The organism is Acinetobacter piscicola, assembly GCF_002233755.1.
Taxonomy (GTDB): Bacteria; Pseudomonadota; Gammaproteobacteria; order Pseudomonadales; family Moraxellaceae; genus Acinetobacter; species Acinetobacter piscicola.
The window spans coordinates 115,343-173,013 of record NZ_NIFO01000004.1; the positions used below are offsets into that span (position 1 = coordinate 115,343).

Annotated in this window: 40 protein-coding genes (2 of these 40 running past the window's edge); 23 read left to right on the forward strand and 17 right to left on the reverse strand. The window is 39.2% G+C overall.

The window, feature by feature from the left end:
* From rsmH to CDA10_RS09030, 7 genes are all read left to right on the forward strand, one after another.
* On the forward strand, nt 1-616 hold the 3' portion of the coding sequence (gene rsmH / locus CDA10_RS09000) for a 16S rRNA (cytosine(1402)-N(4))-methyltransferase RsmH (protein ID WP_089605289.1). Its footprint begins 311 nt before the window's first position; the window shows 616 of its 927 coding nt (coding positions 312-927); its start codon lies beyond the left edge, outside the window; the stop codon is at nt 614-616.
* Complete coding sequence (ftsL, locus tag CDA10_RS09005) at nt 613-945, forward strand: cell division protein FtsL (RefSeq protein ID WP_089605290.1); 333 nt, start codon at nt 613-615, stop codon at nt 943-945. Before rsmH ends, ftsL begins: the two co-directional genes overlap by 4 nt.
* A 9-nt stretch (nt 946-954) precedes the next feature.
* Nucleotides 955-2,790: a penicillin-binding protein PBP3 gene (ftsI, locus tag CDA10_RS09010; protein WP_089605291.1), complete on the forward strand. Its 1,836-nt coding sequence runs from the start codon at nt 955-957 to the stop codon at nt 2,788-2,790.
* A gap of 7 nt (nt 2,791-2,797) precedes the next feature.
* The gene (locus tag CDA10_RS09015; RefSeq protein ID WP_089605292.1) at nt 2,798-4,294 is read left to right on the forward strand and encodes a UDP-N-acetylmuramoyl-L-alanyl-D-glutamate--2,6-diaminopimelate ligase; all 1,497 of its coding nucleotides are present in this window, start codon (nt 2,798-2,800) and stop codon (nt 4,292-4,294) included.
* 8 nt (nt 4,295-4,302) lie between these two features.
* Nucleotides 4,303-5,712, forward strand: a complete 1,410-nt coding sequence (locus tag CDA10_RS09020) for a UDP-N-acetylmuramoyl-tripeptide--D-alanyl-D-alanine ligase (RefSeq protein ID WP_089605293.1) — start codon at nt 4,303-4,305, stop codon at nt 5,710-5,712.
* Nucleotides 5,712-6,830 carry a phospho-N-acetylmuramoyl-pentapeptide-transferase gene (gene mraY, locus CDA10_RS09025; RefSeq protein WP_089605294.1) on the forward strand — a complete coding sequence of 373 codons (1,119 nt, stop codon included), beginning with the start codon at nt 5,712-5,714 and terminating at the stop codon, nt 6,828-6,830. The genes CDA10_RS09020 and mraY overlap by 1 nt, the downstream gene beginning before the upstream one ends.
* A gap of 70 nt (nt 6,831-6,900) precedes the next feature.
* Nucleotides 6,901-7,704 carry a putative RNA methyltransferase gene (locus tag CDA10_RS09030; protein WP_089605295.1) on the forward strand — a complete coding sequence of 268 codons (804 nt, stop codon included), beginning with the start codon at nt 6,901-6,903 and terminating at the stop codon, nt 7,702-7,704.
* 83 nt (nt 7,705-7,787) lie between these two features.
* Here CDA10_RS09030 and ponA read toward each other — a convergent pair whose 3' ends face one another.
* A complete protein-coding gene (ponA, locus tag CDA10_RS09035) occupies nt 7,788-10,319 on the reverse strand; it encodes a penicillin-binding protein PBP1a (protein WP_089605296.1) in 2,532 nt (843 codons plus the stop codon).
* A gap of 164 nt (nt 10,320-10,483) precedes the next feature.
* Between ponA and CDA10_RS09040 the strand changes: the two genes are divergently transcribed.
* From CDA10_RS09040 to CDA10_RS09090, 11 genes are all read left to right on the forward strand, one after another.
* Nucleotides 10,484-11,542 (forward strand): pilus assembly protein PilM, encoded by a 1,059-nt coding sequence (locus CDA10_RS09040; RefSeq protein ID WP_089605297.1) that lies wholly within the window; start codon nt 10,484-10,486, stop codon nt 11,540-11,542.
* A complete protein-coding gene (locus CDA10_RS09045; RefSeq protein WP_089605298.1) occupies nt 11,542-12,189 on the forward strand; it encodes a PilN domain-containing protein in 648 nt (215 codons plus the stop codon). The genes CDA10_RS09040 and CDA10_RS09045 overlap by 1 nt, the downstream gene beginning before the upstream one ends.
* On the forward strand, nt 12,186-12,935 hold the full coding sequence (locus CDA10_RS09050) for a type IV pilus inner membrane component PilO (RefSeq protein WP_089605299.1): 750 nt from the start codon (nt 12,186-12,188) through the stop codon (nt 12,933-12,935). The genes CDA10_RS09045 and CDA10_RS09050 overlap by 4 nt, the downstream gene beginning before the upstream one ends.
* A complete protein-coding gene (locus tag CDA10_RS09055) occupies nt 12,932-13,462 on the forward strand; it encodes a pilus assembly protein PilP (RefSeq protein WP_089605300.1) in 531 nt (176 codons plus the stop codon). Before CDA10_RS09050 ends, CDA10_RS09055 begins: the two co-directional genes overlap by 4 nt.
* 20 nt (nt 13,463-13,482) lie before the next feature.
* Nucleotides 13,483-15,663, forward strand: coding sequence for a type IV pilus secretin PilQ (gene pilQ, locus CDA10_RS09060; RefSeq protein WP_089605301.1), 2,181 nt, complete (start codon nt 13,483-13,485; stop codon nt 15,661-15,663).
* 36 nt (nt 15,664-15,699) lie between these two features.
* Nucleotides 15,700-16,242 carry a shikimate kinase AroK gene (aroK, locus tag CDA10_RS09065; protein ID WP_089605302.1) on the forward strand — a complete coding sequence of 181 codons (543 nt, stop codon included), beginning with the start codon at nt 15,700-15,702 and terminating at the stop codon, nt 16,240-16,242.
* Between the two features lie 36 nt (nt 16,243-16,278).
* Nucleotides 16,279-17,358, forward strand: a complete 1,080-nt coding sequence (gene aroB, locus CDA10_RS09070; protein ID WP_089605303.1) for a 3-dehydroquinate synthase — start codon at nt 16,279-16,281, stop codon at nt 17,356-17,358.
* A gap of 16 nt (nt 17,359-17,374) precedes the next feature.
* Nucleotides 17,375-18,244: a hypothetical protein gene (locus CDA10_RS09075; RefSeq protein WP_089605304.1), complete on the forward strand. Its 870-nt coding sequence runs from the start codon at nt 17,375-17,377 to the stop codon at nt 18,242-18,244.
* 424 nt (nt 18,245-18,668) lie between these two features.
* Complete coding sequence (gltB, locus tag CDA10_RS09080; protein WP_171333967.1) at nt 18,669-23,144, forward strand: glutamate synthase large subunit; 4,476 nt, start codon at nt 18,669-18,671, stop codon at nt 23,142-23,144.
* 72 nt (nt 23,145-23,216) lie between these two features.
* Complete coding sequence (locus tag CDA10_RS09085) at nt 23,217-24,638, forward strand: FAD-dependent oxidoreductase (protein ID WP_089605306.1); 1,422 nt, start codon at nt 23,217-23,219, stop codon at nt 24,636-24,638.
* 302 nt (nt 24,639-24,940) lie between these two features.
* Entirely contained in the window at nt 24,941-25,831 is an 891-nt protein-coding gene (locus CDA10_RS09090; RefSeq protein ID WP_089605307.1) for a metal-dependent hydrolase, read from the forward strand.
* Between the two features lie 87 nt (nt 25,832-25,918).
* Here CDA10_RS09090 and CDA10_RS09095 read toward each other — a convergent pair whose 3' ends face one another.
* The 8 genes from CDA10_RS09095 to CDA10_RS09130 form a co-directional block, all read right to left on the reverse strand.
* Nucleotides 25,919-26,302, reverse strand: coding sequence for a Na+/H+ antiporter subunit G (locus CDA10_RS09095; RefSeq protein WP_089605424.1), 384 nt, complete (start codon nt 26,300-26,302; stop codon nt 25,919-25,921).
* 24 nt (nt 26,303-26,326) lie between these two features.
* Entirely contained in the window at nt 26,327-26,602 is a 276-nt protein-coding gene (locus tag CDA10_RS09100; RefSeq protein WP_089605308.1) for a monovalent cation/H+ antiporter subunit F, read from the reverse strand.
* Nucleotides 26,596-27,120 carry a Na+/H+ antiporter subunit E gene (locus CDA10_RS09105; RefSeq protein ID WP_089605309.1) on the reverse strand — a complete coding sequence of 175 codons (525 nt, stop codon included), beginning with the start codon at nt 27,118-27,120 and terminating at the stop codon, nt 26,596-26,598. Before CDA10_RS09105 ends, CDA10_RS09100 begins: the two co-directional genes overlap by 7 nt.
* Entirely contained in the window at nt 27,121-28,926 is a 1,806-nt protein-coding gene (locus CDA10_RS09110; RefSeq protein WP_089605310.1) for a monovalent cation/H+ antiporter subunit D, read from the reverse strand.
* Entirely contained in the window at nt 28,926-29,291 is a 366-nt protein-coding gene (locus tag CDA10_RS09115; protein ID WP_089605311.1) for a Na+/H+ antiporter subunit C, read from the reverse strand. Before CDA10_RS09115 ends, CDA10_RS09110 begins: the two co-directional genes overlap by 1 nt.
* A 3-nt stretch (nt 29,292-29,294) precedes the next feature.
* Nucleotides 29,295-32,132, reverse strand: a complete 2,838-nt coding sequence (locus tag CDA10_RS09120) for a monovalent cation/H+ antiporter subunit A (RefSeq protein WP_089605312.1) — start codon at nt 32,130-32,132, stop codon at nt 29,295-29,297.
* Between the two features lie 440 nt (nt 32,133-32,572).
* A complete protein-coding gene (locus CDA10_RS09125; RefSeq protein ID WP_089605313.1) occupies nt 32,573-33,943 on the reverse strand; it encodes an AAA family ATPase in 1,371 nt (456 codons plus the stop codon).
* Between the two features lie 29 nt (nt 33,944-33,972).
* Nucleotides 33,973-35,466 carry a UvrD-helicase domain-containing protein gene (locus tag CDA10_RS09130; RefSeq protein WP_089605314.1) on the reverse strand — a complete coding sequence of 498 codons (1,494 nt, stop codon included), beginning with the start codon at nt 35,464-35,466 and terminating at the stop codon, nt 33,973-33,975.
* A gap of 261 nt (nt 35,467-35,727) precedes the next feature.
* On the opposite strand from CDA10_RS09130, the gene CDA10_RS09135 reads away from it, so the two are divergent.
* Nucleotides 35,728-37,728: a PhoX family protein gene (locus CDA10_RS09135; RefSeq protein WP_089605315.1), complete on the forward strand. Its 2,001-nt coding sequence runs from the start codon at nt 35,728-35,730 to the stop codon at nt 37,726-37,728.
* 247 nt (nt 37,729-37,975) lie between these two features.
* Here CDA10_RS09135 and hisIE read toward each other — a convergent pair whose 3' ends face one another.
* The 7 genes from hisIE to CDA10_RS09170 all read right to left on the reverse strand — a co-directional run bounded on the left by hisIE (nt 37,976) and on the right by CDA10_RS09170 (nt 46,032).
* Nucleotides 37,976-38,761 (reverse strand): bifunctional phosphoribosyl-AMP cyclohydrolase/phosphoribosyl-ATP diphosphatase HisIE, encoded by a 786-nt coding sequence (gene hisIE, locus CDA10_RS09140; protein ID WP_089605316.1) that lies wholly within the window; start codon nt 38,759-38,761, stop codon nt 37,976-37,978.
* 191 nt (nt 38,762-38,952) lie between these two features.
* Nucleotides 38,953-40,230: an FAD-dependent oxidoreductase gene (locus CDA10_RS09145; RefSeq protein ID WP_089605317.1), complete on the reverse strand. Its 1,278-nt coding sequence runs from the start codon at nt 40,228-40,230 to the stop codon at nt 38,953-38,955.
* A gap of 222 nt (nt 40,231-40,452) precedes the next feature.
* Entirely contained in the window at nt 40,453-41,535 is a 1,083-nt protein-coding gene (locus CDA10_RS09150; RefSeq protein ID WP_089605318.1) for a patatin-like phospholipase domain-containing protein, read from the reverse strand.
* Nucleotides 41,536-41,711: 176 nt separating this feature from the next.
* Entirely contained in the window at nt 41,712-43,331 is a 1,620-nt protein-coding gene (locus tag CDA10_RS09155; protein WP_089605319.1) for an ABC1 kinase family protein, read from the reverse strand.
* A 4-nt stretch (nt 43,332-43,335) separates the two neighbouring features.
* Nucleotides 43,336-44,004, reverse strand: coding sequence for a ubiquinone biosynthesis accessory factor UbiJ (locus tag CDA10_RS09160; RefSeq protein ID WP_089605320.1), 669 nt, complete (start codon nt 44,002-44,004; stop codon nt 43,336-43,338).
* 29 nt (nt 44,005-44,033) lie between these two features.
* Nucleotides 44,034-44,978, reverse strand: a complete 945-nt coding sequence (ubiE, locus tag CDA10_RS09165; RefSeq protein ID WP_089605321.1) for a bifunctional demethylmenaquinone methyltransferase/2-methoxy-6-polyprenyl-1,4-benzoquinol methylase UbiE — start codon at nt 44,976-44,978, stop codon at nt 44,034-44,036.
* A gap of 349 nt (nt 44,979-45,327) precedes the next feature.
* Complete coding sequence (locus tag CDA10_RS09170; RefSeq protein ID WP_089605322.1) at nt 45,328-46,032, reverse strand: DUF8198 family protein; 705 nt, start codon at nt 46,030-46,032, stop codon at nt 45,328-45,330.
* 202 nt (nt 46,033-46,234) lie between these two features.
* Here CDA10_RS09170 and pap point away from each other — a divergent pair, with 202 nt between their 5' ends.
* The gene (gene pap, locus CDA10_RS09175; RefSeq protein ID WP_089605323.1) at nt 46,235-47,653 is read left to right on the forward strand and encodes a polyphosphate:AMP phosphotransferase; all 1,419 of its coding nucleotides are present in this window, start codon (nt 46,235-46,237) and stop codon (nt 47,651-47,653) included.
* A 147-nt stretch (nt 47,654-47,800) separates the two neighbouring features.
* On the opposite strand, the gene CDA10_RS09180 is transcribed toward pap, so the two are convergent.
* A complete protein-coding gene (locus tag CDA10_RS09180) occupies nt 47,801-48,313 on the reverse strand; it encodes a hypothetical protein (RefSeq protein WP_089605324.1) in 513 nt (170 codons plus the stop codon).
* A gap of 186 nt (nt 48,314-48,499) precedes the next feature.
* Between CDA10_RS09180 and CDA10_RS09185 the strand changes: the two genes are divergently transcribed.
* The 3 genes from CDA10_RS09185 to recD form a co-directional block, all read left to right on the forward strand.
* Nucleotides 48,500-52,219, forward strand: coding sequence for an exodeoxyribonuclease V subunit gamma (locus CDA10_RS09185; RefSeq protein WP_089605325.1), 3,720 nt, complete (start codon nt 48,500-48,502; stop codon nt 52,217-52,219).
* Between the two features lie 44 nt (nt 52,220-52,263).
* The gene (locus CDA10_RS09190; RefSeq protein WP_213062849.1) at nt 52,264-56,013 is read left to right on the forward strand and encodes a UvrD-helicase domain-containing protein; all 3,750 of its coding nucleotides are present in this window, start codon (nt 52,264-52,266) and stop codon (nt 56,011-56,013) included.
* Between the two features lie 83 nt (nt 56,014-56,096).
* Nucleotides 56,097-57,671 carry the 5' portion of an exodeoxyribonuclease V subunit alpha gene (gene recD, locus CDA10_RS09195; RefSeq protein WP_089605327.1) on the forward strand. It continues 174 nt past the right edge of the window, so only the first 1,575 of its 1,749 coding nucleotides appear in the window; it begins with the start codon at nt 56,097-56,099; its stop codon lies beyond the right edge, outside the window.

A 57,671-nucleotide genomic window follows, 5' to 3' on the forward strand; every position in this document is an offset into this window, starting at 1 on the left:
ACCACAATTAGATCAAGCAGATCGTGGTTTTAGTTTTATGAAAGATGGACCACTGGATATGCGCATGGATAATTCTCAGGGGCAAACTGCTGCTGAATGGTTAGTGAGTGTTGAAGAAGAACATCTTGCTAATATTATTTTTCAATACGGTGAAGAGCGTTATAGTCGTCGTATTGCCAAAGCCATTAAAAATGCAGGTTATATTGAAACAACAGCACAATTGGCTGAAATTGTGAAAGTTGCCCATCCGAAGTGGGAAAAAAACAAACATGCAGCAACACGTACCTTCCAAGCGATTCGTATTGAAATCAATAAAGAACTTGATGATGTTCATCATTTTTTACCTCAAGCCGTAGATTTGTTAAAATCACATGCACGTTTAGCTGTGATTAGTTTCCACTCACTTGAAGACCGAATTATTAAACAATTCATTCAAAAAGAATCCACTTTAGCAGAAGATAATGGTTGGGGATTACCACAAAAAATCCAAGATACACGTAGACTGAAAAAAGTAGATCGAATTCGTGCAAGTGAAGAAGAGGTGAAAGCAAACCCTCGTTCACGCAGTGCTTGGCTTCGAGTTGCAGAACGCTTAGAACAAAAAGGCGCAGAATGAAAGAAGAAATTGTAGAAGAATCAACGCAGAAGTTGACAATAAAAAAATTTATTGTTTATGGCATATTGGTTTTTTTGGTATTGACGAGTGCATTTATGGTCGTGCTACAAGTTTTTGCTTATCGTCATGACTTTCGTGATTTAAATAGTTATATGCGTGAGCGTGAAGATATCAATGCTGAATGGGGGCGCTTGTTGATCGAACAACAAACTTTCGGTGCAACTGCTCAAATTGGTACACGTGCCGTTACACAACTCAGAATGTATTCACCGCCAGCTGCTCAAACAGTTGTCATTTCATTACCGTCTGAATCAGAGCAAAAGAAGTAAGGCATCTGTATGGTAGATAAACAAACTAAACAGACTCGGCAGCCACGTAAAAAGCAGCCATCCATTACAGAGAAAAATACAGTTTCTTTGGAAATGTGGCGTTTTTATTTATTGTGGGGTGTTGTTTTACTCTGCTTTGTGGGCTTGGTTGGTCGTGCATTTTATGTTCAAGTCATCAATAAAGACTTTTTACAAAATAAAGCCAATGCCAATATTTTACGTTCTGAAAAATTAAAAGCCATGCGTGGCGTGATCAGTGATCGACATGGTGTTCCGTTGGCCATCAGTTCGCCGATTATGAAAGTGGTGATTGATCCTCGTGAATATTTTGAAACGAAAGAACAATTTAATAAAATTACGGCTGAATTACAGAAAACACCAAATAGTCGTAAATTAAAGCGTCAATTACCTGATGAAAACTTAAATTTAGATGAGTTGGCAGATGTCGTTGGTATTGATCGAGCGGATTTAAAGAAAAAATTAGCAGATCGCCCTCGTTCGCGTTATTTGGTGCTTAAAAAAGAAGTTCCACCACCACAGGCAGATTTAATTACGCAGCGTAAATTTGCGGGTGTGTATGCGGAAAAAACCTATAAGCGTTATTATCCTCAGCCTCAACCGAATGCACAAATTATTGGTTTGACCAATAGTGAAGGTACAGGTATTGAAGGTTTGGAAATGCAGCTTAATACTCGCCTTGCTGGTGAAGATGGTGAGCAAAAAATTTCTCGTGATAAACATGGTAACCGCATCACGACACCAGAAGTGGTTAAGGAAGTGAAAACAGGTGAAAATATCACCCTCAGTATTGACTCCCGATTGCAATACATCATGTATCGTGAATTAACTGCTGTCGGTGTCGCGAATAATGCACGTTCTGCCTCTGCGATTGCTGTGGATGTAAAAACGGGTGAAATTTTAGCGATGACCAGTTGGCCTTCTTATAATCCAAATGATAAAGATGGTTTAAGCAATAAAGATGCGATGCGTAACCGTGGTGCAATCGATATGTTCGAGCCGGGTTCTACGATGAAGCCTTTTACAATTTCTGCTGGCTTAGAAAGCGGTCAATACACACCAAATTCTGTGATTAATACGGGTCCAGGCTCTATGCGTTTAGGTTCGCATACCATTCGAGATACGCATAACTATGGTTCGTTGACTGTGACTGGGGTGATTATTAAATCATCGAACGTCGGATCTGCAAAAATTGCATTGTCGCTTCCCAAGGAAGCTTTACCAAGTTTCTTTAGAAAAGTTGGGTTTGGCCAGCGTTCAGCAGTCAAATTCCCCGGTGAAAGTGGTGGTTTAGTACTTCCTCCTGAGAAATTAAATTCTTCTCAAATTGGAACCATGGCTTATGGTTATGGTCTAAATGCGACAATTCTGCAATTGGCTCAAGGCTATGCCATGCTATCTAATCATGGTGTGGAATATCCGCTCAGTTTATATAAACTTGAAGACCAGCCTAAAGGTAAGCAAGTTTTAGAACCTAAAATTGCGGATGAAGTCTTACTCATGCTTGAGCAAGTGACAATGCCGGGCGGTACTGCAAAGCAGGCCAATATTCCGGGTTATCGTGTGGGCGGTAAGACAGGTACGGCACATAAGCTGCGTCCTGACCATAGAGGCTATTCAAATACTGAATATCGTGCTTTATTTGCAGGTGTTGCACCGATTAGTGACCCACGTTTAGCGATTATCGTTGTAGTCGAAAATCCTCGTGGTCAATATTATGGTGGTCTTGTTGCTGCTCCAGTATTTGCTCGAATTATGCAAGAATCACTCAGATTGATGAATGTTCCACTTGATAAGCCACTTGAAACTGCTAAAGCATCCAAATAGGTAAAATATGACGATTCATTTTCAAGACATTGTAAATGTCGAAACACAACTGCCTTGGATGTCGGCGCCATTTCGTGGATTTAGTTTGGATAGCCGTTATATACAACAAGGTCAAATTTTTATTGCTTTGACCAGTTATTCTCAGCCAGAAAAAACATTGCAATTTGTACAATCTGCTTTGGAGAACGGTGCATTAGGTGTTGTGAGTGAAACGGATTTAGGGCTTGTAGATGTTTTAATTTGTCCTGATGTTCGTCAACACATGGGGCAATGGCAAAAACAATATTTACAAGCAACGGATCCTGTTCAGGTTGCACATGTACTTGCTGTGACAGGAACCAATGGTAAAACGACGATTTCACGTTTAGTTGCTGAGTTGTTGATGTTGCAAGGTAAAAAATGTGCGGTGATGGGAACAACAGGGAACGGTATTTTACCGAACCTAGAAGCATCTTCGCATACTACTTTGGATGCACTGCATTTACAAAACTTACTACATGATTTTGCTCAACAAGGTGCGGAATTTGTTTCACTCGAAGCGAGTTCGCATGGTTTGGAGCAAGGTCGTTTAAATGGTTGTAATATTGAAGTTGCAGCTTATAGTAATTTAAGTCGTGATCACTTGGATTATCACGGAACGCTTGAAGCCTATGCAGAAGCTAAATCTCGTTTATTTAAATTTCCAAGCTTAAAAGTTGCTGTTATTAATATTGACGATGCATATGCCAATATCATGCTTGATGCTGCAAGTAGCAATCTCGCACATCCTAAAGTGTTGACCTATTCAACCTCTAAAGCTGCGGATTATCAAGTTTTTGGAATTAAATATAGTTTAGAGGGTGCGAGTTTTCATTTGAAAACAGTGAAAGGTGAATTTACTGTCAATAGTCCATTGCTTGGGCATTTCAATATTGAAAATTTGGTTGCAAGTTTAATTGTTGCAGAACAAGCAGGTTTTGACCTTAAACAGTTAATTGCAGCAGTTCCAAAATTGAAAGGTGCGCCGGGGCGAATGCAAGTCATTCGCGATGAAGATCGACTATTTGTTGTCGATTATGCACACACGCCAGATGCTTTAACTCAAGTGTTAAAAACTTTAAAGCGCCATGTTGAAAATCAACTTTGGGCTGTGTTTGGTTGTGGCGGCGACCGTGATCGTGGTAAACGACCATTAATGACAAAAGCTGCATTAGAGCAAGCCAATCCAGTCATGTTGACTTCAGATAATCCTCGAACGGAAGATCCTGAACAAATTTTTGCAGATATGAAGCGTGATGTTGATTTTAATCAACATGATGTTCATGAAATTCATGATCGCCGTGAAGCGATTAAATATGCCGTAAAGCATGCCCAATCAGGTGATATTGTTGTGATTGCAGGAAAGGGACATGAAAATTATCAAGAAATTGATGGTGTACGCCATTGGTTTGATGATGTCGTGGAGGTGCAATCAGCGATTGATGCACAACACCATAAACCAAATTCAGCTTATCCAGCTCAGTAGGAAAAGAGATGCACACCTCTACCACCAGTACTGTGCCTTTGGAGCCATGGTCAGCAGAGCAACTTGCTGAAGCGACTCAAGGTTATTGGTATTTAGATAAAGCACCACAAGGTGAAATTAAACGTATTTTAACCGATTCTCGTCATGCAGAATCTGGTGATGCATTTTTAGCGCTTAAAGGTGAGCGTTTTGATGCACATGATTTTGTAGCACAGGTTGTGGCGAATGGTTGCCAAATTGCAATTGTCAGCCATCCTGTTGAAGTGGATATTTGCCAATTGGTTGTTGCAGATACGCGTTTGGCATTGGGTTATTTAGGTGCTTATCGTCGAGCGCAACATCCTCAGTTGAAAGTGATAGCATTGACAGGCAGTAGTGGCAAAACTACGACCAAAGAAATGTTAGGCAGTATTCTTTCGCGTTTAGCACCGACCTTAATTACACGTGGTAACCTCAATAATGATTTGGGTGTGCCGATGATGTTATTGGAGCTTCGAGCTGAACATCAGTACGCTGTGATGGAATTGGGTGCAAGTCATCAAGGTGAAATTGATTACACCTCAAACTTAGTTCAACCGCATGTGGCAGGTATTCTCAATATTGGGACTGCGCATTTGGGTGAATTTGGTGGGCGTGATGGTATTTGTCGTGCCAAATCAGAAATTTATGCACATATTGATCAAGCTGGAACTTCAATTATTCCTGCTGTTGATGATTTTACTGATACGATTCGCCAAGCTGTGCAGACCGAGAATGTATTGAGTTTTGGGCAAGGTGGTGAAGTTTTTGCAACAGAAATCCAATTGCAAGCTCAATCGGTAATATTTACGATAAATACACCAACAGGTGTTCGTACAGTAAACTTACCTTTTGCAGGTGAGCATAATGTGCATAATGCTGAAGCTGCGACTGCATTTGCATTGGCGATTGGTATTGGTTTAGATGATATTGTACTGGGGCTAGAATCTGCACAAGGTGCGAAAGGGCGTTTAAACTTTATTCGTAAAGACAATTATTTATTCATTGATGATACTTATAACGCCAATCCGACTTCAATGCGTGCAGCAGCAGAAGTGCTTGCTCAGCAAGAAGGGATTAGAGTCATGGTGATTGGTGATATTGGTGAGCTTGGAAATTCGGCTGCACAACAACATTATATGTTGGGTCGTGACCTTGTTTCAGTAAAAGGAATCAACTTTGTGGTTGCTGTTGGTGAATTTTCACCTGCAACACAAGAAGGTGCACGAAGCACTCAGTATGGTAAAAAAATGCAAGCTTTTCTTAATCAAGAACAAGCATTACCGTTATTATTAAGTTTAATTGAAACGCATCAACCACAGTCCATGAGTTTCTTATTTAAAGGTTCTCGTTATACCCATATGGAAACGTTGATGGCTGATTTGATGGAGAAAGTTTAATGCTGTTTTGGTTATTTCAGCACTTGGCAGGTTATGAAAATGCATTCCAAGTTGTTCGATATCTGTCATTTCGAGCACTGCTCAGTGTATTAACTGCATTGGCAATTGGCTGGGCTTTGGGGCCAGTCATGATTCGTAAACTGCAAGCCTTAAAATATGGTCAGGCAGTGAGCTCTTTTGCACCTGAAAATCATGCGAAGAAAATGGGTACGCCAACGATGGGGGGGATTTTAATCCTACTTTCGATTGGAATCAGTACGCTACTTTGGGCAGATTTATCCAATCCTTATGTATGGATTGTTTTGGCTGTGATGGTTATTTTCGGTGCTGTAGGTTGGGCGGATGATTGGATTAAAGTTCGCTATAAAGACAATGCTGGCTTACCTGCCAAAAAGAAATTCTTTTGGACTTCAGTAGGTTCGTTGGGTGCAGGTATTGCATTGTATGTTATTGCAATACAACAAGAAAATCCTGTACATACAGCGAATATGCTAGATTTGTTGATTCCATTCTTTAAGAATCTAAGCATTCCATTGTCAGCAGTACCTTTGGGTATTGGCTTTATTATTTTCACTTATTTGGTGATTAATGGTGGGTCAAATGCAGTGAATTTAACCGATGGCTTAGATGGTTTGGCGATCATGCCAATCGTATTGGTTGCAGCGGGTTTAGGTGTATTTGCTTATTTGGCAGGTGATATTCGCTTTGCGAATTATCTGCATATTCCATATGTTAAATATACTTCTGAGCTAGTCATTGTCTGTGCGGCAATGATTGGTGCAGGTTTGGCCTTTCTTTGGTATAACGCACATCCAGCACAAATTTTTATGGGTGATGTTGGTGCATTATCATTGGGTGCAATGTTAGGTACAATTGCGGTGATGGTTCGCCAAGAAATCGTCTTTGCAATCATGGGTGGTGTATTTGTGGTTGAAGCCATTTCTGTATTTTTACAAATTGGTTCATTGCGTATGCGTAATAAGCGTGTATTTCTTATGGCGCCTTTGCATCATCATTATGAGAAAAAGGGTTGGCGTGAAACTCAAGTGGTTATTCGCTTCTGGATTATTACAATTATGCTGGTAGTTTTAGGGTTAATGACTTTAAAATTGCGTTAAGCAAAAGTTGTTTGAGAAAGTCGGCAGTTGCCGGCTTTTTTTATGGCTTTAAATGAGTTTGGAGAATGTTATGAATGTGTTGATGTGTCCAGTATGTCGTGAAGCGCTCAGCTTAACGGATAGAACATGGCGCTGTATAAACAATCATAGCTATGATGTGGCAAAACAGGGTTATGTCAATTTGCATGTCGTACAACATAAACATAGTAAAAACCCAGGAGATACGCCTGAATCTGTACAAGCGCGTCGTGCATTTTTGAGTGGTGGTTTTTATGCGCCATTACAACAAGCGGTGGTAAAAAAGATTCGTGAATTAAAAATTGAGAATTTGCTTGATATCGGTTGTGGTGAAGGTTATTACACCGATGCAATGCAACACGAAGTTATACAATGCGTGGGTGTAGATATTGCAAAAAATGCAGTACAAGTTGCTGCAAAGCTCAATAAAAAGGTGACTTGGATTGTCGGTACTGGGGCAACATTACCTGTACTAGATCATTCTATTGATTTGTGTACCAGTTTATTTAGCCCGATTCCGCAAGATGAAATTTTACGTGTACTTAAACCTAAAGCGTATCTTATGGTGGTGACACCTGCGCCCGAACATTTGTTAGCCATGCGTGAAGGTTTGTTTGAAGAAGTGAAAGCACATGAACCACATAAGTTTGTCGAGCAATTAAAAGAACATTTTGAATTGATTGAGCATCCTATTGTGGAATCTAATTTTGAATTGGATCAAATTCAATTGAAAAATTTGATTGCGATGACGCCATATGCGTATAAGGCAAAACCTGAAAAGCGTTTAGTTTTGGAAGCTCAAGTTAAAACTAAGTTGAAGGCAGTATTTCAAATCTACTTATTTCAGAAAAAATAATCATTTTAATGCTTAAAATGGCTATTCAATAAAAAACGCCATCATTTGATGGCGTTCTTATTTGAAGATGGGACAAGAATTAATTATTGAACTTCATTAATTAAGTTCTCTAATGCATCACCTTCACGTTTTGGCGGGTTTTGATCCATTGATGGAGGTGTTGCACTGCTTGGTTTAAGCGGTTGTTCTGCCTCATCAGGCAAGTCATCAAAGTCATTTGATGGATTTCGTGTAGGTGTTGTTGGTGTGGGGCGATAAAGAGGACGTGCTAAAGGTGGTGAAGTACGATATTCCTCATTATTTTGGTCAGCGGATGGCTGTCCTCGTTGTTCACGAGAGATAGGGGCTTTGGCATTTTTATCGAAATGCACCCATGAAGATGGTGTGCCATCCAAAGCTTTACCCATGAAACTTGTCCAAACAGGTAAGGCTGCAATACCGCCATACTCACGACGACCAAGTGTAGTTGGTTGGTCAAAACCGACCCAAGCAATCGCTACTAATTTACCATTAAAGCCTGCAAACCAAGCATCTTTTGCATCATTGGTGGTTCCTGTTTTACCGCCAATATCATCACGACCAATTTTAAGAGCTGCACGACCCGTACCATGTACAATCACATCACGTAAAATATTGGCCATATCAAAAGCAGATTGTGATTTTAAAATACGTTGAGCTTGGCGATATTTGCTTTGCTCTTCTTTACTGAGCGTTGTTTCAGGTTCTACAACATCTTGAGTTGCGCCTTCAATGACTTCATCGTCAGGCGTTACTTCTGGATCGATACTATCATCTTTAGCATTGATACAAGGGATACATGCATAATCAGGATTGGCTTCGTAAATGACCTTACCATAGGCATCTTCAATACGGTTGATAAAGTGTGGTTGAATGCGATAACCACCATTTGCAATCGTTGCATAGCCAGTTGCCATTTGTACAGGTAAGACTTGTGGTGTGCCTAGGGCAATGGTGAAGTTACGTGGAATTTGATCTTCTTGTAGTCCAAAGTCCATCAAGAGTTGTCGAGCACGTTCAACACCAACACTTTGCAATAATCGAACAGAAACGGTATTACGAGATAAATATAAAGCGCGTCGTAAAGGAATCATCCCTAAATAACGCCCATCGGAGTTCTTTGGCGACCAACGGCCAATCGAAATTGGACTATCGTTCACCATCGAATAAGGAGTCATACCACGTTCAAGTGCCAATGCATAAATGAACGGTTTAATGGTTGAACCAGGTTGACGCCAGCCTTGGATTGCACGGTTGAATTTAGATTGATAAAAATTATAACCACCAACAACGGCTTCAATTGAGCCATCGTTTGGATTGATCGCAATAAGTTGTCCTTGGGCTTTGGGTGTTTGAACCAATGACCATGCTGTTTTATTTTCATTGGGTCTCAAGCGGATAATATCTTTGACAGTAACAATTTGAGAGGCTTTGCTTGGAGCACCACCTACAGCATTTGCATTAATATATTTTCTAGCCCATGACATTCCTGACCAAGGTACAGTGACCGTAGAGCCATCTTGCAATTTTGCATCAAAGCTATTTGCGCCTACTTTTACAACTTCAGCAGGATAAGTATTTGCATAGGGTACAAAATTTTTTAAAGGTTTGTCATGCGCTTCTGCACCACGCCAGCCATGGCGTCGGTCATAATCTTCTAAGCCTTTTTGTACTGCATCTTCAGCATATTGCTGACGTTTACTATCAACGGTTGTATAAACTTTATAACCAGAATCAATGGCAAGCTCACCAAATTTTTCTACAAGCTCTGTACGAACCATTTCGCCGACATAAGGAAATTTATTGCTTAAACCACGATCAGGCATACTCAGATTAATCGGTTCAGCAACGGCTTTTTGATACTCTGCTTGATTAAGATAACCGAGTTGTAGCATTCGCCCTAAAATCCAATTACGACGCTCTAAAGCACGTTCAGGATTTACAACAGGGTTGTATTTTGAAGGAGCTTTAGGTAAACCCGCAATCATGGCCATTTGAGCAACACTGAGTTGATCTAGGGTTTTGTTATAATAAATCTTTGCTGCCGCAGCGATACCGTATGCATTTTTACCTAAGAAGATTTTATTGACATACAAAGATAAAATTTCTTCTTTCGATAGATTTTGTTCTATTTTACGGGCTAAGAATACTTCAGTCAGTTTGCGCTTTAAAGTTCGTTCTGGTGATAAATAATAGTTTTTAGCCACCTGCATGGTGATGGTTGAACCACCTGTTTGAACATTTGAACCTGTAACACTTTCGCTCACAGCTCGACCTAAGCCTTTAAAGCTAATTCCGCTATGTTCAAAAAACGAAGAATCTTCCGCTGCTAAAAATGCATGGATGAAATGCGGAGGAATTTGATCGTATTCAACTGGAACAGAAAGTTTGCCTCCATATTCCGCAATCAGCTGATTATCTGCTGAATAAACTTGCATAGGTTTAAGCAATGGCGCCTTTTTTAAAGAGCTCATTTCTGGCAGTGATGGGGCGATATATAGATACATACCATAAAAGCCCATCGGAATTGCGACTAAAATAATAATAATCAGCAAAAAAAAGGGATGAATATGACCTGAACAAGATAGCTTTTTCATAACAAGTAAGTTTTAATAATAGCTAATGGCAAACTAATTGCTGGTCAGTATAGCTTTTCATTTGATAGATTGTTAGATGGGATATTGTATCTGTAAAAAATTAAGACCAATTGCAGTCGGTTTGTGTTATGTATTGGGGATAAAAAAATAATAGGAAATGTATCGTGCTTAGACTATATCGTAAGCCAAATAAGGGGTTAATAGGAGTAGATATTAGTTCTACTTCTGTAAAAATATTAGAACTCTCTGTTAAGAACGGTCGTTACTGGGTTGAAAGCTATGGATTAAGCCCCTTGCTTGATGGGAGTGTTGTTGAAAAAAACATTCTCAATCCAGAAGCAGTTGCTGATGCGTTGGAAAGAGCGGTGAACATTGCCAATCCTCAATCGCAGAATGTAGCTGTTGCAGTTCCAACATCTATGGTGATTCATAAAGTCATAGAAATGGATGCTGATATGTCTGATGAAGAACGGGAAGTTCAGATTCGAATGGATGCAGAACAATACATTCCATTTCCATTGGATGAAGTGAGTCTAGATTTTGAGGTTCTTCAAGATAAGCTCGCTGTTTCAAACCGTGCCAATGTTTTACTGGTTGCTACACGTACAGAAAATATTGATTCTCGGGTTGAAGTCTTAGAAATTGCAGGTCTATCGCCAAAAATTGCAGATGTAGAAAGTTATGCAATTGAACGTGCATTTGATGTATTTTCAGATACATTACCGATCGGTGTAAACATGGTAGGTATCTTAGATATCGGACATACCATGACAACACTTTCTGTCATGCAAAATGGCAAGATCATTTATACACGTGAACAAGTTTTTGGTGGAAAGCAGCTGACTCAAGATGTACAAAATCGTTATGGCTTATCTTATGAAGAAGCAGGTCGTGCGAAAAAAGATAGAACCTTACCTGATGATTTTGAAACAGAAGTGCTCATGCCATTTCTTGAAGCCGTGGTTCAACAGGCTGCACGATCATTACAATTCTTCTTTTCGTCCTCTCAGTTTAATGAAATTGACCATATTTTGCTGGCTGGTGGAAATGCAAATATTCCAGGTTTGGCAAAATTATTGCAACAAAAACTAGGCTACCGCGTCACGATTGCAAATCCTTTTCTGCAAATGGGGTTCTCTCCACAAATTGATTTAAACAAAATAGAGAATGATGCACCATCACTGATGGTCGCGTGTGGTTTAGCTTTGAGGAGTTTTGATTAATGGCAAAGATTAACCTACTCCCTTGGCGTGATGAGCTAAGAGAACAACGAAAAAAACAATTTATTGCAATTTGTATTGGGGTGGCACTAGTTGGTTTGGTGAGTGTATTGTTGACTTGGTTCTACTTTGATCATCAATTAGAAGATCAGGAACAAGCCAATCAACTGATTACCAGTACCAATCAAAACTTAGATGCTCAATTAAAAACTTTAGATGGTTTGCAAGAACGTCGTAATGCAATTATTGAACGAATGAAATTGATTCAGGGTTTACAAGGTCAACGCCCTGTGACTGTGCGTTTAATCGATGAATTAGTTCGTGTTACACCTGTTCAAATGTATCTTACGAAGTTCAGCCGAGTGGGGGATAAATTTACCATTGAAGGTAAAGCTGAAAGCCCAAATACAGTTGCTGAACTTTTACGTGGGTTAGAAGCTTCAGAATGGTATCGTAATGCCTTTATGAATTCTTTCTTGGCTGCAGAAGAAAACAAAAATAAAACACCGACTTCTGTGATTCCACGCGTTGAGGAATCCTATGGAAGTTTCGTAGTGACTGTGGATTTAGGAGAAATTGCATCTACTACAACAGATGAAAAAGCTGCTAATAAAACTGAACAAGTTCCAGCTGCTGGGGGTGCGAAATGAATCGTGAAGATTTAGATAAAATAGATTCATCCGTAAAAGATGCGCCAAAGAAAAATAGCATGACAGTTGAGAAGTTTTTTCAACAGTTTAATACATTGGATATGAATAACTATGGAAGTTGGCCTTTATCGGTCAAAATCACTTGCTGGTTATTCTTATTCTTTGTTGTCTGTGCAATCGGTTATTTTTTAGCGATTAAACCTAAATTAGACAGTATTGATCAGGCGCGTACTGTTGAACAAAATTTACTGAATGAATTTAAAGAAAAAGATTCTAAACTCAGAAATTTGCAGCAATATCAAGCGCAATTACAGCAAATGGAGTTGAATTTTACTCAACAGTTAGAGCAACTTCCGAAAGAAACTGAAATTCCAAGTTTGGTTGAAGATATCAACGTGACTGGGGTGAGTTCGGGTCTGAAATTTAAAAATATCAAATTGGAACCAGAAGTTAAGCAAGAGTTCTTTATTGAGCAACCGATTTCGATTGATGCAATGGGTGATTATCACTCATTTGGTAGTTTTGTGAGCAGTATTGCGGTGTTGCCACGTATTGTGACGCTTCATGACTTCACGGTTACAGGAACACCAAGTAGCGATAAGAAATCCGATGTACCTGTAGTAGATTATACAATTAAAGCCAAAACCTACCGCTATGTCGGAACGGATGCAAATCAAACGAATGCTCCAGCAGATAAGATCGCTTCTGGCACAACGACACCACCGCAAGGAGGGAAGCCACAATGAAAAAAGTCTATAAAATAATTTGTGGGATCTCATTTGCTACATTATTGGTTGGTTGTGATTCTAGAATCGATGCTGTTAATCAACAAATGGCAAATATCAGAAATGAACAGCCATTACCAATTGAGCCTGCACCTGTATTTACGCCAGTTCCGAGCTTTAATTATTCAGCTCAACAGTTGCGTAGTCCTTTTTTACCAAGTTCATTGGCAAATGAACTAAAAATTATGTCAGGTAAACGTGTTTATCCGAACTTTTCTAGACAAGCTCAACCGCTTGAGAGCTATCCTTTAGAGTCTTTGACACTTAAAGGCAGTATGAAAGGAAATACGGGACAAATTGTTGGATTAATCCAAACGCCTGATGGTGAAATTGAACGTGTACAACGTGGTAATTACATGGGGATGAATCAGGGACGAATCATCGAGATTACACCTACTCGTATTGATTTATTAGAAATAGTACCCGATGGTCGAGACGGTTATATAGAGCGACCACGTAGTTTGGTTCTAATAGGTCCAGTGGATTGAAACTGAATTAAGGAATAAAAATGAAAAATAGTTTAAAAAGTATGTTTAGTGGGGATGGTCAGTTTATGAATAGTCACCTTCGTCAATTTACAATGGCGGCTGTATCAATCGCGATTATGCAAGTGGCAACAGCGCAAACAACGATGACCAATATCGTGCCAATGAAAATACCAGGACAAGGAACTGAGATCCGTGTCATGTTCAATGGCTTACCACCACAACCGCAAGCATATCAATTGGATAATCCATCTCGATTAATTTTAGATTTTGATAATGCAAAGCAAAACTTAACGCAAACAACGATTCCAGTGGCGAGCGATGAAGCGACTTCGGTTGATGTTAGTGCTGATGATCAACGTTCACGTTTAACAGTGAATTTAAAGAACAGTGGTCCTTTTACCACACGTGTTGAGGGTAATACCTTTATTCTGAAAATGAATAATGTGAACCAAGCAGCGGCTTTACCTGCTTATTCAACACCTGTTAACGCAAAACAAGCTCAACAGGGAATTGCTGATATTGGTTTTCAGCGTGGAAATGTCGGTGAAGGTCAAGTTTTTGTAAATTTATCTGGGGCGAATACGCCAATAGATGTGCAACAACAAGGTAGTAAAGTTGTTATCCGTACATTGGGGAATAAGATTCCTGCACATTTAATTCGTCGTTTAAATGTGAATGATTTCGCAACACCTGTGTCGTCTATTGATGCTTATAATGATGGTTCAAATGGTGTAATCACGATTCAGTCTTCGGGTAGCTATGAATATATGGCTTATCAGGCTGAAAATAAACTGACAGTAAGTTTAAAGCGACCTGCTGAAAACAAGTTGATTCGTCCAAGTTCAAGTCAATCCTATACAGGTAAGAAGATATCTTTAGATTTTCAAGACATTGAAGTACGTCGCGTACTGCAATTACTTGCAGACTTTACTGGCATCAATATGGTGGCTTCTGATAGTGTACAGGGTAATATTACTTTGCGCTTAAAAGATGTTCCGTGGGATCAGGCGCTGGATATCGTTTTAAAAACTAAAAATCTCGATAAACGCCGAAATGGCAGTGTGATTTGGATTGCACCAGTCACGGAGTTAATTAAATCTGAGGAAGATGAGGCGAAAGCTTTAGCACAAAGTGTAAAATTATCTCCCTTACAAACAGAATATGTTCAACTGAATTATGCCAAAGCCACAGATATTGAGAAATTAATAGTTCAAGGTAAAAATAGTAATAATTCAGGTTCGGCTTCAAGTGGAAGTAATGTAGATCCATTGGGAGATAGTGTAGGTAGTCTGCTTAGTCCACGTGGTACGGTTTCGGTTGACCCTAGAACGAATACATTGATTATTAATGATACTTCACAGAAAATAGATCAAATTCGCAAAATGATTGATTTACTTGATGTTTCGGTAAAGCAAGTCATGGTGGAAGCACGAATTGTACGTGCAACAACAGATTTTACTAAAGAGATGGGAGTGAAATGGGGGGTTTTATCTAAAGGTATTAATCAAAATAATGATTTGTTAGTTGGTGGAAGTGATCAGACACTATGGGATTTGAAAACACCTGATGATGATGGAAAATACACAATAAACCGTCCAGATAACTTGAATGTAGATTTAGGTATAGAAAATGCGGCGGGTAAAATTGCTTTTGGTTTAATTAGTCTCTCTGATTTTATGTTAGATTTAGAACTATCGGCATTACAGGCTGATGGTTATGGAGAAGTGATTTCAACACCAAAGGTTATGACTGCGGATAAGCAAAAAGCCAAAGTGGCTTCGGGTCAACAGGTTCCATACCAAACAGTAGAAACTGCAGGTGGTACTGCAACTGCAACAACTTCATTTAAAGATGTTTTATTGAGCTTAGATGTAACACCTAGTATTACCCCTGATGGGAAAGTACAAATGCAATTGAACATTACCAGTGATACTGTAGGTGCTCCAGCACCTAATGGTGAATTGACGTTGAATAAAAATGAAATCAATACCAATGTATTGGTGGATAATGGTGAAACTGTTGTTTTAGGTGGTATTTTTGAACAACAAACCCAAAATAGTCAGACCAAAGTTCCTTTCTTAGGGGATATTCCTTACTTAGGGCGACTATTCCGCAAAGATGTGAAATCTGATAATAAGCGTGAGCTATTAATCTTCGTGACACCTAGAATTGTTAATGACAGTCGTACTAGAAATCATTAATATACTTTCAATGAAAGCAATTCGATAGGTGACTCCTTGCCAAGCAAAGAGTTTGAAACCCTACCAAATATTTATTTGGTAGGGCCCATGGGAGCAGGAAAAACAACAGTCGGTCGGCATTTGGCAGAACTGTTAGGTCGTGAATTTCTAGACAGTGATCATGAGATAGAACGAAAAACTGGGGCATCGATCCCTTGGATTTTTGAAAAAGAAGGCGAGCAAGGTTTCCGAACAAGAGAAACGATCGTTATAGATGATTTAACTTCTAAGAAAAATTTAGTTGTCGCAACAGGTGGTGGTGCTGTTACGCAAGTGATGAATCGCGAATATCTTAAACATCGGGGTATTGTGATTTATTTGTATACACCTGTGGAAATTCAGTTGCTACGTACGCATCGAGATAAAAACCGTCCTTTATTACAAGTTGAAAATCCAGAACGGAAGTTAAAAGATCTACTTAAAGCACGTGATCCACTTTATCGAGATGTTGCGCATTATATTATTGAAACCAACCAAGGTGCTGCACGAGATCTGGCATTGAAGATATTGCAGCTTATTGTTTCAAAAGAGATTGTTTAATCCGTAAATTATCGTTATTTATTATTTGGCAGAATCATGCAAACTTTACATGTAGAACTGGGTGAACGTCGTTATCCAATTTTTATTGGTAGTCACTTAAATCCACAACAATTACTTGAGACTCATATTCATGGGCGTCAGGTCATGATTGTCACCAATACTACAGTGCAGCCTTTATATTTATCACATTATGTGGAAGCAATTGAACAACTCGGTAAGCAAGTTGCAGTATGTGTATTGCTAGATGGTGAAAAGTATAAAAATAGTGAACATTTAAATCTTATTTTTGATGCATTGCTTGAAGCAAGTTTTAATCGTGATTGTACAGTATTGGCTTTAGGCGGTGGTGTAATTGGTGATATGGCTGGATTTGCATCCGCATGTTTCCAGCGAGGTGTTTATTTCATTCAAGTACCTACAACTTTATTGTCTCAAGTGGATTCAAGCGTTGGCGGTAAAACGGGAATTAATCATCCATTGGGCAAAAATATGATTGGGGCATTTCAGCAACCGCAAGTTGTCTTGGCTGATATGGCTCAGTTGAAAACATTGCCTGAACGTGAATTATCGGCAGGTTTAGCCGAAGTGATTAAATATGCATTATTGGGTGATGAAGCATTTTTAGTTTGGTTAGAAGCGAATATGGATGGATTGATTGCACGAAATCCAGAATTATTGGCTGAAGCTGTTTATCGTTCTTGTGCGCATAAAGCACGTATTGTTGCAAATGATGAAAAAGAGCAAGGTGAGCGTGCTTTACTTAATTTAGGACATACTTTTGGTCATGCCATCGAGTCTTATCTTGGTTATGGGGTTTGGTTGCATGGTGAGGCTGTCGCAACAGGTATGGTGATGGCTGCTGATCTTTCTTGTCGAATGGGTTGGATTTCACAAAATGATTTGGAGCGTACAAAAAAAATCATACAACGTGCTCAATTGCCTGTAGCATGTCCTAAAATTCCACTCGATGAATTTTTAGCGTATATGTCGCATGATAAAAAGGTATTAAATGGACAACTCCGTTTAGTATTAATGAAGCAAATAGGTCAAGCGATGATCACGAAAGAGTTTGATGTCGAGTTGATGAAGCAAGCGATTTTAGCGAATCAAATATAGAAAAGGTTAGTTTCAAATGGTAGTAATTCGTACAAATTGGCAAAATATTCGACAATATATTTGGTTAATTGGCGGATTGTTGTGCCTCCTTGCGGCTTTGATCTTTTGGGCGATTACAGATACCAAAGACTTGGTTACAGTAACAAATCCAATTGGTGAAACTCAAGTTCAGATTCAGCCTGAAAAGGTTGCTGCATCTGCTCATTTAGGAAGTTTGATGGATGAGGTGCGCCCACTTGAAATGACGACTCGTGTTGTAACCGCAGGGAATCATACTGCTGAATTCCGTGGGACTAAATTTTTTCAAGAAAATAAGAAAGCTTGGACAGTTGAACTATTTAAAGTTACAGATGAAGATATTATTCGTAGCTTTTTGCAAAAACAGACTGATCGTAAAAACTTTATTTATTTTCGTTTAAGTGGTGAAAATCAAACTGAGCAATATGTTTTGGTCTATGGTGTATTTCAGAATGATCATCAAGCAAAGGCTCAGCTAGAGCAACTTGGTATTAAACTACCTACTGCAATACATCCTCAAGCAGTTCAATTCGAAAAATATGCAGCTTTCGTCAATGATCTAGGTTCAGATGAAATGATGGGTACAAATAAGCTGTATGAGGTTAAATTAAAATCTGCACCACTTCCTGTTGTTGATGAGTCTTTATTGGCTCAAGCAAAATCTGCACTTGCTGCAATTACAGGTTCTAATACTACTGTAAATACCACGCAAACGACAATTACTCGTCGCGATGAATCAGGCAATGTAGTTGATGTGCAGAAATCACAATCGACAACTGCACAAACTCAGAACAAAAATAAAGATCCAGTAGCACCTTCTGCTGAGAAAAAGCCAGTAGAGCATGAAATTAGCGATCCATTTAATTAGAATAAGCACCTATATGGTGCGAAATTAAACATTAAACTTGTTATTTGCACAGTAGTGGTGCTTAAAAATTGATTGGTTATTTGTGTAATTTTTTAACAAGGCTTTTATTTTAATATATTTGAGTAGTTTGGTGACTAAGAATAATAATTGGCATATTTTTTGCTTTATTGTTGCGCTAATTGAGTTAATTGTCCCTATTTTGGCGCGAAATGATTCAATTGGTGTGCGATATTTGTCTATTTAAGTGCTTTAATACAGTGCGAAAATTGTAAAACAATTTTTCAATTAAAGTGAAAAGAGACTGGTGTTTCATTGTAACTAAGTGGTTTACTAGCTTACGAAAATGCCTGAAAAGTCGTAATTTAAGGTTTGAATGTTTTTCGCCCTTAATGGGCCTATGTAGAAAGAAGGGTACGCTATGCACATGCCATCGCCTAACACTGTAGCTCCCGCTCAAGGTTTATACCAACCGGATGAGTTTAAAGATAACTGTGGTTTCGGCTTAATCGCCCATATGCAAGGTGATGCAAGTCACGACTTGGTCAAGACCGCAATTCATAGTCTAAGTTGTATGACGCACCGTGGTGGTATTGCTGCAGATGGTAAGACCGGTGATGGTTGCGGATTGCTCTTGGCTATGCCGAAGGCATTCTTCCGTGAAGAAGCGAAAAAAATTAGTGATATTACACTGAGTGAAATATTTGCTGTCGGTACTGTATTCTTAAATTTAGATCCAGCATTAGCCGCACATGCAAAACAGATTTTAACCAAAGAAATAGAAGAAGAAGGTTGTCGTGTAATTGGTTGGCGCGTTGTTCCAACCAATAATGACGCATTAGGTTCGATTGCAATGCAGTCTTTACCTGCGTTTGAGCAAATTTTTGTCAATTGCCCAATGGGTGTAACAGAAGCGGAATTCAATCGTAAGTTATTTATGGCACGTCGTCGTGCAGAACAGCAAATCACCAATGATCCGTACTTTTATGTAACTACACTGTGCTCTACAGTGATTAGTTATAAAGGTTTAATGATGCCTGCGTTTATTGCAGAATTCTATACAGATCTTGCAGATGAGCGTTTGGATTCACATATTGTTGTGTTCCACCAACGTTTCTCAACCAATACTTTACCGCGTTGGCCTTTGGCACAACCATTCCGTTATTTAGCGCACAATGGTGAAATCAATACGATTACAGCAAACCGTAACTGGGCTGCTGCGCGTACACCTAAATTTGAAAATCCACTGTTACAAGGTTTAACTGAACTTAACCCGATTGTAAATCGTACAGGTTCAGATTCATCAAGTATGGATAATATGCTTGAAATCCTCGTTGGTGGCGGTATGGACTTGTTCCGTGCGTTACGTATGCTTGTTCCACCAGCTTGGCAGAATGTAGAAACTTTAGATGCAGACTTACGTGCATTCTATGAATTTAACTCTAAGCATATGGAAGCTTGGGATGGCCCTGCGGGTCTAGTGATTCAAGATGGTCGCCATGCAATTTGTATGTTAGACCGTAATGGATTACGTCCAGCACGTTGGGTGATTACGAAAAATGGTTACATCACACTTGCATCAGAAATTGGTGTATGGGGTTATGAGCCTGAGGATGTTGTTTCTAAAGGTCGTGTAGGTCCTGGTCAAATCCTTGTCGTTGATACATTTACAGGCAAAATGCTTGACACTAAAGATGTCAGCAACCATTTGAAAAAAATGCGTCCTTACCGTGAATGGTTACGCGAGCATTCAGTTCATTTACAAGGCAGCCCAGAGCTTGAAGAATACTTGTGTGATCAAGGCTTAAAAGGTGATGATCTAAAAGCTGCTCAAAAAATGTTTATGGTGACATTTGAAGAGCGTGATCAATTGTTGCGTCCAATCGCTGAAAGTGGTCAGGAAGCTGTAGGTTCAATGGGTGATGATACGCCAATGGCGGTATTGTCACGTCAAGTACGCCATTTGACAGATTACTTCCGCCAACAATTTGCTCAGGTGACCAATCCACCAATCGATCCATTGCGTGAATCGATTGTTATGTCATTGGAAACGTGTCTAGGTCGTGAGCAAAATGTATTTGAGCAAAGCCCAGAACATGCTGATCGTTTGATTATTTCAAGTCCAGTACTTTCAAACTCGAAAATGCACCAAATTCGTACCATTGGTCGTAAAGGTTACGAAATTGCTGATATCGATGTGAACTATGCTGAAACTGAAGGTTTAGAAGCGGCGATTACACGTATTTGTGAAGAAGCTGCGCAAGCAATTCGTGATGGCAAAACGTTACTAGTGCTTTCTGATAGAAAAATTCGTGAAGGTTATTTGCCTGCGAACACTGCGATGGTGACTGGTGCGATTCACCATTACTTGATCAGTGTTGGTTTACGTACCGATGCTAACATTATTGTAGAAACTGCGATTGCACGTGATCCGCATCAATTTGCAGTGATCTTAGGCTTCGGTGCAACTGCAATTTATCCATATTTAGCATACGACGTCATCAATGATTTGATTGCCAAAGGTGAGTTATTAGGCGACCCAATTCATGCTCAAGCAAACTTCCGTAAAGGGATTGAAAAAGGCTTATTAAAAGTACTTTCGAAAATGGGTATTTCTACGGTTGCTTCTTATCGTGGCGGTCAGTTATTCGAAGCGGTTGGTTTGTCTGAAGAAGTTGTGAATAAATGCTTTACAGGTGTGCCAAGCCGTATCAAAGGCGCAACTTTTGTTGACCTAGAAAATGATCAGAAAAAATTAGCTGAGCTTGCTTGGAAAGCACGTAAACCTATTGAACAAGGCGGATTATTAAAATTCGTTTTCGATAAGGAATACCATGCATTTAACCCTGATGTAATCAATGCATTGCACAAATCTGTACGTTCAGGTAACTATGCTGACTTTAAAGAATATGCAGAACTTGTTAATAATCGTCCGATTGCAACCATTCGTGATTTATTCAAGTTAAAAACTGACAATTCTATTCCATTGGAAGCGGTTGAGTCTGTAGAACAAATTCTGCCACGTTTTGACTCTGCGGGTATGTCTTTAGGTGCATTGTCTCCTGAAGCTCATGAAGCAATTGCAATCGCAATGAATACGATTGGTGGTCGTTCAAACTCAGGTGAGGGCGGCGAAGACCCTGCACGTTACGGTACGATTCGTAACTCGAAAATCAAACAAATTGCTTCGGGTCGTTTCGGTGTGACACCTGCATATTTAACATCTGCAGAAGTTCTTCAGATTAAAGTTGCACAAGGTGCAAAACCGGGTGAAGGTGGTCAGTTACCAGGTGGTAAAGTAAATGGTTTAATTGCACGTTTACGTTATTCAGTACCAGGTGTGACCCTAATTTCTCCACCGCCGCACCATGATATTTATTCTATTGAAGATTTATCACAATTGATTTTTGACTTAAAACAAGTCAATCCTCAAGCGATGGTTTCAGTGAAGTTAGTATCTGAGCCGGGTGTTGGTACGATTGCGGCAGGTGTTGCAAAAGCATACGCAGATTTCATTACGATTTCGGGCTATGACGGTGGTACAGCAGCTTCTCCATTGTCTTCAATTCATCATGCGGGTTCACCGTGGGAATTAGGTCTTTCAGAAGCACATCAAGCACTCCGTGTGAATGACCTTCGTGGAAAAGTTCGTGTACAAACGGATGGTGGTTTAAAGACTGGTTTAGACGTTGTTAAAGCGGCGATCCTAGGTGCAGAAAGCTTCGGTTTTGGTTCAACACCAATGATCGCATTGGGTTGTAAATACCTACGTATTTGCCATTTAAATAACTGTGCGACAGGTGTTGCAACGCAACAAGATCATTTACGTCAAGAGCATTATATTGGTGAGCCAGAAATGCTCATTAATTTCTTCCACTTTATTGCGGAAGAAACACGTGAATGGTTAGCGGCATTAGGTGTTGCGTCACTCAAAGACTTGATTGGTCGTACAGATTTGTTGGAAGTACTCCCAGGTGAAACTGAGAAACAGGCACATCTTGATTTAAGTGCACTACTTGAATCACATCCATCTGCTGAAGGTAAAGCACAATATTGTCAAGTCCAGGGCAATGCCCCATTTGATAAAGGTGTATTGGCTGAGAAAATGATTGGTGAAATGTTGCCAGCCATTGAAGCAGGTACGGGTGGTGAATATCATTTCACTATTGGTAACTGTGACCGTTCAATCGGTGCGCGTATTTCAGGTGAGATTGCGAAACGTTATGGCAACTTGAGTATGGAAGCGCATCCTGTAAAAATGAATTTAACAGGTACAGCAGGTCAATCACTGGGTGTTTGGAATGCAGGTGGTTTGCATATCAAACTTGAAGGTGATGCAAACGATTATGTTGGTAAAGGTATGGCAGGTGGTCGAGTATCGATTTTCCCACCAAAAGGCTCGCCATTCCAAACTCAAGAAACAGCAATCATTGGTAACACATGTTTATACGGTGCAACTGGTGGTAAACTGTTTGCCGCAGGTACTGCGGGTGAACGTTTTGCTGTACGTAACTCAGGCGCATTTGCTGTGATTGAAGGCGCAGGTGATCACTGTTGTGAATACATGACTGGTGGTATTGTGACTGTACTTGGTAAAGTAGGTCATAACTTCGGTGCAGGTATGACAGGCGGTTTTGCTTATGTACTTGATTTAGATAATGACTTTGTTGATCATTATAATCATGAATTGATTGAGTTAAACCGTATTTCTACAGAGTCGATGGAAGAGCACAAGGCGTTCTTAGGTCGTATCTTAGATGAACATATTAAAGAAACAGGTAGTGCTTGGGCGTATAAGATCCGCAATGAGTTTGATTTTTATGGTCGTAAATTCTGGCTGGTAAAACCAAAAGCTGCGAATTTGCAGACTTTGTTAAAAACAACTCAAGCTGATCCACAATAATTCCACTACTGTAGATATATAGGCAGGTGCAACTGATAAATAAACAGTTCGCACCTACCCACGGAGAGAGACATGGCAGAGCGCCTAAACAATGACTTTCAGTTTCTGGATGTAGCACGCCAAGATCCAGAGAAAAAAGATCTAACTGTCCGCAAAGCTGAGTTTGTGGAAATTTATAAGCCTTTTACAGCGGAAGTGGCAGCAAATCAAACCCACCGTTGTTTGGGCTGTGGTAACCCGTATTGTGAATGGAAATGTCCAGTACATAATTACATTCCAAACTGGTTAAAGCTGATTGCAGAAGGTCGTATTTTCCAAGCTGCTGAACTTTGTCATCAAACCAACACATTGCCAGAAGTTTGTGGTCGCGTATGCCCTCAAGACCGTTTATGCGAAGGTGCTTGTACCTTAAATGATGGTTTTGGTGCAGTGACAATTGGTAATGCAGAGAAATATATTAACGACACCGCTTTTGCACTTGGCTGGCGTCCAGATATGTCTTCTGTAAAGTGGACAAATAAAAAAGTTGCCATTATTGGTGCAGGCCCAGCAGGTTTAGGCTGTGCTGATATTCTAGTACGTAATGGGGTTAAGCCTGTTGTATTTGATAAACGCCCTGAAATTGGTGGTTTATTAACGTTCGGTATTCCAGAATTTAAAATGGAAAAAGATGTGATGAAGCGTCGCCGTGAAATTTTCACAGGTATGGGCGTGGAATTCCGTTTAAATACTGAAATTGGTATAGATATTACTATCGATCAATTACTTGCAGACTATGATGCTGTGTTCATGGGGATGGGTACGTACACCTACATGAAAGGTGGATTCGCAGGTGAAGATCTTGATGGTGTTTATGATGCCCTAGACTTCTTGATTGCCAATGTTAACCGTACTCAAGGTTGGGAAAAAGATCCAACGGAATACATTAGCGTAGAAGGCAAAAAGGTGATTGTACTGGGTGGTGGTGATACTGCCATGGACTGCAACCGTACTTCGATTCGTCAAGGTGCCGAATCAGTCGTTTGTGCATATCGTCGTGATGAAGAAAATATGCCAGGTTCACGCCGTGAAGTGAAAAATGCACGTGAAGAGGGTGTAGATTTCCAATTTAACCGTCAGCCAATTGAAATTATTGGTGAAAATGGCAAAGTGACAGGTGTTAAAGTTGTGACTACACAACTTGGTAACCCTGACAGCCGTGGTCGTCGTAGCCCTGAGCCAATTCCGGGTTCTGAAGAAGTCTTAGCAGCAGATGCTGTATTACTTGCTTTTGGTTTCCGTACTAGCCCAGCAGATTGGTTTACAGGTGCAAATATTGGTTTAGATGGTTCTGGTCGAGTGATTGCTGCTGAACAGCAAGAATTTAAATTCCAAACGTCTAATCCAAAAATCTTTGCTGGTGGTGATATGGTTCGTGGTTCTGACCTTGTTGTTACTGCGATTTGGGAAGGTCGTGAAGCTGCTGAAGGTATTTTAGATTACCTTGGTGTTTAATTTTAAAACCTAAATCTTCCAAACTTATTTTCAAAGCCTGCATATTTGCAGGCTTTGTTTTTCATCGGATACCGAGTCGTTTTAGTGACAAAATGTGAATAACATTGAGAATAAAAATAAGCTGCTAAGTTTCTAATAATCATTAATTTTTATTTTGTAAGTGAGCGCATATTTGTAGTCTTATATAGTCGCTTCTTCCTCAAACTGAGCATTCTGGTCATTCTAGGATCTATTTTGCAATATACAAATGTATAGTTTCTGCCAATATAGATTTATATTCAGACAAATGTAGGATTAAACCTATGACAGTAGTTCAAGCGACGGCAGAAAAAACATATTTAAATCGTCCAAAAGCCATTGGTATTAAAGTCCGTAAACCAAGCTTTAATCCGCAAGCCATTCGTAGACATTTCTTTGCTAACTCACCAGTAATGTCACACTTATTAACTGCACTCTCATCCACATTTCCAATTGGTGAGCAATTTTTTGTGCATAGCGTGCGCAATGTACGTGACAAAATCAGCGATGAAAAACTACAAGCTCAGATTGCTGCCTTTATTGGTCAGGAAGCTATGCATTCTAAAGCACATGCTGAATTCAATGATGCGTGGCGTCGTGATGACTATAACCTAGACAATTTTCAAGCGTGGTTGGCCCGCCGTGATGATTTTATTAAAAGTGTTCATCCAAAATTGCAGTTAGCGGTGACCTGTGCTTTTGAGCATTTTACCGCTTTATTAGGTGGATACATCTTACGTAATCCACAAGTACTGAGCACTTTAGATGACGATGCAATCAAGCTGTGGGTATGGCATGCGATTGAAGAAATAGAACATCGCGCGGTGGCTTTTGATGTGTACCAAGCAATTTATAAGGATGATCGTACACGTCGAACAGTCATGCGTAATGTTACGACAGGTTTTGCCAGCTTAACTTTTTATTCGGCAACGCGTTTGTTTATGCAAGATTGGCGTAAGAGTGTGCCGAAAGTGACACAGAATCTGTATGGTATCTATATGATTTCAAAAATGTTGATTTCATTGATTCCTGAATATTTGTCTTATTACAAAGCAGATTTCCACCCTGATGAAATTGATTACAGTAAAATTGTGGCATATTGGAAAGAAAAATTAGCAGATGAATATGGTATGGAAAGCTTCCAAGAGGAAATACATCCAGTTTTATATAGCTAATTGTTTGTATGATTGATGAAATAAATAAAAAGCCAATGATGGACATTGGCTTTTTATTGTAGCTATTTTTATATGGATTCTAAATTCTTAAAATTTACCATCTTTAAATTGTTTCATTACTTTCTGACGTTGCCATGGTAATGGTCTGTCTAAAGCTTCAGGGACATCGCCTGAAGTAGAACGTAAACGTAAATGCATTGCAGCTTGTGCGATCAAATTTGCAGATACAGGTGCTGTAATGAAGGCAAGTAAAGTAATTAATAATTCAGCAAAACCAAAACGATGATTAAATGCTGCATAAATCATTGCTGCGATTAAAAAGCTACCTAAACCCAAAGTACTTGCTTTAGTTGGTGCATGCAAACGCATAAATAAGTCAGGAAGTTTGACAATACCGATTCCCCCTACAAGAGTGAAGAAAGCACCGATAATTAAAAAGAAAGAAACAATAACTTCCATCATAAGTTGCATGTTATTTTCCATGAAGCTCTCCTTTTAATCGACGACATGACCAGTCGTGAAATAACGTGCTAAAGCAGCAGTAGAAACAAAACCGAGCATTGCGACCAATAATGCACCTTCGAACATAGAGGTACTCGCCCAATAAATCCCAAGAATGACGATTAAACATGTCGCATTCAAAAACAAAGTATCTAATGCCAATAATCGGTCAACAATAGACGGCCCTATGACTAGGCGAACAAGGCACAGCAACATGGAAATCGTTACAGCAAAGAGGCAAATTCCTAGAGCATAAGGCAATATCATGATGATTCTCCTTGCTGAACGCTAAAAATAGCCATCAAACGGTATTCATAACGCGCTTTAATTTGCTGAATTTCAGCTTCAGGATCATCTAAACTTAAGGCATGGACGAGAATATCACCACGCTCTTGATCAATCCCCGCACTGACAGTTCCAGGTGTGGTGGTGATAATCATGGCAAGCAGTGAATTCACATGTTCATGGTCTGTGTCTAAAGGAACACGAAACCATTTTGGATGTAAATTTTTGGTTGGGCCAAGCACTTGTTTTGCAACGCGAATATTTGAAACGCAAATGTCCCAAAATACGATAAAAAACAGCTGAATTGCTGCACGCCAGTGAATATTGGGTGTATTGACAATAAAAGGCTGAATCAATTTTGGAATAATTAAACCAAGAATAATCGCGACAACAACATCAAATAATTCTGCGCTGTGATTGAGCATTAACCAGCTCATTGCAACAATGACTGAAACAAATGGATGCGGTAAGTAGCGATCAAGTAAAGACAAATTTTGCTTCATTTATTGCTCCATTGGCTTCAGTTTAGCATTTTCAGGCGTGTGACTTTGTTCAACTTGTTGCTGAATTTGCTGTTGTTTATATTGCGAAATGTGTTCGCCTTGAAAGGTATCTTCGTCAATCACATAGGGAATATATTGTGCATTTTTGTCTATAGTCTCTCCGCCATATTTTGTTTCAGGAATATAGTTCGCATCATAAGGCTGTACGCTAATGATATGACCTTGTGAATCCTTTTTCAAAATAGCGTGCTCGTATGCGGAGCTGTCAGCGAGTTGTAATGCAGTTTGATCAATATATTTGAGAATGGGTGCGGCACAAATCACGTACAGCATTAACCCTGAAAGTAAAAGATAAATACTTTTATCATTACGAGGCGGTGCTTTTTCAGGTAAAGCTTGATAGGCATTAAACGCTGGCTTGCGAATATCTGCTTCAGGTGTGGTTGCACGCCAAAAGAGGATAAAACCAACGCGGGTAAATGCAATAATACTCAGTAAGCTGACAATCAATACAATAGCAATGACCCATGCTTGATAAGGGAAATCTGCTGTTGCTTGGAGCAGGAGAACTTTACCCAAGAAACCACTGAAAGGCGGTAATCCTGCCATCATTAAAGCAATCATAAAGAATGTTGCTGCGACCAATCCGTCTTGTTTCATTTTTGGTGAAACTTTTAAATGATCTTTAAATTCACCACGTTGTGACGTGATCCAACCGCATAGTAAATAAAATGCTGCTGCAATCAGTGTACTATGAACGAGATAATATAGTCCTGCTGCCCAAGCAGAAGTATTCATAATCGATATGGCAATGAGGATAGTCCCAACAGAAGACAGCACCATAAAACCAGCAAAACGTCTTAAACGATCAGCACCCATGGCTGCAATCACGCCATATAAAGAAGTGATTAAACCAATCGGCAATAACCAATAGTTCAAATAGCTTTGCGCTAAGTCATCATGGAAAACTGTACCATTGACACGTAAAATCGCATAAATACCAACTTTGGTCATGATGGTAAAGATAGCAGCAACAGGGGTTGCAGCAACAGCATAAGTTTTGGGTAACCAAAAACCGACAGGAAGCATAGCAGCTTTAATTCCGAAAACTGCGAATAACAGCAATCCACCTGCAATGGCTAGTTTATGTTGATCATTTTCAAGTGTTGGTAATAAGCGAGCAACATCTGCCATGTTTAAGCTACCCACTGCGCCATAAATCATGCCTAAACCAATAAGGAATAGTGCAGAAGCAACTAAGTTGATAGTGACGTAATGAATACCAAGTTGGAAGCGCGCTTTGCCTTGTCCATGGAGGAGAAGTACATAGGAGGCCATTAACAAGATTTCAAAAAAAACAAATAAGTTAAATAAGTCGCCTGTTAAAAATGCACCACAAATTCCCATGAGCAGAAAGTGAAACATGGTATGGAAATAACGGCCACGCTCATCCCATTGCTTACTTGCAAACCACAGTACTGGAGTCGCGAGTATATAAGTCAGTACGACCATCAAAGCGGATAAACGATCTAATACGAGGACAATACCAAAAGGTGCAGACCATTCACTGAGTTGATAAACAAAGATTTGTCCTGAACTGGCTTGAATTAAATAAGTGATTGCTGTTGCTAGTCCAAGTACGACAGAAATTAAACTGAGACCACGACGCCAAGGCTGACGCCAGTCACGAGCTAAAGAACCTGAACCCGGATTACCCAATAGCACCAATAAAAATGCCGTAAAAGCAGGAATTAAAATACTCAGAATAGGTGTGTGAGCATGCCAGAAATTGATAAAAGTCATCATTAAGGCTCATCCTCACGCGCGTCAAAAGTATTTAATTCTTCTTTAGAATCGACATGGTCGGTTCCAGATTCAAAACGACTGCGTAAAGCCAATTGAACAATAAAAGCAGTTGTTGCAAACCCAATAACAATGGCAGTTAAAACCAAAGCCTGTGGAAGCGGATCGGTTACTTTGGCTGCATTGGTTAAAATAGCAGGGGAGCTGACTTGTAATCTTCCCATTGCAAATAGAAAAATATTGACTGCATAACCAATCATTGCCAAACCAAGAACCACTGGAAAGGTACGTGCACGGAGGATTAAATAAATCCCTGTTGAAATGAGTAATCCAATCGCAGATGCAACTAAAAATTCTAAACTGATCATGGCTTACTCCTTAGGTACAGGGCCAGACATACTCGAATGTCGAGAGTCACCCAGTACCGAAATTAACAACATGGCAGCGCCGACAACTGTGCCATAGACACCCAAATCAAATGCTGCGGCAGATGCAAAGTGGAATTTTCCAAAAATTCCTGATTCAACATAGACATGCGCACTGGTGAGGAATGGTCGATTCCAAAGCCATGCTGCGATTCCAGTCAATCCTGCAATCATTAAACCCAGCCCGATCCAAATTTCATATAAACGACCTGATTTGGCTTTTAGCATGTTTTCAGCTTGATCTTGTCCAAGTGCAATATATTGAATAATCAACGCCATTGAGGTGATGAGGCCTGCAATAAAGCCACCGCCCGGATAATTATGACCACGTAAGAAAATATAAAGACTCACCACCAATGCAATAGGCAGTACCCACGAAGCCGTCATACGGAACATGAGTGGTGAAGGGTTAAAACGGTAGCTTAAACCTTGAGTCATGGTTGTACCGTGTGTACGCATACCATCCATTAAACACAGTGCGCCAATGGCAGCAATACCCAATACCGTGATTTCACCAAAGGTATCAAAGCCACGGAAATCAACAAGAATGACGTTGACAATATTTGAACCGCCACCAAGCGGTAAAGACTGCTGTACAAAGAACCATGAGATAGAGTTGTGATCTCGGGTCATGATCAACCATGCAATCCAGCCTACCCCCAAACCGCCCCCAATTGCGATGATGGCATCTCTCCAACGGCGTGTTTGGCTAGATTCATAAGGTGTCAGTTGTGGTAATAACGATAAACTCATTAAGAGTAGAACCGTTGTCACCACATCTACGGTGATTTGGGTTAATGCTAAATCAGGTGCAGATAAAGTCACAAAAATCATGGTGACCACTAAACCCACTGCGCCGCTGATCAGTACGGCTTTAATACGTTCGTGGTGAAACCAGAGCATCATCCAACATGCTGAAAAGAGTAGTAACCAAAGCACAATAGCAACCAATGGTGCATGGGTTAATTCACGAGTACCCGTGGTTAAATTCTGATTGAGCAGCGGTGTGGCAACCAGTGCGATACTGAATACAACGATCCATAAGAGATAGTTTTGTAATGAACCCGTTTCAGTTTTTAGTTTAATTTTGCGTGAGAATAACAATAAGTTTTTGAGAGAATTTTCAAAAATTAATTTGCCTTGGAATCTCCCAAGAATTGGGTCAAGGTCAATGTGGCGGATACGGCTACCTTTTGCTAAAACAAAATAAAAAGCGATACCACCCAACGATGCAATTACACTCATCAGCAAGGGGAGGTTGAAACCGTGCCAAATGGCTAAATGAACGCCTTCAAAAGTAGGAAGTTGTGTACTGGCACGTGTACCTGAGTTGACAATATTTTCAACCAATAAGGCAGGTAGAATACCGACTAAAATACATAATGTTGCCAATAAAATAGCAGGTGCGCGCATGCCTATAGGTGGTTCATGTGCATCTTTATTTGGAACGCCTTTACCAATGTCACCATCAAAAAACACGCCATGTACGAGACGTACTGAATAAGCGACAGCAAATAACCCAGCAAGTGTTGCAATGATCGCAGCCAATACAACAAAACCACCAGACAAATTAGCCAATAGTTCTGTAAAGAACATTTCTTTAGACAAGAAGCCATTGGTCAGTGGTACACCTGCCATACTTGCTGCGGTAATCATAGTGAGTGTCGCAGTAAAAGGGAGCAGTTGCCATAGCCCACTCAGTTTTCTTAAATCACGCGTCCCAGACTCATGGTCAATGATCCCAGCGATCATGAACAGCGCAGCTTTAAATGTTGCATGGTTAATGATATGAAAAATGGCAGCAGCGACAGCAAGCGGTGAACCCATCCCCAATAAACATACAATTAGACCTAAATGGCTAATGGTTGAATATGCCAATAAGCCTTTTAAGTCTTCTTTGAATATGGCAAAGAATGCAGCCATACATAAGGTGAATAGACCAATTGTTGTGACGATATTATGATACAGCGCTGAACCGACAAATATCGGCAACAGGCGAGCCAATAAGAAAATCCCAGCTTTGACCATGGTTGCCGAGTGTAAATAAGCAGATACTGGAGTCGGGGCTGCCATGGCATTGGGTAGCCAAAAGTGAAACGGGAATTGTGCACTTTTGGTGAATGCGCCGAGTAAAATTAATAACAAAGCAGGAACAAAGAGCGGACTATTTTGAATGGTTGTTGCCATCGTGGTGAGTTGGTCAATCTGGTATGTTCCTGTGATTTGTCCCAATAAGACGAAACCCCCAAGCATAGCCAAACCACCCATTCCCGTGATGGTCAGTGCCATACGAGAACCACGTTGCGCAGCATCATAATTGCTCCAATACCCCACCAATAAGAACGATGAAATACTGGTCAGTTCCCAAAATACTAAGAGAATAATTAAATTATTAGACAGCGAAATTCCCAACATTGCGGTCATAAACATCATGAGCAATGCATAAAGTTTGCTGAGAGAGTTTTTAGGATTTAAATAGTAATAGGCATAAATATAGATCAGTGTACCTATACCACTGATCAACAATGCAAAAATAAGGCTGAGCGCATCTAAGCGAAAGCTGAAATCGATACCAATTTGAGGTAACCATTGCCAATGTTCTAAAACAGTTTGACCACTGAATACTGATTTAGCTTGAGTCAGTAATAGAATAAAACTGCTTAGACTAACCCCTATCGCTCCTAAAGCTGTTACTCCGCGAGAGAACTGCTTCAGCCACAGGACAAGGGTTGTGCCAAGTATTAATGGTAACAATACAATAATCGGAAGCACACGCGTATCCATTGTCGTGAATAGGTCATAAACCTATGTAAATCTTATCTTTCAAGGACTTGAGGAGCGCAAAGAGCAATCCAAGAACTTAAATCTTGAAAGCCGAATTAAATTAATAAGCAAAAACAAGTTGTGTTGCGCAACTTGATAAAACGATTAGAAGATCAATTTAGATTGATAAAATCGAATCTAAATCAATTTTTTCATCTTATTACATGATCGGAATAACATCAAATTATTTTGTCAATTTTTGCGCAAACAAGCCAAATTATACGCTTCATCATACTTTTATAGTGTTTGAAAATGATTTCTATACGATGAAATTGCCTATTGAATATTTTTTATTCTAATCCAGAAAAGCTGGATATCTCAGCAGGATAATCACTTGCTGAGAAATATCACATCACTTTTAAAATAGCTGCTGTATGGGCTGAAACTTGCAAGAACCATGTTTAAAGTAATGATTTATGTGAGGATAAGTCATCGCCTTGTTGAATTAATCGTTTTAATTCAACTTGTTGTTCTTCGGTTAAAGCCTGAAACTGTAAATAGAGTTGCTGAGCATTCAATGTGTCCGCGTTGGGCTCAAGTAATTCTTGTTCTGAATGTTGCGATGCTTCTTTGAGTAAATTTTCATAAATATGTTGATATTCTTGCCACGCAGAATTAGCTTGAATTTCATGTAATTGCTTATTTTTCAAATGGAAGCATTGATATTCATCTGCTTGTTCGAGTAATTCTTCATGACTGCCTGTGGCAATGATTTGTATTAGTGGAAAAGCTTGATGCAAACGATCTAAGATGACTTGAAGAGAATATTGATCTAAATCCACATCAATTTGATCAATCAGCAGCACACCATCGCCTTCTAAACATGGGTATAGGCTGAGTGGATTCAATAAACATAGGCGGCGGACTAAATCACCGACTAAACCAATCCAATTTTTCACAGTATTCGACAGTTGTTGATAAGAGATGGTTTGATTTTTATAGCTAACCATCAACTGTAGCTTAGGTTGATATTCTAAAAAGATATCCGTTATTTCTGGAATCACTGTTTTGAGTGCAGTTTTTAAAGCTTGTAAGCTTGGCGCATGTAACTGTGAACGGGCTTGAAATAATGTATTTTGAAAGTCTTGAGTCGATTTGTTCGATGTATCTTTATGTCTAAGAATATTTTGAAAAAGTTGCGCCGTTTGTGCATTTTCAATATCACTGATTTCTCTAAACCATTCAAAAAAACGTGCAAACGTAGTGTATGGAATACTCACCAATTCATAAGCATTGTACTGCTGTAGAACAAGAGGATTGTTTTTACTGAGAATGTTCACTTCATTGACAAAGCGTTCGGCAGGGTAGTAAGCAAGTAATGGAAGACCTTGGACAGGGTCTTTTTTAATGACTTGATTATACAAAGTCACGGTTTGCTCTAATTGTTCTAGTTCAACTTTACTGATCCCGACACCATTGGCATTTAATGTTTTAAACAGTTGCCAACGACAACTCTGTGTATCTGTTTCAGTCGCTCCATCACCTTCAGGTAATGCGCCAAATTCTGTTGGAATACGTACGTTTACATCAATTTTTGCTTGCACTCGATCAATCATAATATCTTGATCAAGCATGACCACACCTGGCGTGCGTAGGTCTTTATAACGTGCAGGAAACCATGTTAAAGCTTGGTAAATATTTTTAATAATGGCTGTTTTACCCGAAGCTTGGTCACCGACAATGATCGTGATGGGTTTACTTGAATGGTTAAAATTTATTTTTAAATCGGCAAAATGATAAACATGTCGAAAATGAATGGCTTGTAGTTTCATAGGACACCTGTAAAGAAAAAACTACAGTGTTATGCAGTCGCTTTATTTTTGAATGGCACTTTTTGTTTAAGTTGTTGTACTAAATCATAAATATGATGAATATTTAAACTGACTTTTGCTCGTGTACAAGCAACATATAAAAGTCTTAATTCTTCATCACTGATTTTATGCTCAAGACCATTGATCTTAAATTGGTAATCATCTTCGATATGCACACGATTCCATTCTAAACCTTTGGCTTTGTGTGCAGTAGAGATGACATAATCAGCTTGCTCTATTGGGGTAATTTTAGCAAGTGCTTTTTTGAGCGGTTCAGTACCGTGATCATCGACTAACTTGACTAAGGGTTTGATATCACTACCATCATTGGTTTCGCAATATTCATGCACATCATGCCAAGAATTAAACCAAGCCAATTCAGGTACATCTGTGACACGTTTACCTTGTTTGAGTAGGCTTGCTGCATCGACAAAACGATTTAATTTGACGTGATCGGCTTGTAAACTGACTTTATCGCCCTGTACTAAACCTGAAAGTAAGAGTTCCATCGCTCGTGCATTGGTACGACACAAAATTGCGTCGCGCATTTTGGTATGTGGTTTATTGACCACGCTAGATTTCATATCCGGATTGCCCAATAACGGCACGGTTTCATCTAAAGCGCCAAGTAAGTGATTGGCAACATCTGCAATGGCATCGCCAAAACGGAAAGATGTGGTTAAACGTGACTCAGGTAAAGGCATTTTTTGCATGGCATTGACTGCACCACGCCATGCGTAAATCTGTTGATGCGCGTCACCGACATAGATGACTTGAGTGCTACGTTGACGAAGCAAAATACCGAGCATCAAAGGATCTGCATCTTGCGCTTCATCAAATAAAACATAATCCGCAGGAATATACGGGTCTGATAATGCCCATAATTTTAAGTAAATATCATGTCCAATGCCTGCTTGATGGTTTGGATCAATCGATTCTAGCCAACGCTTTTCGACCGCAGGATAAAGATGCTTTTGTAAAGATTCTACATCGTCAGGATGTAACCAACTTGGCGCTTGTATATGACGCGGTGCAGGATATTGCGAACTGGTTGAACAATAATAACTGACGGCATTGGCTACTAAACTGGCTAAACGACTCGGCATCAAGATATATTTTTCATAGCGACCGCCCATCAGTCTTCGCAATGTGATGGGTTCTAGGCGATATTCTTTAGCAATAAAACTTGGACTTAAACGGGGTAAGCGTAATTTATCGGTCACGCCACGCGGCACGCTTCTAAACGCCAATGAGTGAAAGGTTCGACAGTCGACATTGTTGTGAAATTTATTTTGTGCTTCGCTTGCGATGGCTTTATTAAAAGCCAAATACATCCCGCGCCGATTCGGCATTGCATCGCTAATCAATTGTAAAGTTGTAGTTTTACCTGTGCCAGCATAGGCAATCACTTTAAAGGATTGTCCCTTTTTTGCTTCTGCAATTGCAAAACTTTGTTCTGTCGTTGGGGTAAAGGAATAAGGCACAGGGTTATGAAATCTTATAAGTTAAAATTTAATACAGCTTGGAGTATAGCAAAATTTGCTCAATACAAGGGGTAAATCTAGCGTGATACGGTTTGAAACATCTATATGAGAATTATCTAGGGCTTATCCCGATAATTTTTATCACAATATGAATTTTTTAAGTTTTTGTCTTTAAATTGACTTAAAAGTGAAATCGAACTGTCATGCTGTATTTCTAAAATCAGGCGAGGAAAAATTCTAAAATTAAATTGGAAATACTAGATGACAAATTCAGCCAACCAACACACACGCCGTGAAATTCTAAAATGGTTAGCCAGCGTACCTTTTCTTCCGCTTGGGGTAATGGCAACTTCGGCAACGCTTGCGGGATGTAATGATGACAATAATAACGAAACGGTAGTGAAACCACCTGTAAATGCAGCTAAATTAAAATCAGCGACATTTACTCCAATGGATGCGCCAACATTGGCAAATGCAGCAGCGATGGCAACCACTACTGTTGCTTCAGGTTTAGCTGTAACTTGGGATGATAATACCAAGACTGAATATAAACTTGCTTATAAAACCTTTTTTCAAACAGGTGATTTGGTGAGTGATGGAAAGGGCGGGAAGATTTTAGCGGGTGGTTATTATGATATTAATAATAAACCGATTATGGACAAATCTGTAGCAGGCAAAGAACGTCAATTTTTTTCAGATTGCCCAGATGGTACGTCATTATTAACCGTGAAAGATGCCAAAGTTGAAGGCGTGAAAGGCAATCCTGTATTTGCAGTTGTGCAATTTGAATATACGACTCGTGATTTAGCAGGCAGTGATATGTATGGCAGATTGCCGTCGCCAATTGCCGTGATTTCGCTAGATCAAGACCCAAAAACGGGGCATTTAACTTTAGTGAAATATCACAATGTCGATATGTCTAAAGCACATGGTTTATGGATTACCTGTGGCGCAAGCTTATCACCGTGGGGAACACATCTTTCAAGTGAAGAATATGAACCTGATGCTTTTGGTCAGGGCTTAGGGACTGATATGGCGACCATGAAAGCCTACAGTAAAAATGTCTATGGTGATGAAACGTCTGCAAAACCATATAACTATGGACATTTACCTGAAATCACAGTGAACAAAGATGGTACAGGTTCTGCGAAAAAGCATTATTGCTTAGGTCGTATTTCACATGAATTGATTCAAGTCATGCCTGATAACCGCACAGCTTTAATGGGTGATGACTATACCAATGGTGGACTGTTCATGTTTGTTGCGGATAAAGAAAAAGATTTATCTGCTGGAACACTGTATGTTGCCAAGTATTTAAATGAATTGAATGAAACATCAACGGCACAAATTCAATGGATTAAATTAGGTCATGCGACCAGTCAAGAAATTGAAGATTTGGTGAATGTTAAAAATATTCAACCGACTGATATTATGGAAAGTTTGGACAAAGACCCACAAGATGCCAGTTTCACTAAAATCATTCTGCAAAAGAAAACGATGTGGGTCAAAGTCAAAGCAGGTATGGAAAAAGCAGCCGCTTTCTTGGAAACCCATCGTTATGCTGCTTTGATGGGTGGCAGTATGGCGTTTACCAAGATGGAAGGCACAACGGTCAATGCCAAAGACAAAGTAGCTTATTCTGCTTTAGCCAATATTCAAGATTCGATGGTTAAAGGTAATGCGGCTTGGACAGAGACCAATAATGTGACATTTGCTAAGAAAATTTCAGCAGGTGGTATTGTTGCACATGATTTAGCAGGTTCTAAAAGTGATAAATCAGGTAGTCCAATTATCAGCGATTGGGTACCTTATCAATCCCATATGCTGTTGATTGGTCAAGATATCGATGCTGCAACAGATCCACTCGGTATTGGTAATACGGCGAATCCGAACACGATTGCCAGTGCGGATAATCTAAAATTCTCTGAAACTTTCCGTACCTTATTCATTGGTGAAGACAGTGGTAACCACGTGAATAACTATTTATGGGCTTATAATGTTGATACTAAAAAGTTAGATCGAATTCTTTCTTGCCCAGCAGGTGCTGAATCTACCGGTTTACATGCGGTCGATTCAATCAATGGTTGGACCTATATTATGAGTAATTTCCAGCATCCGGGGGATTGGGGTTCATTGCACAGTAAAGTTCAAGCAACTTTAGACCCATTGATCCGTGCCAATTATAAAGATCGTTATGCAGCAGCAGTAGGGTATTTAACGGCTGATCCGATTGCACCTTCTGTAGAGAAGAAGCTTGTTTAATTTGTTTTAAGAGAAATATAAATCTTTTCTCTCAGCTTGACCACATATGACTTAAGCTGAGAGGAATATTCAATTATTTAAGGATATCTTCCTGATATTTAAGACTCTCCCTCTAACCCTGAGCCATATATGGCGCAAGGGAAAGAGGGGTAACTACCCAGAATATAAAATTATTTTATATTCTTGAAACACTTTCCTTTTTCAAAGGTGAGGAGTATGGCTTCGCAAGAGGAAGATTTCTAAGTGTTTAGTGACTACGATTGGCTTTTTCAACTAAGCCTGAAAGACCTTGGCGACGTGCCAGTTCATTTAAAACCAATTGAATGTCTAAGTCGAAATAACCAAGCATGACAATGGTATGGAACCACAAATCAGCAACTTCATAAATTAAATCATTTTTGTTATCTGCATGGGCTTCTATATTGAAATCTTTAGCAGCGATGATGGTTTCAACACTTTCTTCACCAATTTTTTCTAAGATTTTATTTAAACCTTTTTGGTAAAGCTTTGCCACATAAGAAGAATCGGCATCTGCTGACTTACGTTCAGCCATCATCTTGCCCAAATAATCGAGTACTTCAACTTGTTCAGCTTGAGTATTTGAAGCATTCATGGCAATGGTATGTGGGTTTGTTGATGATTTTTCTGCATAAATAGCAGAAGGATCTTTTAATTGTGCATCGACAATTTCCCAACCATTTGGCGTAAGTTTGCGATAGAAGCAAGATTCACGACCTGTATGGCATGCAATTCCACCCTGTTGTTCAATTTGTAATACGATAACATCTGCATCACAGTCCAAACGAATTTCATAAACAGTTTGAAAATGTCCCGACTCTTCACCTTTAAACCAAAGTTTATTACGTGAACGAGAAAAATAAACACCACGGTTTTTTTCGGCAGTGAGTTGTAGTGCTTCACGGTTCATCCATGCCACCATCAAAATACGTCCAGTTTGATGATGTTGTGCAATAGCAGGAATAAGTCCTTGTTCGTTAAATTTTACTTCATCGAGCCATTGCAGATTGTTCATAAGATTTCACCAAGCGAGTAAATATTGAGAGTGTTACGATGTTAACGTAGCGCGCTATAGTTTACGTGATTTAAACAGGATTGAGGAGAAACTTTCTACAGTTATCTTGCAGTGGTTCAATTGATGCATTTTAGAAATTCATCTTTAAACCATCAATCCAAAGCTGATTACAATGATTTTGTTGCCGTAATCTACACAGGATTATTGCTTTGTTTTGCAATATCTTGATAGTTCATTTGGCTTAACATGCCTGATTTTAAACCAGAAACGGTGATCGCCATTTCTTTACGGAAATAGGGGATTCGATACATCCAAGCAAAGCTTAAATCACGTAAACTGCCCGCCCACCAAAGATCAGACTGGTAAAGCGGTGTGAGTAAGCGACTTAAAAATTGATAAAATGCAGTCGAACTTTTACGGTGTTGATGGTAAGTTTGCCAGAGTTGAACATAATCAATCCTTTCATTTTTTCTTGCGCTTTGAACAGCTTGCCCCAAAGCCCATGCATCCAAAAGGGCCATATTTGCACCTTGCCCAAGTTGTGGGCTCATCGCATGTGCTGCATCACCAATCACACCAATACGACCCTCACCAAACTTAGACATGACGACATCACGATAATTTGCAGTTAACCATTGTGGTTTTTGTTCAGGTTTGGCGATGACTTGTTCTAACCAATCCGCAGCAGGTTTCCAACGCTTAGACACTTCGTTTAGCCAGTCTGAGTGAGCTTGTGAATTGTGTAGAAAGTTATTCAGTTGATGGCTTGGAAGACTCCAAAACACACTCGATAGTCTTTGCTTGGGTTCATGCGGGACTGTACCTGTTGGTAAGATTCCCATCATAATTTTAGAACGGTCATGAAACTGATGTAAAATTTCTGTATCTAATTCAAGGCATTCAGGAACAATCGTCCATTTAGCTCCCCAAGGATAAGCTTGATCAACCTTGACCCATTCTTTGGGTCTTAAAAGGCTGCGTGCGCCATTGGCAATGATCACAGCATCAAAAGCTTGATCAAATGATTCACCATCTTTTGTACCCAAAACTCGAACTTGATTTGATGTTTCTTCTAATTTTTGAATGTCGGTATTCATATACCACGTAATGAGTTCGGAATATTCACGGCATTTATTTTCTAAAACATGGCATAAAGTTGCTCGATGAATACCTACACCATAAAAATCAGGATGCGCTTGTTGATAATGGCTATTGACCAGTAAATTTCCACTTGGTAACTGACCTTTGAGTCCAGTGACTTTTGCGCCAAGTCTTAAAACTTCATCCAAAAGGCCTAGATGCTCAAAAACAGCTAAACCAGAGGGCTGTAGTAAAAGTCCTGCTCCGACAGGTTCAAGTTCTGTAGCTTTCTCTAAAATAGTGACTTGAATATTCTGTCGAGCCAGTAAAATTGCAGTTGCTAATCCTGCGGTTCCTGCACCAATGATGGCGAAGTGGGGTAATTTCATCATTATTCTAAGTATTTAAATTTTAATCGTAATTTAACAGATAATGTGATTAATAGCACATAGGTTATATCTAGTCTAAATTTTATTCTATTTTGGAAATATATTTTATAAATCCGTTCATGCTTTAAAAGAGGGTTAAAAACGACTGATAAAAATTGAGGAATAAATTCAGAAAAATTTATCCCTAAAACTGATATTCATCAAATGAGTCGTAGATAAACATTAAAGTGTTTGAATAACTTGAGCAAAACTCTGCTTTTCAACCAATTCTAAAAACTCATCACCCATACGCTGACTTTCCGCAACACATTGTTTCCACAATTGAATTCTTTTTTGTGAGTCCATACCTTTCAGTGTGAAGTCTTTACGATCAGGTAAACGCCCTAAAGGTAATGAGTTTAAATAATTTTGCGATGGAGAAATGAGTAAAGTTCGTGCTTGATTTTCAGGATTGGCTTTGCGTGATTTAAACATTTTATCGAACCAGCCGGGGATAATGCTGTCGGAAAAATGTGGATATAAAACAATGCCTTTACTTTGAAAAGGGAGGTCGATGTGATAATCAATTAAGCCGCCATCACGGTAAGCGCCTTGAGGTGCATTTGCAATATTTTTCACTGCTGGAGTTACCCCCGGAATTGAGCCTGAGGCCATGAGCCAATCTGTAACATTGTCCTGATTAAAGTTGACATAATGAGTTTTAAAAGCATCTTCCTGAATTTTAAATTGTGGAAAATCAGCAGGCTGGCAAATGACACGTTGCATAAATTTATTTAAATGATCGCGTGAAATTGCATTGCCACCAATAATTCCAAGTAAAGACCCATACAATGCAAGCTTTTGATCGCTCTGAAATAAATGTTGAGCTTTTGCTGCAATGATCGTCAAATGATAGTCGGGATGATCCATCAGTTTATGCGTTTGATCGGTGAGGATTCCAGCCAGCATTTCTCTAGAAATCTTTTCAATTTCAGCAGTTTTCATGCCTTTCTGAAAAGGAAGATTGATATACAGTTCAGCCAGTTTCTCAGGTCCAATTTTTTCACCTTGTGCCACAATCCCCGCAAAGCGCCATGCACCAACAGATGAGCCAATTAAGAAACGACGTTGTTTAGCTTGAGGGAGAAATTCGCCAAATATTGCTTGATCTAGCCCTGTCAGCCCGATACCTTTTGGACCTCCTGCCGCACCAGGAATCATATCTACCTGCTGCGCATGAAAACCCTCTTTTTCAATCAGTTGTTTGGCGAGTGAGCCCGCTCGTATGCTAATTGAAGAAGGGCGTTTTTGTAGAATTTGGGTCATGACTGTATTCACTCAAATTGATGGATTTATTTTAAGTTGAGTAGAGAACTGGACAATGGCTAGAGGTTTCAGTGGGTGACTTTGGAGTCATTGTTATACAAAAAAATAGCGACATTGCTGTCGCTATTGTGATTATTTATTCGATATTGTTTTGAATTAGAGTTTGAAGTGTTCTATTACTTCGCAATCCGCCAAAGCGCTAAAATACTTGCTAATACAATAAGTACAATGGACACATACCACGGCGCAATAATAGCAATTGATAATAAAATCGCCATGATACTGCCGAAAATCCAGCTTCGTTTTTGTTGATGTTCAACTTCCAAACGCATCATTTGTAATTCATGCAATTGTTTGGCATGCCAAGCAGACTGATTTTTTAGACCATTTAAACTGTCTACGATCAGCGTTGGGAAATCCTGCGCACCTAAAAGTAAATCAGGAATTTTTTGTCCTAATTCTTTTAGATTTTTCTGTGGATTCATCTGCGCTTTGATCCATTCGGTCAGGATTGGCTTTGCCAAACTCCAAATGTCCAGCTCTGGGTAAAGGTCTGTACCAAGACCCTCAACATGCACGAGGGTTTTAAGTAGCAACATCAACTGTGGCGGAATTTCTAAATGGAAGCGACGAGCAATATCCATGACTTGCAGCAGAATTCCTGCAAAGTCCAACTCATGCATTGGTTTAGAGACCATTGGGCCTACAGTGCGACGCATTTCACGCGCTAAAGCATCTTGATCGGTTCCCGGTGGAATCCATCCTGCTTGATGCACAATTTGAATCAATTGCATGAAATCACTGTTCATGACCGCAAGTAACATACGGGCAACAGTCATTTGGTCTTGCTTAGACAATTCTCCCATAATTGCACAGTCTAGTGCAATATAGCGAGGCCGCGCCGGATTTAGTGTTTCAACAAAGACATTTCCGGGATGCATATCTGCATGGAAAAAATTGTCACGAAACACTTGGGTAAAAAAGATGGTTAAACCTTTTTCAGCAAGATCTTTACGATCCATTCCAAGTCTTTCAAAGGTTTCAATATCTGAAATTGGAACGCCAGTAATTCGTTCAGCAACCATGACATCTTTGCTGTCCATATAGACTTCAGGCACATACATCATGCTTGAGCCTGTAAAATAATGGCGCATACGACGAGTATTATCGGCTTCTAAGGTCAAATCCAATTCATTTAAAATGACTTGACGATAGTTTTGAATAATTTCAGATAAATGCACAGCACGGGCAGCTTCTAAACGTTTTTCAAGATTTGCACCGAGCCATGTCAAAATTTCAAAATCTTGTAAAATTTGGCTACGAATATCAGGACGAGTAACTTTGACTACAACTTCTCGACCATCATACAAGGCTGCTGTATGAACCTGAGCGATGGATGCTGCTGCTAAAGGTTGGTCGTCAAAACGTGCAAATAAAGTATTGATATTGGCTTTTAATGATTCTTCGATTCGCGTTTTAGCGACATTTAAATCAAAGGGTTTCACCCGATCTTGTAATAACACCAATTGTTGTAAAATTTCAGGTGGAATTAAATCGCGGCGAGTTGAAAGTAATTGTCCCAGTTTGATCGCTAAAGGTCCCATTTCCTCTAAAGCTTCTTTAAGCTTCAGTGGATTTTTACGTTCTTTACTCGACCAAGCAGCAGGATGTAGGCGAATTAAAGCTAAAGCATGTTTAGCTTTTTCTGGGAGTTCATCCGCAGGAACCAGTGTGTCGAGTCTATAGTGCGCTGCGATGCGCCAAAGTTCGAATAAACGGGTAATGTGCGGAATCATAAAATCAATCACCAAATTGTGTAGGAGTGAAAGCCATTTGAAGCTGTTGAATTTTGGCTTCTAGACGGTCAATATTTTGGTTAAGCTGGCGAGTATCGTGTTGAAGATCATCCATTTGCCAACGAGGAGCAAATAAACCACTATCTTCTTTCAAGAAATCTTCAACAAAAAACAAATGACTTTGCAAGGAACGTTTCAGATGCTTAGGTGCAAGCTGAATTTTGGCAATTTCATGAGCAAGCGCAGGACCGATCCACGGGCTTAAATGAGATGCCAAATCAGGTTCAGCTTGTTGGATAATCTGTTGAATATCCTGTAGAAGGTGATAATCACCTTGCAAAGGAACATTGCCCACATCGTCAGACAATAACAGCTTTAATAATTCAACGACATTCTTGACATGTAGCGTTGCCGTTGCTTCAGATATGGCAATATTTTTATCAAAAGGACGTTGTTCAAAGATTGAAGGAACTTCGCTATGACCTGTTACTGTGGTTTCTAGGCGAACTTTATTTTCATCAAAATAAACATCGACCGAAAGCTGTGGCGCATCAATCACGACACGCAACATTTGAGACTGCAATGTATTTAATTGGATACGAGTAATCGCATCCAAGTTTATGAATTGATTGATTAATCGTTCAACTGCACCGAGTGCCAGAATCGACCACATAGCTTATCTGATCCGTTGACTGTGAATGATTACAGTTTAAAGCCACGATGGACTGCGACAATACCACCAGTCAGGTTGTGGTAATCACTATTCTGGAAACCTGCATTTTCCATCATACTTTTGAGTGTACGTTGATCAGGATGCATACGGATAGATTCTGCCAAATATTTATAGCTTTCAGCATCATTGGCAATGATTTTGCCCATGATTGGAAGTGCTGTAAATGAATACAAGTCGTATAATTTTGAGAATGGTTCAAATACAGGTTTAGAAAATTCTAATATTAACAAACGGCCACCTGGCTTAAGCACACGATACATAGCAGCTAGTGCTGCATCTTTATCGGTCACATTACGTAAACCAAAGCTGATGGTTAAAAGATCAAAACTATTGTCTTCAAAAGGCTCTAAAGTTTCAGCATTGGCCAAAACAAAATCAACATTGGTACAACCTGCATCGATCAAACGATCACGACCGACATTCAACATCGACTCATTGATATCAGACAGCACAACATGACCTGTAGGGCCAACTTCACGACTGAAAACTTTCGCTAAGTCGCCTGTACCACCTGCGATATCAAGTACACGCTGGCCACGACGTACGCCAGACATATTGATTGCAAAGCGTTTCCATAGACGGTGAATACCAAAAGACATTAAGTCGTTCATAATGTCGTATTTACTTGCTACAGAGTGGAAAACTTCCGCAACTTTTTGCGCTTTATCTTCACTACTTACCGTTTGATAACCGAAATGCGTTGTTGCTCCAACATTTCCTGTGTTTGCGCCACGTGGCAAATTATATTTAGGTACAGTACCTGAAACTGGGGTATCGACTGTCTGTTGTTGTAATGATTGTTGCTGACCTTGAGGAGTGCCTTGCGGTAATGGTTCAGTTAAAAAAGGACTGACTTTGTCTGTATTGGTTGCCGACTCTGTTTGTGGGGTTGGCTTTTGGTTTTCACTCGACATTTAAGTCACTCCTGAACACAAAAATTAGAAATTTCGTCTTGCGATGCATAATGACAGATTCTATAAAATTTTGCAGTGTTCATCATGCAATTGTTATCAATAATATACAGAAAGAGTTTGAAAATATTGTTAGATAAACACAATGAGTTATTCTAAGTATTTGAAATATATTTAAAAATCAAATAACAACAGTAACAGCTTATGCAGAAAAATAAATCATTTCTGCATAAGAAAAGATATAAAAATGAATAACTTGAATATTACCAAAGTGATGATTACTTTAACGTATTCAAGTTATGCATCACATGTCATATTTTCAGTAAGGTTATGTTTTTGATTTAACAGTAAATTAATCAAATGGATTCGGTTGTCCAGAATGAACTTTTTCAACAATTTCACCTTCTTTCACTGTAAATTCGTGGATGAATTTTTCTGCGGATTTCATTGGTTTCATTGCCACAAAGCCTTCACCAATAAAGTCATACATCAATTCAAAGTGATATTTATTTGCCGTGCCTTTACACATTTTAAAAGCAGTATGCATAATGAATGAACGCATGTATTTATCTAAGGCAGCACCTAGATCATCTAACAACTGTAATTGCTGATAACGTACTTGCTCCTGATTGAGTTTGATTAGCGTTAAGCGCATCATTTCATTATCAATAGCTTGATTTTTAGGATAATCTTTGAGAAGTTGGGCTGCAACTTCTTCATCTAACTGCATTGCCAATACAGCCAAACCAACTGATTTAAGTCCTGTTTTAATTGCATTTTCAGGAATAATTTTTTCAGCTTTGTGAGCATATTTTAACAAACGCTCGATTTGAACAGCCAAATCATCAAATTCTGGTCCACCATATAAACGATTTATAAAATATTTTGCCATCAACTGATATTCAGGCTGATTAAACATTTCATGGTGGGTGTTTTGAATGCGTATCTTCAACCAATCTTGCGCTTCATGTAAGCGTTTTTTTAAAATCGGATCGGTATGGTAGCTGAGTTGTTGGTATTGTTCTAAAAGTTGGTCAAGTGCTGCAAGTTTAGACATGTAAAACTCTAAATATCATTTTTTAAAAGCATAAAGGCAGTTTAACGCTATCTCTATGACAATTGAATCAAAAGAAAGCATTAATAATGTCAGTCAGCATTTTTAATTCCATCATTTTTTATTTTCTATACATAAAATATATAAATTTCAATGAATGAAGTCGTTATACTCAAATGAAATAACTCATTTGAATGTGAAACTTATGTTAGAACAACAATTACAAATTACAGTACGTGATGAAGAAGAATTATCAGTAGATTTAATTGAAGCACAGTATGCTCTGAAAAATTCTCGAGATCAAAATAATGCAAAAAGTTTGGTTATTCTCGTGAGTGGCATTGAAATGGCAGGAAAAGGCGAAGCGGTAAAACAACTGCGTGAATGGGTTGATCCTCGTTATTTACGGGTTAAAGCTGACCCAGCTCATTTATTTGAAAGTAAGCAAACTTTTTGGCAACCCTATTCCCGTTTTATTCCTGCCGAAGGTCAAATTCAGGTGTTTTTTGGCAATTGGTACAGTGATTTATTGGCCACAGCTTTGCATGTATCTACCCCTTTGGATGAAACGCTATTTGATGCCTATGTCGAAAATATGCGTTCTTATGAGCAAGATTTAAAAAATAACAATGTGGATGTGATCAAGGTTTGGTTTGATTTACCTTGGAAAAATTTACAAAAACGTATGGATGATATGGATGTCTCTCAACAACGCTGGCATAAATTATTCGGTTTAGATTGGCGTAATAAAAAACAATATGACAATGTCCAAAAACTTCGTCAGCGATTTACAGATGATTGGTATGTGATTGATTGTGAGGATGAAACTGTTCGTGATCAACAATTTGCACAATATATTTTGCATGCCTTAAAACAATTGCCAAAACACAGAACAACCGTCCGCACCAAATGGCGACAAGCACCTGTTCCAGAGCAGCTGTTAAATCCGTCAACCGAACAAATGAGTAAAGAAGATTATCAAGCTGAATTAAAAAAATTGACGCAGAAGGTATCAGATGCCTTACGTAATGATTCACGTAATGTGATGATTACTTTTGAAGGGATGGATGCAGCAGGTAAAGGCGGTGCAATTAAGCGAATTGTGAAAAAGCTTGATCCTCGTGAGTATGAAATCCATACCATCGCTGCACCTGAAAAATATGAGTTACGTCGTCCTTATTTATGGCGGTTTTGGACGAAGCTAACAGATAAGGGTGAAATTACGATTTTTGATCGCACTTGGTATGGGCGTGTTTTAGTTGAGCGAATTGAAGGGTTTGCGAAGCCGATTGAATGGCAACGTGCTTATGATGAAATTAATCGCTATGAAAAGGATTTAACAGACAATCAAACTGTGATTATAAAATTCTGGTTGGCAATTAGCAAAGATGAGCAAGAGGCTCGTTTTAAAGCTCGTGAGGAAACACCACATAAACGTTTTAAAATCACTCCTGATGATTGGCGTAATCGTGGGCATTGGGATGATTATTTGAATGCGGCTGCGGATATGTTTGCACGAACCAATACCGCTTATGCGCCATGGCATGTTATTGCAACCAATGATAAATATTCAGCACGTATTCAGGTTTTAAAAGCGATTTTAAAACAGTTAAAAACGGATTAGACTTTTTGCGTAAGTCGAATTGTGATGAACATTAATTTACAATGGACGTCCCCTCTCCTTTATAAAGGATGAGCGTTATTACGCGCAAGAGGGAGAGGATTTATATTTTAAAGTTCATGGAGGATTAAAAAACCTCAAGTATGTAAATCAAGCAGATTTCACCACACTGGCTTGTTGTTTCTGCTGAATGCTCTTGGCAAGTTTGTAGCAATCTTCAACATGTGCTTCGGCAACTTTTTTCATCACAATATAGCCTAAGCTGGCAGCAATGATCGAGCCACCTAAAGGAATAAACTTAGTCACTTGTTTAGTAATGACTTTAGCTGCAATATTATTTAGAGATGATTTTACCGCAGTTCGTGCAACCACTAAGCCTGAAAACTCAAAGCCACGTTTACGCAATTCATTCCAATGGATTTTTTTAGTTTCAGGGTCATAAACACTAATTTGATCAGGTGCTAAGCCAAAACGTGTGTTAATTTCTGGAATCAAAAAAGACAACATTCCAACATCAATCACCACATCAAAGAAAGGCACAGGAACAACTGCCGCACCTGCCGATACATAAGAACGTTTTTTTACCAGTTCTAAACACTCTTCTCGAATTTGTTCTAGGTTTAAATTTGGGTCGATCGAGTCTGGAATTTTATCAATTTTCATAAAACAATTACCTTTGATTCAAGCTTTTTATCATATTTCTGGCGAAGCTGCTTTTAAGCTTGAAATTGTGAAGTTATTTCCAAATAATGCTCTAAAAATGCCATAGTATGATCCAGATGTATAGTGGCGAATGTTTATGTTTTTGTGCACTTATACAAATCATTGAATATTAACAGTTGAGGGATTATGGCAATTCATGTGATTCAAAGTCAAAGCATTGAGGTATTGGTGCAAGGTCTATTGCAAAATACAGTCAAGCCTTCGAAGAATCCTTTTGCTGTGCTCCAAACACAACATTTTATTGTCCCAAGTCCTGCGGTTCAGGAATGGCTAACACAAAAAATTGCAGAACAACAAGGAATTAGTGCCAATAGCTTTTTTCATCAGCGTATTCGTGGGTTTCAATGGTTTGCTTATCAACAGGTTTTAGAGGATAAGGACAAAGTCCGTAAAGCCAATATTCCACGTTTGATTATGAAGTGGCGAATTTACCAGACCTTAAAAAGCTTTATTGAAACAGATGAAAATACGGTTGCAGAAGATCACCCGCTTCATTCAATTATCCAGCGTATTTATGATTCTGCTTCACAGCTTGAAAATGGTTTAGACAAACAGCTAAAAAAACAAAACATGCTGTATTGGGTGTCTGAACAAGTCTCGAAGTTGTTCAATAACTATATGCAATATCGTGGGGATTGTTTACGGGGGTGTGAACAGAATTATGCTGAAGTATGCACATGCCCAAGCAATTGGTTAGGACAATGGGGGCAAGGTCGAGAGCTTGATTTAGAACAACAATTCTTTAAGACCAATCAACAAATTTCAGCTTTTACTTTAAATCAGGCACAGCAATTAGAACGTTGGCAACGTTGGTTATGGCAACATACTTTTCATGAAGATTTTGTAGAAATGCAAAGTATTGATGCTGATTTTTGGCAAGTGATGGATGACCCTGAACGCCGCCACAAAGCATTAAAAAAATTACCCAGTCGCTTGATTATTTTTACTTTGTTAGATTTACCACCAAGCCAATTACAATTTTTAAGACGTTTGGGGCAATATTTAGATGTGGTGATTTTACATTACAATCCATCACAAGAATATTGGGCAGACAGTGTCGATCCAAATTGGAAAAAGCAATATGATTTAAGAGTCAAAGAGCGCTTTATTGCGAAACATCCTAAAGCGACCGATGACGATATTCAAAAATTCTTTGATGAATTTACTTTAAATTTTAATGCTGAAATTCGTGAATCACGCCATCCGCTATTAACACGTTTTGGTAAGCAAGCCCGTGACCATTTCTCCATTTTATCCAATCTTTCATCAGGTGAAGAGGGGCAATGGGTCGATGCTTTTGTTGATGAAGAACCGACGCATTTATTGTCCAAATTACAGTCCGATATTTTGTACTTGGTTGAACCAGAAGCACATGCATACCGCTTAGAAAAGCAGGATGACTCAATCCAAATCCATGTTTGTCATTCCTCACTTCGACAACTTGAAGTATTGAAAGATCAATTGATGCACTGGTTAGCACAAAGCAGTGTTGAAAATCCACATCGCCCAAGTGATGTACTGGTTTTAGTTCCTGATTTAAAACAGATTGAGCCGCTGGTTCGTAGTGTATTTCCACATGTACCCAATCAAGAAGGTGTTTACCTGCCTGTTAAAATTGCAGGGGTGACGCAACTGGATGCAGTCAATGCATGGCGTGCTGTTTTGGGGCGAATTGAATTGGTGCAAGGTCGTTTTACCATTGAAGACTTTGCAGATTGGTTGAATTTAAGTGCAACCCAATTACGTTATGCGCTAAATATTCAAAATACTGAACGTATGATCGCTTTATTGATCAGTGCAGGGTTTAAGCGTGGTTTGGATGATGCACATTTACAACGCGGTTTAAGTTCAGACGATGAAGATTACCGTTTTAGTTTTAAGTTTGCTTTAGATCGTTTGGTTTTGGGTGTTGCGATACCTGAACATGCGATGTTTGAAAATACGCTCAGTTATGCACAAGTTTTGCCTAGTGATTTTGAACTAATCAGTACATTAATTACAATCTATCAAGATTTTGCAGAACGCCGCCATTGGATGACAGCGCATGAATTAGGTCTGCAATCAGGTCTAAAATCCGATGCTGAAACATGGTTGAAAATGTTGATGCAAGATATTCTTGAATTTGAACAAGCGGGTGTTGAGGCATTAAAAACAGTTCGTGAAATTGTCAAAAAACAAGAACGTATGCTGACGCTAGCCAGTTTCTATGACGAGCAAGAAAACTCTATTCTTAAAAATATTCATTTACCATTACCGTATTTACTTACTGAAATTCAAAATATTTTAGAAGGTCAAATTGATCAGGCCTTACCAACAGGTCAGATTACCTTTAGTCAAATTGGTTTGATTCGTCCACTGCCTTATAAATTGATTGTAGTGATGAATTTAGATAGTGGAAAATTTCCGAATCGAAGTACGCATTTACCTTTTGATTTAATGGAAATTCTTAAACCTCAATTGGGTGATCGCTCACGTTTGGAAGATGACCAAGGGGCATTTTTAGATGCTCTGCTGTTAGCGCAAGAAAACTTGTGGTTGTTTTATAATGGTTTTGATGTGAGTGATGGTGAAGTTCGTGATCCATCTAGTGTGTTGCAAGAATTGATTCAGCATATTGCTTTTATTAGTCAATCTGAATCTAGCTCATCTGAGCAAACAAATACGATCATTGAAAAGAATGGTATTGAAATTCCTGAACAAATTCAGTCGTTATATCACATTCATAGCTTACAACCCTTTGATCCAAGTGGTTTTGAAACAGCAGAAAATATTCGTTACCAAGACCAATGGTATCAAGTGGCGCAACAAATCCGTCAAGCCGACAACTTATCGCATAGAGAAGCTTGGGCAAATACGGCATATCCTGTTGCTCAAGACAGTCTCACTGTTTTAGATGCAGGGCAGTGGATTCATGATGTGACATTCCCTGCGCGGTTATATTTAAAAACCTTAGGGGTTGAAAATTTGAGTGCGGAAGACATTCCTACACAAATAGAACCTTTAGTTTTAGATGGTTTAGCACGTTATCAGATTCGAGACTTTTTACAAAAGCAGGATTTAGGCAAAGACATTCTAGCCGATCAATCGGTCATTCATAATATTGAGCAACTACAAAATCAGCTACAAGATCAATTACCAATCGGTAAAGTTCAACACAGTGCTTGGCAAATCAGTTTGGCTGAACAAGAGGCTTTGAATGCTCGTTTAAAGCGCTATGCCGCAGAAGTCACCCGAACCACACAACGTCAATGGCGCATTGAAGATCAGCTCGTAATTAACATCACTGTGCCTATGCAAACTGTCAATGATTGGGTCAGTTTAGATGCATCCAGTGGGCGCGCCAAGCGTCGTACAAAAGTGTGGTTGGAGTATTTATTGTGGCTCAGTTATTTAGATTTAGATGATGCTCAATCCTTAGATTTGCGACGTATTGCTTTGTTTAGCGATGTCACCGTGATCAGTACAGGGATCACTTCTAAACAGGCCAAAGCATACTTACTCGCATGGTTTAAAGCCTATGCTTATGCGCAGTCACAACCTTTGGTTTTACCTGCGGCATTGTTACTCAAGCTGGCTGAAAAAAACAAAGCACTTGAATGGTTTGAAAATGAATCAGGGCAAATGGTGATTGATAATTTGGGCGATCTATTCAAAGAATGGAATGCAGAAGGTGCGCGTTTTAGCTCTTTCTCTGTTGAAGATAATGAGGCGACCAGATTTCATCGAGATTGGCAATTTATTCTACAAGAACAGGATGCGACAGCATTGTTAAAGCATGCATGTGAGCAATTTGCGTATGATTTGTATCAACCGATTTATCAGCATCAATGTGTGGAGGAAGAATGATGAGTAACGCTATTTCTCCACAAACTACTGTTGAAACATCGGCAATACCAACCGCAAAGAAAGTATCCATTCAGCCAATTGCAGACATGCAATTTACAGGTTTGCACTGGATTGAAGCTTCAGCAGGAACAGGAAAAACCTATACATTATCCAGTTTAATGGTACGGATATTTTTAGAAAAGTATCTACCTAAACAAGTCATTGCGACCACATTTACACGCAAAGCTGCGGCTGAATTAAAAAGCCGTATTCGGTCACGATTGCAAGAAACCTATCACTATTTTGAATCTTGTCGTGAATTCACTGAACAAGAGGTTTTAGCCAAAGCACAGCAAGAGTCTGATCCATTATTTTCCAAGACATTGGAAATATTTGCCTCACGTATAGGCTACGCTTGCGAGCGTTTAAAATTGGTGATTGATCAGTTAGATGAGTTATTCGTTGGGACTTTAGACAGTTTTAGCCAAAAGCTATTACGTGAATTTGCTTTTGAAAGCGGCAAAATTGAACGTGCTGAAATTACAGATGATGCGAAAAGTTATAGCCACCAATTGATTCATGATGTACTTCGTGAATGGATTCAAAAACAACCTCAACCAATCATTGATAGTTTGATGTTTGCAGGCGAATTGCATGGGGTGGATTACTATGTCGCAACCGTTGAACAGAGTTTAAATTTTGCTTCGGCAAACTTTGTTGAACCGCAATTTTCTACTGTTGATTTTGAGCAGTTTCAGAAGGCTGTAGAACAGCTTCAACAGTTGCCTCTTGAGCAATTGCAGTCTTTAGAAGCCTATTATTTATTGGATGGTGAACATTACAAACAGATTAACGGCACCAAGTTTAGAAATGGACGCTTTAATCGTATTTTTGTTAAAAGCCTGCCACAGATTATCCAAACATTGCAGCGCTCGGGCGCAAAACATTATTTAAGCCAAATGCTCTCTGACGCTAAATCTGACTTAGCCACCTTGGTTAAAGTATTGCGAGAACAGCAGATTTTTAAGAAATCGGCTGCGGAAAATGTACAGACGACGTTTTATCAGCATCAGATTATTCAACAATTATTGAATATTTATCAAGAGATTGAAAAGTTTGAAGCGCAATTGGCTGGAACAGATACATTTTTAAAATATTATCTTGCTCAACAAGTCAAAAAGCGTTTACCCCAAGTTTTACAGCAGAAGGGTGAAACGACATTTTCCCAACAGCTTCGAACGCTTGCCGAAGCACTACAAGGTGAGCAAGGGCAACGCTTTGCGACGTTTGTACATGCTGCTTATCCTTTGATTCTGGTCGATGAATTTCAAGATACCAATCAAGATCAAGATGATATGTTGGCGCAAATTTGGCGTCATCCAAGTCGTGTAAAAAACGGTTGTATGATCATGGTTGGTGACCGTAAACAAGCGATTTATGGTTTCCGTGGTGGCGACATGCTGACTTTTTTAAAAGCACATCAGGATGTTTTTGGTAAAGAAGGGCATGAGTACAATTTGATTTATAACCATCGCTCAGTAAAACCCTTGGTTGAGGTGGTTGATGCGTTATTTCAACGACAAATAGATTTTGGTGAGCAGGTTGCTTATACCCCAGTTCAAGCTGGTTCAAGACCGCATCCTGATTTAATTGATCACGATACTATCAATCCGCAACCTTTACGATGGCTACAACTGGAAGATAAAAATAAAGAAGCAGAACAAGTAGCTTGGAAAATTCGTGATTTACTCAATCAAGGTATTCAGGGCAATTTATATTTTGCAGAAAAATCAGATCATCGAGCACTGGATGAAAATGATATTGCAATTTTGTCTAAAAACCATGATGGCTTAGACAAAGCACAATCGGCTTTAGAATTCTTAGGTATTCGTACAAATCGCCCCTCGAAAAGAAGTATTTTTGAAAGTCAGATCGCCAAAGATGTCGGTGCTGTACTTGCAGCCATTATGCATCCTTATAATGAAGCTAAAATAAAACGTGCTTTGCTCAGTCGATTATTGAGCTTCCAACTGACACAATTGATTGAATTGGAACAACATGCAGATGGCTTAAGTCATTATATAGAACAGTTCGATCAGATTCGTGAGATGTGGTTGAATCAAGGGTTTTTAACCGCTTGGCAATACGCACTGACGCAATTTCATGTGTGGACAAAACTGGTTGAAAAGCAAAGTCGTGACAATGAACGTGTGGTGGTAAATTTACGTCATTTAACCGAATTATTAAGCCAGCACAGTGAGCAATATCAAGGGGCTCAAAATCTTTATCATTGGTATTTAAAACAACTGACCATGCCAATGGAACGTGAGTGGGAAATGGAGCGTAAACTGTCCAATGAGGCAGGGGTTCAGCTGATGACCATTCACCAATCCAAAGGACTAGAATTTAAATTCGTGTTTTTATTGGGTGCAGACAAAGATTTTAAGGAAATGCACAAAACACTGAACTTTTCGACCATGGAGCAACTCAATTCTTCGACTGGAAAAGTTGAAGTACAACGTGTGGTTGCTGTGAATGATGCGAATACGCTTAAAAAAGAAGATATCGCGCAACACGATGAACGTGCATTGGCCGAGCATCATCGCTTATGGTACGTGGCATTGACCCGTGCCAGTTATCGTGTTTATGCCATGATGCAGGACAATGTTGGAAAATCGACAACAGGATTGGCTTTTTGGCGCGGTCATCCTGTCACAGCATTTCAACATGCAGGTAGCGCGCAAGAAGCGTTGTTGATTGAACGACCGATACGATTAGAAGCGAAAAAAACTGAAATACACGTTCCTTTTATTGCAGAAGCATTTCCGAAACAGCGTTTCTACGCACGCGGCAAAACCAGTTTTAGTGCTTTGGCACAGCATTTAACACGTCAACAAATTCAAGATGCTTTGGCTGTTTCTGAACAAGTTGTAGAAAGTGCTGAAGATGAAATTCAACAGCCTATTGCCCAACCTATCGCAGATGAAATATTACAACAACCCATCGCATGGATTAAAGCTAATTTTCCAAAAGGAACAGTGGCGGGTAATTTCTTGCATGAAATTTTTGAACATGTGGATTTTAAAGACCGACAATATTGGCAACTTGAAATACATCGCCGTTTTAAAAATGATTATTCATCATTATGGTCTGAATTGATTGCGCAATATCAACTGGCTTTTCCACAACAAAGTTCCGCAGACAATCAACATGTTGAAGACACTTTATTACAATGGATTTCGGACTGGTTAGCGGATGTATTAAGCACAGCAATTTTGAATCATTTTCAATTAGGGCAGCTTGAAAGACATGAGTATTTATCAGAATTTCCTTTCTATTTAGCATTGTCTGATCGGATATTGGCAACCAAGCGGATTCAGCAACTCTTTGATGAATATGATATTCATATGCCAGATTTTAAAGAAGCGAATGCAGCTCGTTATTTAAATGGTTCAATTGATTTGGTGTTTTTTGATGGTCAGCAGTATCACATTGCCGATTATAAAAGTAATTTCTTAGGTTTAGATCAACAAAACTATACGACACAAGCCATACAGCAAAGCATGTCACATGCCAGTTATTGGCTACAAGCATCGTTGTATTTAGTCGCTTTGCATCGTTATTTGACCGTACAACTTGAAAATTATCAAATCGAGCGTGATTTAGGTGGTGCGACTTATCTTTATTTACGTGGTATGAATGGACAAGCTGAGCAAGGCTATCACTTTTGGCGACCAAGTTCGGAGTTTATTCTCAGACTAGATGCTATTTTGGGATATTTTGCTGAGGATAAAATACTTAAAAACACTGGATAAATGATTTTATCTTTTTATTAACATATGGTTATCATGTGGATAACCATGTTTAAAACCTTGTAGATAACTCTGAGGATAACTGTGTGGAAAATAAACAAGATTTAGACACTCATACGCCGCAATGGATAGCGACGTGGAGTCAGTATCTGTTACAGCAGTTTTCCACAGATCAACAGCAAATCGATCAGGCAAAGTTACTCATTGAAGAGGTGCTAGAAGCAAATTTGCAAGGTGATAGCTGTATTGCTCAGCATGATCAAAATATACAAAGTTTAGGACATTTAGCTTTATCGGAAGAACTTGCGCAAAAACAAGTTGTACCTTTTGTTTATGATGCACAATATCTTTATTTGTACCGTTATTGGAAATTAGAGCAACGCTTAGCCACGCAAGTTCTTCGTTTACAACAACAGCAGATACAGCCTATTGATATTGCACCTTTTGATGATCTTTTGACTGATCATCATCAAAAAGCCGCTTTAAATAACGTTGCAAATCATGCTTTCAATATCATTACAGGTGGGCCAGGAACAGGTAAAACCTATACTTTGGCACGGATTATTGCCGTATTACATCATGCGATTCCCAATATTCGTATTGCTATGGCCGCACCGACGGGTAAGGCTGCACAACGTATGGGTGAAGCCCTACAAAAGTCGTTGTTAGACCCTAAATTACAAAAGTTTGGACTACGCTTAGAGCAATTCAATCCTATTACGATTCATCGTTTATTGGGTTTAGGCAATCAACAGCTTCCGCGTTTTAATCAACGACAACCCTTACCTTATGATGTGATCGTGATTGATGAAGCATCGATGTTGGATTTAAATCTGGCGACTTTATTATTCGAAGCAGTTCCAGATCATTGTCGACTGATTTTATTGGGAGATGCCAATCAGCTCGCTTCAGTAGATGTCGGTTCTGTTTTGGCAGATTTGCAACAAGTTCCTACACTACAAGACAATAGAAGCCATTTGCTGACCAGTCAGCGCTTTAAAGGCGATGCTTTGATTGGGAAAATGGCACAATTTATTCAGTCGCAAAAACAAGCTGATTTAGAGCAAAGCACCTTATTAAATGATTTTGAAAATCAAGTGGTACAGGCTTCAGTATTAAAACCAATTGTTTTGCAGCAAGACATGCAAGATATGATTCAACTGGAATATTTACCTGAAGATATTTTACAAGCTGATTTAGCTTCGTATTATCAAAAACTCAGTTGGGGATTTCAAAGTTATTTTCAAAGTCTAAAAGAATATTTAAATGCAGAAAATTCAAATGATTATATAGATGTCGTAACACAAGCATTTGACCAATATCGAATACTGACCGCCGTACGACACGGTATGTTCGGACTGAATATTTTAAATTTAGAGATGGAAAAAGCTTTATTTGAAGCGATTCCAAGTTTATACCGACAAGGTGACTGGTATGTCGGACGACCTGTGATGATGACCTATAACGATTATCAACTGGGGCTTTCCAATGGTGATATTGGAATTTGCTTTAAACATCGTCAGCAACCAAAACAATTTGAAGTATTTTTTCCAAGCTTAAATAAATGGATTTCCGCAACGCGACTTCCAAAAGTCATTCAAACTGCTTTTGTTTTGACGATACATAAATCGCAAGGTTCAGAATTTACCCATACCGCTGTG

Excerpts from the sequence above, each read along its gene's own strand:
- ftsL (WP_089605290.1), top strand. The coding sequence starts at position 613 with ATGAAAGAAGAAATTGTAGAAGAATCAACGCAGAAGTTGACAATAAAA.
- ftsI (WP_089605291.1), top strand. The coding sequence starts at position 955 with ATGGTAGATAAACAAACTAAACAGACTCGGCAGCCACGTAAAAAGCAG.
- CDA10_RS09015 (WP_089605292.1), top strand. The coding sequence starts at position 2,798 with ATGACGATTCATTTTCAAGACATTGTAAATGTCGAAACACAACTGCCT.
- CDA10_RS09020 (WP_089605293.1), top strand. The coding sequence starts at position 4,303 with ATGCACACCTCTACCACCAGTACTGTGCCTTTGGAGCCATGGTCAGCA.
- mraY (WP_089605294.1), top strand. The coding sequence starts at position 5,712 with ATGCTGTTTTGGTTATTTCAGCACTTGGCAGGTTATGAAAATGCATTC.
- CDA10_RS09030 (WP_089605295.1), top strand. The coding sequence starts at position 6,901 with ATGAATGTGTTGATGTGTCCAGTATGTCGTGAAGCGCTCAGCTTAACG.
- ponA (WP_089605296.1), bottom strand. The coding sequence starts at position 10,319 with ATGAAAAAGCTATCTTGTTCAGGTCATATTCATCCCTTTTTTTTGCTG.
- CDA10_RS09045 (WP_089605298.1), top strand. The coding sequence starts at position 11,542 with ATGGCAAAGATTAACCTACTCCCTTGGCGTGATGAGCTAAGAGAACAA.
- CDA10_RS09050 (WP_089605299.1), top strand. The coding sequence starts at position 12,186 with ATGAATCGTGAAGATTTAGATAAAATAGATTCATCCGTAAAAGATGCG.
- CDA10_RS09055 (WP_089605300.1), top strand. The coding sequence starts at position 12,932 with ATGAAAAAAGTCTATAAAATAATTTGTGGGATCTCATTTGCTACATTA.
- pilQ (WP_089605301.1), top strand. The coding sequence starts at position 13,483 with ATGAAAAATAGTTTAAAAAGTATGTTTAGTGGGGATGGTCAGTTTATG.
- aroB (WP_089605303.1), top strand. The coding sequence starts at position 16,279 with ATGCAAACTTTACATGTAGAACTGGGTGAACGTCGTTATCCAATTTTT.
- CDA10_RS09075 (WP_089605304.1), top strand. The coding sequence starts at position 17,375 with ATGGTAGTAATTCGTACAAATTGGCAAAATATTCGACAATATATTTGG.
- gltB (WP_171333967.1), top strand. The coding sequence starts at position 18,669 with ATGCCATCGCCTAACACTGTAGCTCCCGCTCAAGGTTTATACCAACCG.
- CDA10_RS09085 (WP_089605306.1), top strand. The coding sequence starts at position 23,217 with ATGGCAGAGCGCCTAAACAATGACTTTCAGTTTCTGGATGTAGCACGC.
- CDA10_RS09090 (WP_089605307.1), top strand. The coding sequence starts at position 24,941 with ATGACAGTAGTTCAAGCGACGGCAGAAAAAACATATTTAAATCGTCCA.
- CDA10_RS09095 (WP_089605424.1), bottom strand. The coding sequence starts at position 26,302 with ATGCAACTTATGATGGAAGTTATTGTTTCTTTCTTTTTAATTATCGGT.
- CDA10_RS09105 (WP_089605309.1), bottom strand. The coding sequence starts at position 27,120 with ATGAAGCAAAATTTGTCTTTACTTGATCGCTACTTACCGCATCCATTT.
- CDA10_RS09110 (WP_089605310.1), bottom strand. The coding sequence starts at position 28,926 with ATGATGACTTTTATCAATTTCTGGCATGCTCACACACCTATTCTGAGT.
- CDA10_RS09115 (WP_089605311.1), bottom strand. The coding sequence starts at position 29,291 with ATGATCAGTTTAGAATTTTTAGTTGCATCTGCGATTGGATTACTCATT.
- CDA10_RS09120 (WP_089605312.1), bottom strand. The coding sequence starts at position 32,132 with ATGGATACGCGTGTGCTTCCGATTATTGTATTGTTACCATTAATACTT.
- CDA10_RS09125 (WP_089605313.1), bottom strand. The coding sequence starts at position 33,943 with ATGAAACTACAAGCCATTCATTTTCGACATGTTTATCATTTTGCCGAT.
- CDA10_RS09135 (WP_089605315.1), top strand. The coding sequence starts at position 35,728 with ATGACAAATTCAGCCAACCAACACACACGCCGTGAAATTCTAAAATGG.
- hisIE (WP_089605316.1), bottom strand. The coding sequence starts at position 38,761 with ATGAACAATCTGCAATGGCTCGATGAAGTAAAATTTAACGAACAAGGA.
- CDA10_RS09145 (WP_089605317.1), bottom strand. The coding sequence starts at position 40,230 with ATGAAATTACCCCACTTCGCCATCATTGGTGCAGGAACCGCAGGATTA.
- CDA10_RS09150 (WP_089605318.1), bottom strand. The coding sequence starts at position 41,535 with ATGACCCAAATTCTACAAAAACGCCCTTCTTCAATTAGCATACGAGCG.
- CDA10_RS09155 (WP_089605319.1), bottom strand. The coding sequence starts at position 43,331 with ATGATTCCGCACATTACCCGTTTATTCGAACTTTGGCGCATCGCAGCG.
- CDA10_RS09160 (WP_089605320.1), bottom strand. The coding sequence starts at position 44,004 with ATGTGGTCGATTCTGGCACTCGGTGCAGTTGAACGATTAATCAATCAA.
- ubiE (WP_089605321.1), bottom strand. The coding sequence starts at position 44,978 with ATGTCGAGTGAAAACCAAAAGCCAACCCCACAAACAGAGTCGGCAACC.
- CDA10_RS09170 (WP_089605322.1), bottom strand. The coding sequence starts at position 46,032 with ATGTCTAAACTTGCAGCACTTGACCAACTTTTAGAACAATACCAACAA.
- pap (WP_089605323.1), top strand. The coding sequence starts at position 46,235 with ATGTTAGAACAACAATTACAAATTACAGTACGTGATGAAGAAGAATTA.
- CDA10_RS09180 (WP_089605324.1), bottom strand. The coding sequence starts at position 48,313 with ATGAAAATTGATAAAATTCCAGACTCGATCGACCCAAATTTAAACCTA.
- CDA10_RS09185 (WP_089605325.1), top strand. The coding sequence starts at position 48,500 with ATGGCAATTCATGTGATTCAAAGTCAAAGCATTGAGGTATTGGTGCAA.